Below are 43432 nucleotides of genomic sequence, written 5' to 3'. Positions count from 1 at the left end.
CGGCAAACACCCCGTCGGAACCGCCGGAGTGCTCGTTGCCGGCGCCGATGACAAACGGGCCGACGCTCTTTCTCAGCAGATCGAGAAGCTGGAGCGTGCCGTCATCCGCCACATGCGGGCCTATGCGCTTCTCGACGAGGATGACAGCGGTTCTCTGGAAGCCGAGTACAAGCAGACGTTGGCGGCGCTGAGGCAAGAGAAGGCCGACGCGTCAGCCGAGCTGGCTGAGCTCAGGAGCAAGGGGGCCACTGCTTCCACGCAGGCGAAAGCCCGTGGTGCCGCGCCTGCGGTCGCGCTGGGGCTCATCGATGAGTGGGACTCACTCCCTGTCGAGCGCCTGAACTCGCTACTCCGTAAGGTAGTTCGTGAGCTGCGGGTGTCTGAGTGCGGGGATGTGATCGTGGTTCCTGTGTGGGCACCCCTGGAGGAGAACAAGGCCTCTGACCTGGGCTGATTGAAGCGCAGCCCCATTTTGTCCTTTAGAAATGCTGCTAACAGGCCACGCGGGCACCAAGTACGGCATCCCGTTCCCGGTCTTCGCCCGTGCCGCCTTCGGCCTGCGCGGCGCCAACCTGCCGGCCCTCGTGCGGGCCGCCGTCGCCTGCGCCTGGTTCGGCATCCAGACCTGGATCGGCGGCGAGGGGATCTACCTCCTCGCCGGCAAGCTCTTCGGCGAATCCTGGCGCACGGCGGGCGAGTTCGGCGGCTACCCGTGGACGCAGTGGCTCTCCTTCCTGGTGTTCTGGCTGATCGAGATGGCCGTCATCGCCCGCGGCATGGAGACCCTGCGCCGCTTCGAGAACTGGGCCGCGCCGTTCGTCATCGTCGGCGCGCTCGCCCTGCTGGCCTGGATCACCGTCAAGGCGGGCGGCTTCGGCCCGCTGCTCGACCAGCCCTCCCGGCTCGGCTGGGACGGTGACTTCTGGAAGGTCTTCTTCCCTGCCCTGATGGGCATGATCGGGTTCTGGTCCACGCTCGCGCTCAACATCCCCGACTTCACCCGCTTCGGCGGCAGCCAGCGCGCCCAGATCCGCGGCCAGGCTCTCGGCCTGCCGACCACCATGACGCTGTTCGCGCTGCTCTCGGTGCTGGTCACCTCCGGCTCCCAGGCCGTCTACGGCGAGCCCGTCTGGGACCCGATCGCGCTCGCCGCCAAGATGGAGAACCCGGCCGGCATCCTGTTCGCCCTGCTGACCGTCCTCGTCGCCACCCTGTCCGTCAACATCGCCGCCAACGTCGTCTCGCCCGCCTACGACCTCGCCAACCTGCTGCCCCGGACCGTCGACTTCCGCAAGGGGGCGCTGGTCACGGGCGTCGTCGGGATCGCCATCCTCCCCTGGAAGCTGATCTCCGACCCGCACGTCTACATCTTCACCTGGCTCGGCGTGGTCGGCGGCCTGCTCGGGACCGTCGCCGGCATCCTCATCGCCGACTACTGGCTGCTGCGCGGCACCCGCCTCCACCTCGCCGGCCTCTACCGCCCGGGCGGGCCGTACTGGTACGCGGGCGGCTGGAACTGGCGTGCCGTCACGGCGCTGCTGGCCGGCGGTCTGCTGGCCGTCGGCGGCTCCCACGGCGGGCCGTTCCCGGACCGCGGCCTGGTGCCGGTGCTCAGGCCGCTCGCCGACTACGGGTGGGCGGTGGGGTTCGCGTCGGCCCTGGCGCTGTACGCGGGGCTCACCGCTGTGCGGCGGCCCGGACGGCATTGACCGGCTGACCCGGTGCTGACCGGTGCTGACTTGGCGCTGACCGGCTGACCGCGCTGCCTGGTGCCGCGTGTGCCGACCGTGCTGCCTGCGGTGACGGCTCGGTGCCCGTCCGCCCGGTGCCTGTCCGTCCCGGTGCCTGTCCGTCCCGGTGCCTGTCCGTCCCGATGCCTGTCCGTCCCGGTGCCCGTTGGCCCTGGTGCCGGGACCGCGGTGGACGGCGGCGCGTTCACCCTGCCAGGCGGTCGACGGCCGCGAGGACCTTCGCCGGGCCGTCCTCCCGGGCCAGCGCGGCGGCCACGGCCTGCGCGCGGGTGCGGTGGTGCGGGGTGTCGAGGGTCTGCCGGATCGCGGCGGTGAGACGGGCCGGGGTGAGGGCGGAGAACGGGACCGGGCCCGCGCTGGTGCCGAGGCGGGCGAGGCGGGCGGACCAGAAGGGGGCGTCGAGCTGGGCCGGGACGGGGACCGCCGGGGTGCCGGCGCGGAGGGTGGCGGCCGTGGTCCCGGCCCCGGCGTGGTGGACCACCGCGGCGCAGCGGGGGAAGAGCCACTCGTGCGGCGCGTCGTCGATCGTGAGGACGGTTTCGCCGTCCGGCGCGGCGAGACCGCTCCAGCCGGACTGCAGGACGCCGCGGACGCGCGCGCCGCGCAACGCCGCGAGGACGGTGGTGGTGAGCCGCTCCGGATCGGGCACGACCAGGCTGCCGAAGCCCACGAACACCGGCGGCGGTCCGGCGGCGAGGAAGTCGAGGAGCCGACGCGGGGGCTGCCAGCCGGGATCCGGGTGCGGCCACCAGTAGCCGGCGACGTCGAGTCCGGGGCGCCAGTCCGCCGGGCGCGGGACGACCACGGGGGAGAAGCCGTGCAGGACGGGGTGCCCGCGGCGGGCCCGGGCGATGCTGCGTGCCGGCAGGCCCAGCCGGCGCCGGAGCCGGCGGGCGGCGGGGGCGAACAGGCGGTCGGTGGCGGCCTGGACGGCGTGGCCGGCGACCAGGTTCCCGGTGCGGCCGAGTGACCGCGTGCCGGTGACGGCGGGGGCGAACTCCCGGGTGGGCGCCAGCGGTTGGAGGTGGAGGGCGAGAACGGGGATGCCGGCGGCCTCGGCGGCGACCTGGCCGAGTGCGGCGGTGGTGCTGGTGGTGAGGAGGAGGTCGGCGCCCTGCTCGGTGGCCGCGGCGATGCCGTCGCCGAGCGCGGGCATGAAAGCGCGTCCGAGGCGCAGGAGTTGGAGGATGCCGAGCGGTCCGGCGCCGGCCCGCAGGAGGCGTTGGCCGCCGGTGGAGGCGAGTTCGGCGCGCGGGTCGACGGGGAGGGCGCGGAACTCGAGACCGGCCGCACGGACGGTGTCGGCGAAGGTGATGTGGGTGGCGACGGTCACCTGATGGCCGGCCGCGCGCAGGCGGGCGCCGAGTCCGGTGAAGGGGGCCACGTCGCCCCGGGAGCCGGCGGTGGCGATCAGGATGCGCATGGCCGCAGTATCGCGGCGCAGGCCGTCCCGGGGGCGGGCGCCACGCCCGGTGCAGCGGAACCGCAGGGGCGTGCGGCCGCGTCCTCCGGTGCAGAGCGGCCCGGTCGGTCGGGACCGCCGCTGCGGAGGGTGGGAGGACGTATGGGCATCGTCGCGTGGATCGTGCTGGGCCTGGTGGCCGGGGCGCTGGCCAAGCTGCTGCTGCCGGGGAAGGACCCGGGCGGCCTGGTGGTGACCACCCTGATCGGCATCGCCGGGTCCTTCGTCGGCGGCTGGATCGCCTCGCACTTCCTGCACCGGCAGGTGACCGCGCACTTCTTCGACCTGGCCACCTGGGCGTCGGCGGTCGGCGGCGCGCTGGTGCTGCTGATCCTCTACCGGATCTTCTTCGGCAACTCCCGCAGGTGAGCCGCACGCCCCGTAGCCGGTCCGGACGCCGCGTCGTTCATTCGTCGGCCGAGTAGCCGGCGCGTGCGCCGTGTGGCCGGCCCGGCCGGGCGGCGTCAGACCTCGGCGACCCAAGCGGGGAGGTCCTCGCGGGCGGCCGGCCAGGCGGCGGGCACGTCCGCGAGCCCGGTCCGGGCGGCGACCACGCCGGCGGCGATGGCGCAGGTGGTGTCCATGTCGCCCCAGCCTTCCAGGGTGTGCCAGAGCGCCTCGGGCAGCGAGTCCAGGTGTCCGGCGGCGGACCAGAGGGCGAACGGGACGGTGTCCGCGGCGGAGATCGCCAGGCCCGAGCCGAGCACGGTCGCGGCGTGCCGCACGCTGGTGTGCCCCGGGAGGCGGGCGGCGATCCGGAGCCCGGAGCGGACGTCGCCGTCGGGCAGCCGGCCGGCCACCTCGGTCAGCAACTCGCCCCGGGTGGGCGGGCGTCGGCCGCGACTGCGGGCGGCGAGCGCCGCCGCCAGGGCGACCGCGACCGCGCCGGCCACCGCCTCCGGGTGGAAGTGCGTGGTGCGCGCCTGGAGTTCGGCCTGCCGGGCTACGACGCCCAGGCCCTCCCCGGCGAACCAGGCGCCGAGCGGTGCGACGCGCATCGCGGCGCCGTTCCCGTGCGAACCCTGGCCGCCGAACTGCCCTGCGGTGACGGCCCGCCAGTCGGCGCCGCCGTCGATCTCGCGGAGCACGCGGTGCATGGACGGACCGTACTTGCGGCCGTAGTGGGCCGTGTACTCGGCCGCGAACTCCCGGGCCAGCGCGTCCTGCACCACCTCGCCCTCACGGACCAGGTGGCGCACCAGGACGAGACCCATCGCGGTGTCGTCCGTCCAGTGCCAGGGCGCCGGCCGGGGCTGCCGGGCCGCCAGGGCCGCGGGCGCCTCGTCGGGCGGGACGGAGAACCAGCGGTCGCCGAAGGCGTCGCCGAGGGCGAGCCCGTGCAGGCTGTCCAGGGCAGGGCCGGTGGCGCGCATGTCATCCTCCATGTGAGATCAACTGTGCGCGCCAGTCTGCCGGGCGGCGGTGCCCGCGGGCCAACGGATTATCCGGGGCGGGGGCTTGCGGCGGCCCCCGCCGTCCGGACCGGGGAGGTTACGCGGCGCGGAGCCCGCCGAGGATCAGCTTCCAGAGGGCCTCGAACCGCTCCTGGGCGTGCGGGTCGGCCCACTCGCCGGCGTACGCGGGATCGTGGAAGTGGGCGGTCGCCTCGAAGACGGCGCGGGCGGTCGAACCGGTGTGGGTGAGCTTGAACTCCTTGGTCTCGACGCCGTCCTGGATGATCTGGCCGATCTGGCCGACCAGGGTGTCCAGGTGCTTCTCGACCGTGCTGCTGGTCTCGGAGACCAGCGTCATGTACGTCGCGAACAACTGCGGGTCGTCGAGCGCCTTCTTCCGCTTGGCGGCGAACAGCGTCTCCAGCCAGCGGTGCAGTCGCTCCTCCGCGGGGCCGGGCTCGGTGGCGATGAACTGCAGGGCGTAGTGGGCCTGGTCGAGCCAGCGTTGGGTGACGGCCTCGCGCAGCGCCGCCTTGCTCGGGAAGAAGCGGTAGACGCTGCTGTGGCTGACGCCGAGGGTGCGGGCGACGTCCACGACGGTCGCCTTGGCCGGGCCGAACCGCCTGAGGACGTCCTCCGTCGCGCTCAGGATCTGCTCGGGGGTGAGTGCGCTTTCCGTGGTCACGGCGGGGTACGTCCTTACGGTGGTGCGCCCGCCGCCGGGGCGGTGGACGGTGCTGCGGGTGGGGAGTCGTGGGGCTGGGGCTCGTGCGGCTGGGTGGTGCGGGTCCTGCTGCGGGGTCGGACGGCCCGCCCCGGCGCCGCGAACGGGCGGCCGGGGCGGGTGTCGCGGTCAGTGCTCGCTGTCGAGATGGGCCATCTGAGCGGCAGCGTACCGGTCCCCGGCGGCGGACCCGGCGGGCACCGCGGCCTCGATCGCGGCGAGGTCGGCGGCGGAGAGCGTGACGTCCAGGGCGCCGAGGGCCTCGGTGAGCCGGTCCCGGCGGCGGGCGCCGACCAGCGGGACGATGTCCTCGCCGCGCGAGGCGACCCAGGCGATCGCGACCTGGGCGACGCCGGCCCCCCGCTCGGCGGCGACGGTGCGCAGCGCCTCGACGAGTTCGAGGTTGTGGGTGAGGTTCTCGCCCTGGAAGCGCGGGCTGTGGCCGCGGAAGTCATTGCCGGCCAGGGCGCGCTCGTTGTTCCAGTGGCCGCTGAGCAGGCCGCGCGACAGCACTCCGTAGGCGGTGATCCCGATGCCCAACTCGCGTGCGGTGGGCAGGATCTCGGCCTCGACGGAACGCGAGATGAGCGAGTACTCGATCTGCAGGTCGCTGATCGGGTGGACGGCGGCGGCCCGGCGCAGGGTGTCGGCGCCGACCTCGGAGAGGCCGATGTGCCGGACGTACCCGGCCTTGACCAGGTCGGCGATCGCGCCGACGGTCTCCTCGACCGGCACGTTCGGGTCGAGGCGGGCCGGGCGGTAGATGTCGATGTAGTCGGTGCGCAGGCGGCGCAGCGTGTAGGCGAGGGCGGTCTTGGTGGCGGCCGGACTGGCGTTGTAGCCGAGCCACTGGCCGTCGGGGCTGCGCTGGGCGCCGAACTTCACGCTGATCTGCACGCTCTCGCGGTCGCGCCCGCGCAGGGCGTCGTGGATCAGCAGTTCGTTGTGGCCCATGCCGTAGAAGTCGCCGGTGTCGAGCAGGGTGAGGCCGGCGTCGAGCGCGGCGTGGATGGTGGCGATGCTCTCCGCCTCGTCGGCCGGGCCGTAGAGGTCTGACATGCCCATGCAGCCAAGGCCGAGGATGGAGGTGGTGGGGCCGGTGGAGCCGAGGGCTCGCCGGGCGATCCGGGGGGTGGTGGACATGGGGCGCTCCTGGCGGGGAGGGGGCGAGGGGGCGGGAGGGGAAGGGTGGCCGAGTTCAACTATGGCGCGACGACTGACAGAATTCAAAATCTGTCAGTCGTCATCTGATATCTGATATCTGTCTTTTGTCATCTGTCGGCGGCCCGGCCTCCGCCGTCGGCGTCGCCCTCCTCCTCCGCCCCGCCGCACGGCCCGCTCCGGTCGCAGTACGGCTGACCAGCGCTGCGCCCGCAGCCGCACAACATCGCCCGCGGCGTCTCCCGGACCGCGCCCTCCGCGTCCGTCACCCGCAGGTCCCCGCGCAGCAGCAGCCGCCCGTCCGGCAACCGCCGGACCGAGGTCGGCCGGTCCGGTACCTCTGTCCCGCCGCCCGCCAGCCGGTATCGGAGCGCGCCCGTCGGACAGCGCCGGACCACCTCGGCGAGCACCCCCGGCTCCGCCGCGTCCGGCATGATCCACGGCCGTCGCGTCGTGTCGAACACCGACGGCAGCCCGTGCACGCACTCGGCCGCGTGCCGGCAGACCTGCGGATCGAAGGTCACCGCGATCCCTGCGGCCTCGTACGTCCTCGCGGCCGGGCGGCGGGGCCCGGCACCCTCCCTGCCGCCCATCAGTCGCGCACCCGGCTGCGGTTCTCGTACGCGAGCTCCAGGTGCTCGGGGTGGCGCAGCATCCACGCCTTGATGAAGGGGCACGTCGCCAGCACCGGCAGCGCGCGCCGGCGGGCGTCGTCCAAGGCGGCCCGGGCCAGCGCGCTGCCGATCCCCTGTCCCTCGTAGGCCGGCTCCACCTCGGTGTGCGGGTAGACGACCAGGTGGTCGCTGCGCAGGTACTCGGCGAAGCCGGCGAGGGTGTCGTCCACCCGGGCCTCGAAGCGGCTGTTGGCTTCGGCGTCGCGTACCGTGACGGTCATCGGAGGCTCCTCGCTGCCGGACGCGGAGCCGGGGACGGCCCCGGTCCATCATCGAGCGCCGCCCGCCGCCCCGCCCGTCGACGCACTCGGCACACCGGGGCGCCCGGCCGGGGTCGGCGGTCGGTGTCCGGGTAGCCGTCGTGCTCGGGTATCCGACGTAGGTGAGCCCACCGCCCGGCGCCGGCGGTCTCGGGTAGAGGTCCAGGACGTGCCGGACCCGGGCCGGCTCGAAGTCGGCGAACCGCGGGTCCGTCTCGACCGCGTGCAAACGGTCACCAGGGCGCAGTACTTGGGCCGGCCGACGGGGCAGCCACCCCGGTCCCGGCACCGACCTCCAGTGCCGACCGCGCCCGGTCCGGACGGCCAACCAGCGGGACCGCCAAGGCGTTCACCTCGCTGGCCCGCTCGGTGCCTGCGCAGCGCCTCGGCCAGGAACAGCCGGGCCTGACGGGGAGGAGCTGGGGAGGAGGCGGAGGCGCTCACCGGACCGGGAGGCCGATGCGGCAGAGGCACCGCCCACACCATCACCGTCCGTCCACCCTCCACCCTCCACCCTCCACCCTCCACCCTCCACCTCCCTCCCTCTCTTCCTCCCTCCGCCCAACGTCATCGCCCGCCGCGTCACCGCACACGAACCACCTTCCACGCCACCCCGCCGCACGACCCGTCACCTGGTACCGAGCGTTGAGACGCTGTCACCCATCCGGCGTGGAAATGCCGTGCCTTGGCCGTTTGCGCTGCCGAACCCGGGCGACGGGTCCATGGTGGAGTTGGGCGCGATCCGGCGACCGCGCTCGCGCGCCGACCCAGGCCCGCGCGCCGTACGCCCGCCACCGATCGAAGGCGGGCGCCCGAGGCGGGCCCGGCCTCCGGCACGCTGGGAGCAGGGCCACCTCGCAGGAAACCGAACGGTTCTTCTAGGCTCACATCTCGGCTTCCCTGCAGCGGTGCAGTCACTGCGCCTGCCGCTTCGAAGCCGCCGTCCACGGGGCTCCGGGCCGACCGGGGCCACCGGATCGAGCGAGGAGGACGCAATGCCAAGCACGCCGCCCAGCCGTTCCACCGCACTTGGGCCAGACGGGCCGTCCCGGCGGGCCCCACGTGCCGCCGGATCCGCCCGACCCGGCTGGGCCGGGCAGCCGGGCTGGTCCGGCCGGCCGGTGCGGCCGCTGAATACCGGCGGCGGCCGCGGAGGCGAGCGTTGAGTCCCCAAGCCGTCCGGCCCCCGGCCGGACCGACCGTGACCACCGAACCCGTGCGCACCCCGGCCGACGGCCCGGCCCCCACGTCCGGCCCGGCGTCCGCGCCTTCCCCGGCCGTCACCGCGAGTGTCGTCACCGCCTCCGCCGTCACTGCGAGTGCCGTCAACGCCCCAACCGTCACCGCGAGTGCCGTCAATACCCCCGCGCTCACCGGGGGTGGCGGCACGATGGTGGCCGGGGTGGCGGTCCCGGTCGCCGCCACAACGTCCCCCAAGGCGCCCGTCACAGTCCCCGCCGCAGTGCCCGCCGCACTACCCGCCGCAGCCTCTGCCGCAGTCCCGACCGCGGGCCCGTCCGTCACCGACGGCGACGGCCAACCCGGCCCCACCGCAGCCCTCCCCGGACTGCCCCAGGCCCTCAGCTCCCGGGCCCGCGCCCTCGCCGGCGCCGTCCGGCGCCGCTGCGCCGACCTCGCCCGGATCGAGTCGCCCAGTGGAGACGCACCCCGACTCAACGCCCTCGCCGAGGAGTTGGCCGCCGGGTTCCGCGCCACCGGCGCCACCGTCCACCGCGAGCCCGGCCCGGCCGGCGACCACCTGGTGCTGCAGTGGGACGGCCAGGACGAGAGCCTGCCGCACCTTCTCCTGGTCGGCCACCACGACACCGTCTGGCCGGCCGGCATCCTCAACGACTGGCCGGTCACCGAACAGGACGGCACCCTCAGCGGCCCGGGCGTCGTCGACATGAAGGGCGGACTCGCCGCCCTGGAAGGCGCGTTCGCCCTGCTCGCCGACCTCGGCCAGTGCCCGCACCGAACGGTGCGGCTGGTCGTGGTCTCGGACGAGGAGGTCGGCAGCCCCGACGGCCGCCGCCTGGTCGAACGCCAACTGCGCGGAGCGGCAGCAGTCCTGGGCCTCGAACCGCCCCACCCGGACGGCCGGCTCAAGACCGCCCGCCGCGGCAGCACCCGGGTGCGGCTCACCGTCACCGGGCGCGAGGCACACGCCGGGAACGACGCGGCCCAGGGCGTCTCCGCGGTGGACGAGCTCGTCGACCAGCTGGTCGCGGTACGGGGAATCGCGGGCCAGCCCGGCACCGAACTCAACGCCGGCCGGATCAGCGGCGGCACCCGGGCCAACGTGATCGCCGGGCGCGCCGAGGCCGAGCTGGGCCTGCGCTTCGCCACCGCCGAGGCACAGCGCCGCACGCTCGACCACCTGGCCCGGCTCACCGCGCTGCGCCCGGGGGCCAGAGTCCGGACGGAGGTGCTCTCCAGCCGCCCCGCCTGGCCCGAGCGCTCCGCCAACCCCCTGCTGCGGCACGTCCGTTCCCTGGCCGCGGTGCTGGGACAGCAGCTGGACGGCGCCCCGGCCGGTGGGGCCGGGGACACCAACCTGCCGGGGTCGCGCGGTCTGCCGACGCTGGACGGTTTCGGCGCGGTCGGTGCCGGGGCGCACGCCCGGCACGAGCACATCCGGATCGACCAGCTGGCCCCCCGGATCGCCTTGCTGGCCGCGCTCCTCGCCGTACCGCTGCCACGCCTGCGGGATCGTTCGGAGGGCTGACGCGCTCCGGGCCCTCCCCGGCGCATCCCCGGGTTCCCCGCTTACGGGCCCGCCGTCCGGCACCATCCGGACGGCGGGCCCGCGGTCGTCCGCGCGGTCCCGGGATGAGTCGCCTCCCGAGGCCCGTCGTCCAGTCAGGGCAGGGCTCGGCCGGGACCGCTACGGCTGTCGGTCGTCCGCGGCCGGGTGGTCGAGCAGCGGGAAGAGGCGGGTGACGGCGGCGACCGGACGGGTGCCGGGGCCGGGCCCGCGCCGCCGGTAGGGGGCGAGCAGGGCGCGGACGGCGGCGCCCAGGTCGGCCAGTTCCTCGGGGGTGAGGTGGAGGACGTCGCTGGACGCCTCGTCGCGCTGCCACTCGGCGGGGGCCTGGCGACGCAGGGCGAGCCACTGGCGGTAGCTGGTGTCCTCGAGGTCCTCCGCGAGGTCGCCGGCCAGGCCGTTCGCCAGCCGCCGCGAGGGTGCGGGCGGCGTGACGGCGGGGGAGGCCGTGAGCGCGGCGGGGGCAGCCACGGGGCCGGTGGTGCCGGCACCCGCCGGCAGCGTCCCCTCCCAGCGCAGCCGCCACGGCCGCGAGCGGCCGTCGACGGTGGGCGCCTCCTCGATCAGGCCGTAGCGGGCGAGCTGGCGCAGGTGGAACGAGCAGGTGCCGGAACTCTGGTGCAGGTGCTGGGCGGCCTGGTTGGACGTGATCTTGCCCCACTCGGCGATCAGGTCGAGCAGCGCGAGCCGGACCGGGTGGAGCGGCAGCGGCCGGTTCGGCGGAGTCTCCAGCGGCCTCGGCCGCGGGCCCTCCGCAGGGCTCGCGGGGCCGGCGGCGGCCCCCCAGGGCTCCGCGGCCCCCTCTGGCCCCTCGGCCCCCTCGGGCCGCGCGGGACCATCGGGCTCCGTGGCCCCCGCCGCGTGTAGGGGGAGCGCGGGTCCGGTCGGCGGCGTCTTGTCGGTGGTCACTTTGCAAAGATGCCTGTTTGCAAAGTTCCTGGCAAGCCGCTGCACGGTCTTTGTCCCGGTTCAGGATGATTCGTCGGCAGTTCCTTGCCCGCCTGCTGTTTGCAAAGTGGCACTTTGCAAAGTATGGATAGGTGAACCCGCATCGAACCGAAGCGGACCGAAGGCCACGAGAGCGGAGTTCGACCATGGCTGAGCAGCAGCCGACGCACACCCGGCCCCGTACCTCCCGGAGTCCGGTCCGAGGGTCGGTGATGCTGCAGGGCGCACCGGTGGACGGCTATCCGGAGGTGCCCCCGCAGGCGCTGCGCGGAGAGGTGCGACGGATCACCGTGGTCGGTGAGGAGGTGCTGCACCGCTGGTGCCGGGCGGTGTCCGAGGAGGAGTTCGGCACGCCGGGCCTGGCGAGGCTGGTGGACGACATGTTCGCCGCGATGTGGGTCGCCGAGGGTGCCGGCCTCGCCGCCAACCAGATCGGCGTGGACCTCCAGGTGTTCGTCTGGGACTGCCTGGACGAGGACGGGGTGCGGCACGTCGGCCACATCCTCAACCCGGAGCTGGACGACCTGCCCGCGGACGCCCGCCGGCTGGCCGAGGCGGAGGAGGGCTGCCTGTCCGTCCCCGGTCCCCACATGGAGCTGGCGCGCCCCGACCGCGCCGTGGTCCGCGGCCGCGACCTGGACGGCCGCCCGCTGGTGGTCGAGGGCCGGGGCTACTTCGCCCGCTGCCTCCAGCACGAGACCGACCACCTCCACGGCGGCCTCTACCTCGACCGGCTCTCGACCCGGGCCCGCCGCACCGCGCTGCGCCGGATGGAGGACCGCAAGGAGCAGGTGTTCGCGCAGCGCGCCGCCCGCGCCGAGCGGCTGGCCGGCCTGCGCCCGTCGGTATGACCGGCCCGGCAACCCACGGCACTCCGGCTTGTGGCCTCGCCGACCCGGTCCGCCCGGCCTGCCGGCCCTTGAAGGCCGCCTCGCCGTGACCTCCGGCAGCCGGCCTCACGGCCGGCATGCCCGGCCGTCGGCCGTCGGCGGCGTTGCGTGCGGTGCGGCCATGGCGCCGGTCGACACCGCGCAGATCGCGAGGACCACGGCCACGGCGGCCACCCCGCAGAACGTCGCCCGCAGGCCGGTCGCGGAGGCGGCGAGGCCCACGGCCGCGGGTCCGACCAGGAAGCCGGCGTAGCCCACCGACGTCACCACCGCCAGCGAGGAGGAGCGCACCTCGGGCCGGGCGAGCGCCCCGGCCAGGGACAGGATCGTCGGAGCGCACACCGACGTCCCCAGTCCGGCGACGACCAGTCCGGCCAGCATCTCCCGCCCGTCGCGTGCCGCCGCGGCGCCCAGCGTGCCCGCGGCGCCCACCAGCGCTCCGAGGACCAGGAGCCGGCGGTGCGCCAGCCGCGACGCCAGCCCGTGCCCGGCCAACCGCCCCGCCGTCGCGGACGCCGCGAAGACCACCGGACCGGCGGCGCTCGCGCCCGCCCCGAGATGGAACTCGGAGCGCAGCATCACCGCGCTCCAGCTCTGCCAGGCGTTCTCCACCAGGAACGCCAGCGCGCAGAGCAGCCCGAGCACGAGCAGCGGACGGCTCGCCACCCGGCGCGGCGCCTCTTGCCCGCCCCGGCCCGGGGACCGCGCCACCCGCCCGCCCCGGCCCGCCGCGCGTCCGGCCCGGTCTGCCCTCCGCCTGTCCCGGCTCAGCACCCGCCCGCCAGGCTCCCCGCCGTCGCCGGACAGCCCGATCACGGTGGCCGCGCCGGCCAGCAGTGCGGCCGCCACAGCCAGGAGGCTGCCCGCCCCCACCCCGCGGCCCAGCCCGAACCCGGTCGCGAGCGCTCCCAGCACCACCGCGGCCGAGAAGCACGCATGGGCCGCGTTCAGCAAGCGCCCCGACCGGCTCTCCTCGGCGCTCGCCATCGCGTTGACGGCCACGTCCACCGCCCCGGACGCCGCGCCCAGTACGGCGAGCGCCGCCATCAGCTGGGGCCCTCCCGTGGCCAGGCCCGTCAGTACCGCCGCCACCGCCATGGACAGCAGGCAGGCCGCCACGGCCCACGTGCCGTAACGGTCCACCGCCGCGCCGGCCGGACGCATCGTGCAGAGCGCCCCGAGGCCGATCATCAGGACCGCGACGCCCAGCTCGCCGTCGCCCACCCCGGCCCGCGCCTGGACCTCCGGCACCAGCGCACCCCAGGTGCCCCAGAACACCCCGAACACGCCGAACCCGACCAGCACCCGAGCCCGGCCGCCGCCGCCCCGGCCCTGGCCCCGACCCCGGGCCCGCGCCACGACCCGGCCCGGCGTCCCTCCCCGGGTGTGCGCCCGCGCTCGCCCCATCGCGACCAGCCTCCCACCGACTCGCCCGGCGTCGCGATGGTTCCCGGCAGGACCGCCCCCACCCGGCCGACCCCCGGCGCCGGGACCGCGCACGGGGGCACGGCCCGCCCGTGCCCGTGCACCGGTCGCCCGCGTGGGGGACCCCTGCAGGCGCCCCCGCGGCGGTGTCCCGGCACGGATGCCCGCCGCAGCGTGGCGGGCGTGGGGTCGGGCAGGCGGGCCGCCGGTGACCGGCTGGCGATCGATTCCGGCCACAACCGGGGCCTGCGTCCCTTGTCAGGCCGCCGTCCCGGTGCGCACAATGGAACCGACCGAACGGTCAGTCGGTAGCGTGGGTGACGGCAGAGCCGGTCCGCGCCGCACGACGCTGGCCGTCACGCGCACGCCGCAGGATGCGAGAGGGGACCGTGGTGACAACAGAGGTGGCCGACCCGGTCCCCGCGCAGGCGCTGGAGGAGCGGTTCGAGGCGGTGGTCGCCGCCGAGCAGCGGATCGAACCCCGGGACTGGATGCCCGACGCCTACCGGGCCACCCTGATCCGCCAGATCGCCCAGCATGCGCACTCCGAGATCATCGGCATGCAGCCCGAGGGCAACTGGCTCACCCGGGCCCCGTCGCTGCGCCGCAAGGCGATCCTGCTGGCCAAGGCCCAGGACGAGGCCGGCCACGGCCTCTACCTCTACGCCGCCGCCGAGACCCTCGGCGTGGACCGGGCCGAGCTGACCGAGAAGCTGATCTCCGGCCGGCAGAAGTACTCCTCGATCTTCAACTACCCGACGCTCACCTTCGCCGACGTCGGCGTGATCGGCTGGCTGGTCGACGGCGCCGCGATCTGCAACCAGGTGCCGCTCTGCCGTTGCAGCTACGGCCCGTACGCCCGCGCCATGGTCCGGATCTGCAAGGAGGAGTCGTTCCACCAGCGCCAGGGCTACGAGCTGCTGATGACGCTGATGCGCGGCACCGATGCGCAGCGCAGGATGGTCCAGGACGCGGTGGACCGCTGGTGGTGGCCGTCGCTGATGATGTTCGGCCCCTCGGACGGGGACTCGCCGAACACCGCCCGCTCGATGGCCTGGCGGATCAAGCGGCACACCAACGACGAGCTGCGCCGGCGGTTCGTCGACATGACCGTCCCGCAGGCCGAGCACCTCGGCGTCACCCTCCCGGATCCTGAGCTGCGCTGGAACGAGGAGCGCGGCGGCTGGGACTTCGGTGAGCCGGACTGGTCCGAGCTGACCCGGGTCATCCACGGCCAGGGCCCGTGCAACGCCCAGCGGATCGACCGCCGCCGCGCCGCCCACGAGGACGGCGCCTGGGTCCGCGAGGCGGCCACCGCCTACGCGGAGAAGCGCCGCACCGAGGCCGGGCGCCTCTCGGAGGCCTCGCACGAGGCGGAGACGCCGAACGAGGCGGAGGCGTCGCACGACGCGGAAGCCCCGCTCCGGGCGGAAGCCGAAGCCCAGCACCACGCGGAAGCAGTGCACCACGCGGAAGAGGAGAACGGAAAGTGACCGAGTCCAAGGCCGGCTGGCCGCTGTACGAGGTGTTCGTGCGCCCCCGGCGCGGGCTGAACCACGTCCACGTCGGCTCGCTGCACGCGGCCGACGACCGGATGGCGCTGCTCGCCGCCCGCGACCTCTACACCCGGCGCAACGAGGGCGTCAGCCTCTGGGTGGTCCGCTCCGACGCGATCACCGCCTCCACCCCGGACGAGCGGGACCCGTTCTTCGAGCCGAGCGGTGACAAGGTCTACCGCCACCCGACCTTCTACGACATCCCCGAGGATGTCCCGCACATCTGACGGGGAGCAGCAGAGCCATGACCGACGACACCGTGACCCACGGCGGCCCCCACGGCCACGACACCGATGACGACCACGTCTACCTGACCCTCTCCGAGGCGTCCCCCGAGCCCGAGGGCGAGGGCCGCTGGGCCTACGGGACCGGCTTCGCCGACCCGCTGCTCGGCGTGGACACCGCCGTCCCGGCCGGCCTGGACGGTGCCGACCTCGCCGCCTACTGCCTGATGCTCGGCGACGACGCGCTCGTCCTCGCCCAGCGGCTGATCGAGTGGTGCACCCGGGCGCCGGAGCTGGAGGAGGAGGTGGCGCTCGCCAACCTCGGCCTCGACCTGCTCGGCCAGGCCCGCCAGCTGCTCACCCGGGCCGGCCAGGCGGACGGCTCCGGCCGTACCGAGGACGACCTGGCGTACTGGCGCGAGGAGCACGACTTCCGCAACGTCCGCCTGGTCGAGGCGCCGAACGGGGACTTCGCGTACTCGATCGCCCGGCTGCTGCTCTTCGCCACCGCGCGCGGCGTGCTGTACGAGCAGCTGGCCGGGCACCGCGACCCGGTGCTCGCCGCGGTCGCCGCCCGGGGCGTCAAGGAGCTCGCGTACCACCGCGAGTACGCCACCGCCTGGACGCTGCGGCTCGGCGACGGCACGCCGTACTCGGCGGAGCGGATGCAGGCCGGGCTGGACGCGGTCTGGCCGCTGCTGGAGGAGCTGTTCACCGCGCACCCCGTCGAGCTGCGGGTCGGCGTGGACCCGGCGACGCTGCGCGAGCCGGTGCTGCGAGAGCTGGCCGCCGTCCTGGCCGAGGCCGGGCTGACCGTGCCGCAGACGCCGGGGCTGGCCACGGTCGGCGGCCGGGGCGGGCGCGACGGCGTGCACACCGAGGCGCTCGGCCTGCTGCTGGCGGAGCTGCAGGTGCTGGCCCGCGCACACCCGGGGGCGACGTGGTGACCGCCGTGGTGGCCGGGACGTCCGGGGAGATGACCGGAACGGCGGAGGAACGGGCGGTGGAACCCGTGGCCGGCCGGAGCGGGACCGCGCGCGAGCGGGCCTGGGAGATCGCGGCGGCCGTTCCGGACCCCGAGCTGCCCATGCTCACCCTGGCCGACCTCGGCGTCCTCGCCGAGGTCACGGTGGCGGACGAGGCGGACGGAGCAGACGGAGCGGACGAGGCCGGCGAGGCGGCCGGGGGGAGCACCGGGACGGTGACCGCCTGGCTGACCCCGACCTACTCGGGCTGCCCGGCCGTCGCCGAGATGGCGGCCGACGTCGACCGGCGGCTGCGCGCGGCCGGCTTCCCGGACGTCCGGGTCCGGCTGCGGCTCGACCCGCCGTGGTCCACCGACCTGATCACCGAGGCGGGCCGCCGCAAGCTCGCCGAGGCCGGCATCGCCCCGCCCGGGTCGGCGGCCGCATCGGCGCCCGGGGCCCTGGCCGGACGCCGGACGTCCCCGGGTCTGCTGACCCTCGGTCCGACCCGCCGTGTCGTGGCCTGCCCGCTCTGCGGCGGCACCGACACCGAGGAGCTGTCCCGCTTCGGCTCCACCGCGTGCAAGGCGCTCTGGCGCTGCCGCGACTGCCGTGAGCCCTTCGAACGCGTCAAGGAGATCTGAATGGCCGCCGGCACCACCGACCTGGCTGGGACCACGAGCACGGCTGCCTCCGGCGGCACCGCTTCGCCCGGCGGCACCGCCGAGCCCGTCGGCTCCACCGCGCCCGGCGGCGCCGTCCGTCCGGCCCGCCGGCCGAGCTTCCACCGGCTGCGGATCGGCGCGGTGGAGCGGCTCTGCGAGGACGCCGTCGCGGTGACCTTCGAGGTGCCGGACGGGCTCGCCGAGCAGTTCGCCTTCCGTCCGGGCCAGACGCTGACGCTGCGCCGGGTGGTGGACGGTGCCGACGAGCGCCGCTCGTACTCGATCTGCGCCCCCGTCGGCGGACCGCTGCGGATCGCCGTGCGCGAGGTGCCCGGCGGGCTGTTCTCCCGCTGGCTGGTGCGCGAGGCCGCGGTCGGCGAGGAGGTCGAGGTGCTCACCCCGACCGGCCTCTTCACCCCCGAACTGGGCGTGCCCGCCGACCACGTGCTGCTGGCGGCCGGCTCCGGCATCACCCCGATGCTCTCGATCGCCGCCTCGGTGCTGGCCGCCGACCGCGCCTCCACCGTCACCCTGCTCTACGGCAACCGTCGCAGCGACACCGTCATGTTCGCCGACGAGCTGGCCGACCTGAAGGACCGCTACCTCGGCCGCTTCCAGCTGGTCCACGTGCTCTCCCGGGAGACCAGGGACGCCGAGCTGCTCAGCGGCCGGCTGGACCCGGAGCGGGTCGGGGCGCTGCTGACGGCGCTGGTGGACGTGGAAGGGGTCGGCCACTGGTGGCTCTGCGGCCCGTTCGGGATGGTCGCCGGGGCGAAGGAGCTGCTGGTCGGGCTGGGCGTGCCGGGCGAGCGGGTGCACCAGGAGCTGTTCCACGCCGAGGACGAGCCGGTCACCGAACGCGCGGACGACTCCGGGGCGGGAACGGCCGGCGACGGCCCGCACAGCGAGGTCACGGTCGTCCTGGACGGGCGCGGCAGCACGCTCTCGCTTCCGCGCGACCGCTCCGTCCTGGACGGTGCGCAGCGCTCCCGCCCGGACCTCCCGTTCGCCTGCAAGGGCGGGGTGTGCGGCACCTGCCGCGCGCTGGTGACCGAGGGCGAGGTGGAGATGCGCCGCAACTTCGCGCTGGAGGAGAAGGAGCTGGCGGCCGGCTACGTGCTGACCTGCCAGGCCCGCCCGGTCACCGATCAGGTCACGGTCGACTTCGACCGCTGAGCCGGGGCCGCGGGCGCCGCGCTCCGGTTCCGGCCGCGTGCGTCGGCCGGTACCGGCCTGCCCGGGGTGTCAGGACCTTCCGACGGCGGCCTCCACCGGTGCCGGTGCGCCGAGCAGGGCGACGAGTTCGTTGACGGCGGCCCGGCCCGCCCGGTTGGCGCCGACCGTGCTGGCCGACGGGCCGTAGCCGACCAGGTGGATGCGGGGGTCGGCGGTGGCGCGGGTGCCGGTGAGGGCGATGCCGCCGCCGGGGGAGCGCAGGCCGAGCGGTGCCAGGTGGCCGGCCTCGGGCCGGAAGCCGGTGGCCCAGACGATGGCGTCCACCGGCAGCTCCTCGTCACCCCAGGCGACGCCGTGCTCGGTGAGGCGGTCGAACATCGGGCGGCGGTGCAGCGCGCCCAGCTCCTCGGCCCGGCGGTAGGCGACGGACGGGCCGAGCCCGGTCACGCTCACCACGCTGCGCACCGGCAGGCCCTGCCGGACCCGCTCCTCGACCTTCGCGACCACCGCGCGGCCGTACTCCGGGGTGAACGGGCCCTCGTGGAAGACCGGCGGGGTGCGGGTGACCCAGACCGTCTCGCCGACGGCCGCGACCTCGGACAGCACCTGGATCGCCGAGGCGCCGCCGCCGACCACCAGGACGCGCTTGCCGGCGAACTCCTCCGGCCCCCGGTACTCGGCGTAGTGCAGCTGCCGGCCCGCGAAGCGGCCGGGGTAGCGCGGCAGGAAGGGGCGCGTCCAGGTACCGGTCGCGTTGATCAGCGCCCGGGCGGACCAGGTGCCGGCGTCGGTATCGACCAGCAGCCGGGCGTCCGGCCGGTCGGATTCGGAGCGGACCGACCGGACGCGAACGGGGCGTACGACCGGGAGCGCGTGTTTCGCCTCGTACGCCGCAAAGTACCCCGGGACGACCTCGCGGGCCGGGGCCTGGGGGTCGGGCTCGGGCAGTTCGAAGTCGGGCAGGTCGTGGAAGCCGTGCACGGTGGCCATCCGCAGCGAGGGCGAGCGGTGCGCCCAGGCACCGCCGGGGGCGTCGCCGGCGTCGAGCACGACGAAACCGGCGCCGCCTGCGTCCTCGCTGCCGGTGCCGCTGCCGCTGCTGCCGCTCTCGGTGCCAGGGCCACTCTCGGTGCCAGGGCCGGAGTAGGTGCCGTTACCGGAGTCACCGCCGGCATCGGCCCGGTAGGGGGCGAAGCCGCGACGGCGTAGGTGGTAGGCGGCGGACAGGCCCGCCTGCCCGGCGCCCACCACCAGGACGTCGACCCGTCGCACGTCGCCCCGCGGCGAGCCGGCCTGCGGGGCTTCGCCGCCGTGGACCCCGCCGCCATTGGTTGCACCGTAAACAGTCACGCCGGTGAAACATCGGGTGGGGGAGGAGTGTTCCCGGGGGCACCCGGGCGCCCCCGGGTCAGGCTCAGGCCGCCGGGGAGATCACCACGGCGGTGCCGTAGGCGCAGACCTCGGTGCCGACGTCCGCGGCCTCCGTGACGTCGAACCGGAACATGAGTACCGCGTTGCCGCCACGCGCCCTGGTCTGCTCGACCAGCCGCTCCATCGCCTCGTTGCGGCTCTCCACCAGCGTCTTCGTCAGACCGCGCAGCTCGCCGCCGACCAGCGACTTGAGCGAGGCGCCGATCTGACTGCCGATGTGCCGGCTGCGGACGGTGAGTCCGAAGACCTCGCCGATCACGTGGTCGACCCGGAACCCCGGGATGTCATTGGTGGTCACGACCAGCACCTGGGCGTCCGGGCGCTGCCCGCCGCCGAATTCGTCGATGTCTGCCATGGACCCATCCTGCGGGCTGCGCGCGGCCCGGGGGGAGAGGCGTGGCCGGGAAGCGGCGGTGAAGGCGAGGTGAAGCTGCACCGCACCGGTGATCGGGCGGCCGAAAAGCCGTACCGTAGCCCCATGGGCGAGCGAAGCGATCATCCACAGGGGCCGGGCGCGGCGGAGGACTCCGGCGCGCAGGAGATCGAGGCGACGGTGGTGCTGGGCCTGCGGATCACCAACTGGCCGGCGTTGCGTGCGGCCGCGATCGCGGCCGTGGAAGAGCTGGACTTCGAGGGCATCGACCCGGCCGGCCAGCGCCGCGAACTGCTGCGCGAGGTGGCCGAGGACGCCAACGCGGCGCTCGGCGCGCTGCTCCACCCGGACCGGCTGGTGGCCGCGATCCCGGGCGTCGAGGCGATCGGCGGCACGCTGGAGATCAGCGTCACCGAGGACTTCGCGCCGGATTTCGCCGAGCTGTTCCCGCTGGACGGCGACGAGGAGGACGGTGGCGGCGGGACCGGCGACTGGACGCTCACCCCGCGCACCGCCTGCCTGCTCCACGCCCAGCTGCTCGGCCTGGCCGACGCCGGCTACGACGACCTCGAGGAGCACGAGGACGAGCCGGTCGCCGACGGGGAGGAGGGGGACTGGACGGTCTTCGGCCGCCTGCCGCACCGCACCTGGCGCCTGCACCGGGGCTGGCGCCGGGCGATGGCCCGCGCCTTCGACGACCTCGCCGACGACCTCGCGCTCGGCGAGTGGCCGCTGCCGCGCTGCCTGGCCGAGGACATCGCGCTGCGGATGGCCCTGGTGGACGCCCGGGCGCTGCTCGGCGCGCAGCCCGAGTCGGTCGCCGACATGATGGGCGATCTTCCGGCCGACCTCTACGACTACGACTGGGACGGCTGCCACGACGAGCTGTTCGGCGTCTTCGGGCCGGACGACGGCGATCCCGAGCTGAGCGCCGAGCAGCGCACGGAGCTGCTGCTCACGGCGACCCACCCGGAGGGCTGGTTCCTGACCTACGAGGACGCCGAGGAGCGGGACCCGCAGCGCGGCTACCGGCGCTGACGGGGCGGGACGCGAGTCGCACGGGGCGGGCGCCGGCAGGGCTGGACGCCCGCCGGGCACCCGTCCGCGCGTCCGCCGGGCACCCGTCGGGGCGTCCGCCGGACGTCCGCTCGCGTACGGCGTGCCGACGCGGGAGGCGTGGCGGGCGGTTAGGCTGCGGGCATGTCCGATATGCCCGAGATTGCTGCGCTCGACGACGGCGCGTCCGGTGGCGGCGCGGCCGGACGTGAACCCGGGACGCCCGAGGACGCGGTGCTGGCCCGGCTCGCGCTGGGCCTCGACGGCGTCCAGGCCGCGCAACGCGGGCGGACGTCGCAGGCCCGGGAGAGCTTCGAGCGGCTCTGGGAGGCGCTCGGCGAACGCGGCGACGTGTTCCACCGCTGCGTGCTCGCCCACTACCTGGCCGATCTGCAGGACGACCCGCGCGCCGAGCTGGAGTGGGACCGGCGCGCACTGGCCGCAGCCGACTCGCTGACCGCCGAACGGGCCCAGACCTACGAGTCGGCCCTCCAGGTCCGCGCCTTCTACCCGTCGCTGCACCTCAACCTCGCCTCCGACCACCTCAAGCTCGGCGAGCCGGACCGGGCGCGCGACCAGCTGGAGCGCGCGGTGAGGAGCCTGGACGCGCTGCCCGAGGACGCGTACAGCGCCGGCATCCGGTCGGCCGTCGACGAGCTGCAGCAGCGGCTGCGCTGACGGCACGCGTCCGCCCCGCGTCGGCCTCGCGTCGGCCCTGCGTCGGTCCCGTGTCCGCCCCGCGTCGGTCCACGGCGCGCCGTGGACCGGGCCGTTGTTCACCGTTTTTGTTCAATGGCCGAGCGCCGAACCCGAACAATCCCCGTGCGCTACACCTGGAGCGCTGCACCGACCGGTGATGGGGAGAGTTGGGGAGAGTCCGGCAGATGACGACGCTGTGCATCGGGAACAACCGCACCGAGGAGATGGTCGGGGACCTCACCGGGATGACGCCGCTGGAGCGGCAGTTCGCCGGCTGCGGGGCCCAGCGGATGCTCTGGTTCGCCGAGGACGGCGACGTCCTCGTGCTGCCCTGGAGCCCCGATCCGGCCTACCTCGGGTACGTCACCGGGCTGACCGGCACCCGGGCGGACAGCCTCACCGTGGTCGTGCCGCCGCCGGGCGCCGAGGGCGACGCCATCCTCACCCCGGACCGGCTGGCCGATCCGGGCTTCCGCACGGAGCTGCGCCGGGCGCTCGCCGGGCGTCCGGTGGAGCGGGTGCTGGCGATCTCGCCCAACGCCGCCGTGGTCGACCTGGCCGCCGCGCTCGACGCCGAACACGCCGTGCCGGGGCACGCGTTCGCCGCGCAGGGCGGCAACGCGCTGGTCAACAGCAAGGCGGTGTTCCGGGCCTTGGCCGCCGGTGCCGGGGTGCCGGTGGCGCCGGGCACGGTCGCCTCGACGCCGGAGCAGGTCGAGGCGGCGGTGAACGGCCTGCTGGAGCAGGGCCACAGCGTGATGGTGAAGGTCGAGTTCCAGGCCGGCGGCTTCGGCAACGAGATCCTCAGCCGCGACGAGCAGGTCACCCCCGCCGGGGCGCAGCGCGTGGTCCCGCTGGCGGACCGGGCCGCGGTCGCGGCCTACGTCGCCGGCCGGTGGGACTGGCTCACCGGTGGACGCGGCCAACGCGTCGTGGTGGAGCGGTACTTCGCCGACTCGGTGCCGCTGTACGCGGAGTTCACGATCGACGAGGGCCGCTCGGTGCTCTCCGGCTGCGGGGAGATGGTGATGGATCCGGTGGTGGTCGGCGAGATCACCCCGCCGGTCACCCCGGACGACGGGGTGCGCGCGGAACTCGTCGACCAGGGCGCCCGGTTGTGCGAATCGCTGCGGATGCTCGGCTACCGCGGGACGCTCAGCGCGGACGCCTTCCTCACCCCGAAGGGCGAGTTGTACTTCAGCGAGACCAACGGGCGGCTGACCGGTTCGACCCACCTGCACGACGCGTTGTTCGCCCGGCTGGTCGGCGCCGGACACCGCGGAGCCCGGGTGATCATGGAACTCGCCGGCCTGCACGTGCCGTCCTTCCCGGAGGCCGTCGCGGCGGTCGAGCGGGCCGGGCTCGCCTTCGACCCCGCGACCCGCACCGGCGTGGTGTTCAGCGCCGACTTCGGGCCGGCCGACGGGTCGGTGATGTACTGCGTGGTCGCCGAGGACACGGCGGCTGCGCGGGTGGCGGAAGGCCGGTTGCTCGCACTCTTCGCCCGGTGACGGGCGGCGGGACGCCGGGCAGACGCGGGGAGCGGACCGCTGTGCCGGGCGGCATGCGGGCGGCGGTGATCCGGCGCTACGGCGGGCCGGAGGAGTTCCGGACCGAGACCCTGTCCGAGCCGGCACCCGGGCCCGGCCAGGTGCTCGTCGACGTCACCCTCGCCGGCCTCAACTACGCGGACCTGCACTGCCGGGAGGGTGAGTACCGGCGTCACCCGCTGCCCGCGGTGCTCGGCGCCGACGTGGTCGGCCGGCGGCGCGATGACGGGCGACGGGTCGCCGCGCTGCTCCGTTCCGGCGGTGGCTACGCCCAAGTGGCCCGCGCGGACGAGGCGTTCACGGTCGAGGTGCCGGACGGCGTCGGCGACGACCAGGCGCTGGCGCTGCTCGAACAGGGGGCGACGGCGTACGGTGCGCTGACGCTGCTCGGGCGGCTGCGCCCGGGCGAGCGGGTGGTGGTGACGGCGGCGGCGGGCGGGGTCGGCCACCTGGCGGTGCAACTGGCCCGGGAACTGGGCGCGGGCCGGGTGGTGGGCCTCGCCTCGACGGCGGCCAAGCGGGAGTTCGTCCGCTCGCTCGGTGCGGACGCCACCCTGGATCCGGCCGACCCGCAACTCGTCGCCCGACTGGGCGAGTCGGGAGGCGTGGACCTCTTCGTGGACTCCGTCGGCGGAGGCGTGCTGCGGTCCGGACTGGCGGCGCTGGCGCCGTTCGGCCGGCTGCTCTGCGTCGGGGCCCGTGGCGGCCCGGAGGAGTCCTTCTCGGTGGCCGAGCTGGCGGAGGGCTCGGTCGGCGTGCTCGGCTTCTGGCTGCAGCACGTACTGGAGGACCGGGCGTTGTTCGCGGGCGTAGCCGAACACCTGTTCCGGCTGGCCGGGGAAGGGCGGCTGGTGGCGCACATCGACCGGGTCGTTCCACTCGACGGGGTCGCCGACGCGCACCGCGCGATGGGCGCGCGCGCGACCATGGGCAAGGTGCTGGTGGACGTGCGCCGGGAACGGGGACGGGAAACGACTGACAGATGACAGCTGACAGATGATGAAATCTGTCAGCTGTCATCTGTTATCCGTCGGCTGTCATTCGGTTGCCGTCGTCCCTCAGTAGCCCGCGACCTCGTCCAGGCCGTGGCCGCGGAGCGGGACCAGGAAGCTGCGCTCGAAGACCACCACCACCTCGCCGGTGGACTTGGTCCCCGTGGTCCGGCAGCTGACGATACCCTGCCCGGCGCGGCTCTTGGAGAGCCGCTTGGCGAGCGTCTCGGTCTCCGCGTAGAGGGTGTCCCCGGTGAACACCGGGTGGGTCATCCGGATGTTCTCCCAGCCGAGGTTGGCGATGGTCCGCCCGCTGGTGGAGCGGGCGGTCATCCCGCCGACGATGCTGAGCGTCACCAGACTGGAGACGATCGGCCGCCCCCAGGGCGTGTGCTCGCTGTACGCGGCGTCGATGTGCAGCGGCGCGTCGTTCATGCTGAGCATGCTCATCAGCACGTTGTCCAGCTCGGTGACGGTCCGCCCGGGGCGGTGCTCGATCACGTCGCCGACGGTGAACTCCTCGTAGTAACGGCCGACCACCTCGCGGTAGCGCCGTTCGCCGATCCGCCGGAAGCCGGCCGGCTCGGGTTCGTCCATGATGTGCAGCTCCCAGGTGTCAGAGGTCGGCGGTGAGTTCCTTGACGTGGCCGGCGAACTCGGTGATCAGGTGTTCGTCCATGTCGGCGCGCAGCATCAGCCGCAGGCCGGCCTCGCCCTTGGGGACAATCGGGAAGAACACCGCCGAGCTGTAGAAGCCGCGTTCGAAGAGCTGGGCGGAGAGCTTGACCGCGCGGTCGGCGTCGCCCACGTCGACCCGGCGCACCGGCAGGCCGTTGCCCGCGAAGGTGGTCGGCAGCAGCTCGTCGAAGAGCTCGATGTTGTGGTTCAACTTCGTCTGGAGCCGGCCGAGTTCGGGGGAGCGATGGAGGGCGGCGCTGCCCAGTGAGGCGCCCACCAGGGGCAGCGCGACGTTCTGCGACCAGCCGACCGGCCCCGCGTGCCGGTGCAGGAACTCGAACTGCTCGCGGTTGCCGAGCATCGCGATGCCGCCGCCGGTGCCGAACCCCTTGCCGAGACTGGAGACGATGACGGTGAGCGGGTTCATCTCCAGCCGGGAGCGGACGAAGCCCTCGCCCCGCTCGCCCATGATGGACAGCGAGTGGGAGTCGTCGATGCAGAGGAACAGCCCGTAGCGGTCCTGGAGTTCGAGCAGGCCGTCGAGGGCCGCCGCACCACCCATGGAGTACGCGCCGTCGGCGACGTAGGCGACTCTCGGGTACTTACGGCAGACGTCCTCGAGGAAGTCCAGGTCGTTGTGCGGGCAGTTGAGCACCAGCGACTCGTCCGCGCAGATCGGCTTCACGTACGCCATGCAGAAGTGGCAGAACCGGTCGAACACCATCACCCGGGGCCCGCCACCGGTGCCGTCGGAGACGCCGTCGAGGTGGCCGGAGGCGACCAGCGGCAGGATGCCCATGGTGAGTGCGGTGCAGGACGCGCCCGGCAGGATGTGCGCGCCGAAGAGTTCGCCCAGTTCCTCCTCCAGCCGGACCAGCAGGTTGTGCCGGATCCGGGTGGTCGAGGTGACCAGCCAGGTGCTGCGCGACTCGGTGAGCGCGTCCACGGCGCCGGCGGCGATCTGCGGGTGGTTGTTCAGTCCGAGGTAGGCGCAGGAGACCATGTTGGCGAACTCGTGGCCGGTCTCGCGGACGATCAGCCGGTTGTTGGACTCGGAGTCCACCTTGATGCCGATCAGGCCGTTGGCGCCGGCCGCCTGCCAGACCGGGTCGGCGGTGGCGAGCATGGTCTCGGCGTTGCGGTACCGGCGCGGGCCCTGGACGGGGCCGGGTGGGGTGGATGCTGCTGCGTCGCTCATCGTCACTGCTCCTTGCTGTCGGTCGGTGCGGGCGGGGCGAACTGCTCGATCAGACGTTGGGAGGCCTCGAAGAACGGCATGCCGACCATCACCCCGTCCACGACGGTCACCGAGCGGCCGTTCTCCACACCCGCCGCGACCACCCGCCGGGCCCGCTCCAGGAGTTGTTCGTCCGGGCTGAACGCCTCGTTGATGTGGAGGAGTTGGCGCGGGTGCACGGCGATCTTGCCGCTGAAGCCGAAGTCCCGGGCGAGCGCGGCCTCGTGGCGCAGCCCGGCCACGTCGTCGACCTCGAAGAACGGTGCGTCCATCACCTCCACCCCGGCGGCGCGGGCGCTGTTGACCACCCGGCCGCGGGCGTGCGCGAGCGCCTCCCAGGAGAGCCGGGCGCCGACCGCGAAGGCGTAGTCGGCGGAGCCGAAGACCAGTCCGCGCAGCCGGTGTCCGGCCGCCGCGATGGCGGGGGCGTGCTCGATGCCGAGCGGTGTCTCGACGACGGCGAGGAACTCCGTCTGCGGGCAGTCCGCCGCGAGCGCGCCGGCCGCGATCTCGATGTCCCGCGGTGACTCCGCCATCGGGACCAGCACGACATCCGGTTTGACGCGGTACCGGGTGATGGCGATCAGGTCGCGCAGACCGTCCGTCCCCGAAAGGGAGTTGATCCGGACCGCGCTCCGGGCGAGTTTGCTGGACGGCAGGGCGAAGAACTCCTCGGCGAGCCGGCGGGCCTCCTCCTTTCGTGCGGGCGGGACGGAGTCCTCCAGGTCGACCATGGCGATATCGGCCCCGGACTGATGGCTCTTGGCGTACCGCTCCACCGCCATCGCGGGTGTGGACAGCAGGGAACGGCAGTACCGCGTGAACTTCATGGAGCTCTCCGAAGTCAGCGAAGTCTGCGGCTCCCGGTTCTATCCCAACGGCATTGTTCGGTGCCGTGCGGCTGGACATTGAACATCAACTCGGAACAACCGGCCGGTGAGCGCCATTGTTTGACACCACCTGTCCTGAGCATGATGAATCTCGAAGGGTGGACATCGAGGCCGCCACGTCGACGGAGAAGGGGGCTGCTGTGCCGCGTCGGGAGAGTCCACTGGACCAGGGGGACGGGCCGCTGCTCCGGTTCGCGGGCGACCTCCGCGCCCTCCGGGAACGGGCCGGCACCCCGCCGTACCGCCAACTGGCCGTCCGGGCACACTGTTCGGCCGCCAGCCTCTCGGTGGCCGCGGGCGGACGCCGGCTGCCCAGCCTCGCCGTCACCCTCGCGTACGTGCAGGCGTGCGGCGGGGACGTCCGCGAGTGGCAGCACCGCTGGCAGCTGCTCGCCGCCGAACTGGCCGCCGACACCGCGGCCCAGCGGCGCGCCCACGACGTCGGCCGGGCCCCGTACCCGGGTGCGGCGGCGTACGAGGCGGCGGACGCGGACCGGTTCTTCGGGCGCGAGGCGCTGCTGGAGCGGCTGGTCGGACTGCTGGGGGAGCGGCGGCTGGTGGTGGTCACCGGGCCCTCCGGATCCGGCAAGTCCTCGCTGGTCAGGGCGGGCCTGCTGGCCAGGCTGGGCGGCCTGGGCGGTACGGACGGCGTGGGTGGCGCGGGCGGCCCGGCCGGCGGCAGCGGGACCGGCGGTGCGATGCGCGGCGCGAGCACGGGGTTCGGCGGCCGCCCGCGCAAGGGGGCGCCGATGGCGCTGCTCACCCCCGGGGAACGGCCGATGGAGGCGTACGCGCTGGCGTTCGCCCGGCTCGGGCAGCGATCCGGGGAGGCGTTCGGCGTGCGCGGCGGCCAGGTGGCCGGCGGCCGGGACGGGGCAGGTCCCGCAGTGGCGGCGGGGCCTTCCGGCTCGGACCCGGTACTGGTGGTCGACCAGGGTGAGGAGCTGCGGACGCGGTGCCGGGACGCCGCCGAACGCACCCGCTTCCTGGACGCCCTGGTGGCGGCGGCGGAGGGTGCGGTCGGGGAGGGCGCCGAGGGCGGCGGCGGGGGCGCGGGAGGTGTCGCGGCTTTCCGGGGAGCTCGCAGCCGGGTGGTCCTGGTGGTGCGGTCCGACCAGTACGACGCACTCCGGGCGGAGCACCCCGCCCTGGCCGCGGCCTGCGACGGTGCCGTGCTGACCGTCGGCGCACCCGCGCCGGACGAGCTGCGCCGGGCGATCACCGAGCCGGCGCTGCGCTCCGGGTGCACCGTCGAGGGCGCGCTGCTCGCGGTGCTGATCTCCGCGGCCGCCCGGCAGCCCGGCGCCCTGCCGCTGGTGTCGGCGGCCCTGCTGGAGACGTGGCGGCGTCGCAGTGGCAACGCGCTCACCCTGGCCGGGTTCCAGGCCACCGGCGGGTTCGAGGGCGCGCTGGCCCGGACCGCCGAGGCGTTGTTCACCGGGCTGGGGCCGTCCGACCGGGAACGGGCCCGGGCGGTGTTCCTTAGGCTCGGCGGCGAGCCGGCGGCGGAACCCGGGGGCGAGGGGGCGTGCAAGCCGGTCCGGCGCGGCGAGTTCGACGATCCCGGGGTGCCGTCGGTGCTCGAACGGCTGGTCCGGGCGCGGCTGGTGGTGCTGGACCGGGAGACCGTCCAGCTGTCCCACCACGGGCTGCCGCAGGCCTGGCCCCGGTTGCGGGACTGGCTGGCCGAAGGCCGGGAGGCGCTCGGTGAGCAGCGACGGCTCACCGAGGCGGCGCGCAGCTGGGCCGCGGCCGACCGTGACCCCGAACTGCTCTACCGGGGTGCCAGGTTGGAACAGGTCCGGCGAGGTGTGGCGGCCGGCGAGCTGAGCACGGGCGGGGTCGAGCGGGCGTTCCTGGCGGCGGGCCTCCGCGCGGCCGCGGCGGACCGCCGCCGGGCCCGGCGGCAGAGCCTGGCGGTGGCCGGACTGGCGGCCGCCGGCGGCGCGCTGATCACGCTGGCGGGCGGGAACCGGATCCGGCGCGTCCTGCGGAGTTGACCGGCCGGACCGACCGGACGGACCGACCGGACGGGTTGATCGACAGGTTGATCGACGGAGACGAACGGCCGCTTCCTTCCGCAGGGTTGACTCGTCGGGTTGATCGGACGGGCGGGCTCGCCGAGTTCCCCGGCAGCGTTGATCGGCGGAATTGGCCGGTGGAATTGATCGGTGGAATTGATCGGCCCCGGTGAATGGGAGTTGAACAACGGCGCGCGGGATTTAGGGGCCGTCCGGGTGGTGCCGGAAATGTCGATCACCTGCTTGCGCGGGCGTCGCGGTGCCCGGTAGCTTGGCGCTCGATCCCGGCTCACGCACTGTGAATTCGCCTACCCGGTCCGGGATTTCCCACCCGTCACGAGCGGCCGGTACCGGCCCGGTGGTTGCTTCGGACTCCGCGGTTACCGGTTCGAGGGCAATCCGCCTCCGGAGGGGCCCGTCCGCCATTCGCTTCCCGCGGCTTTCCGTACGGTGCTCCGCGCTGTGCCACGCCCTGCCGCGCCGTGCTTCGTGGTGCTTCATGGTGCCTCTGCCGGTCTCCGTGGAGCCTGCGCTTCCCACCTTCTCCACTCGTTCTCGTCCGTCCTGAATCCGCGTCAAGGAGAGTCATGTCCGAGTCGGTCCGTCCGGCCAGGCCGGCCAGTCCGGTGCACAGTTGGGACGAGTTCACCACTCTGCGGGAGGTGGTGGTCGGCACCGCCGTGGGCGCCCGGCTGCCCGAACAGTGCGACCCGTCGTCCTGGCTGTCCTGCTTCCCGAAGACCGGTGCGGCCGACCTCGCCGCGATCCCCGTCGGCGCCTACTCGCAGCAGGTCGTCGAGGAGACCGAGGAGGACCTGGACGCGCTGACCGCCTCCCTGCGCGAGCTCGGTGTCACCGTGCACCGGCCGGACCTCATCGACCACGGTGTCGAGTTCGCCGCGCCGAGGTGGCGCGCGGACGGCGGCTTCCACTCCTACTGCCCGCGCGACCTCACCCTCGTGGTCGGCGAGACCGTGATCGAGGTGGCGAGCCCGATGCGGCACCGCTACTTCGAGGTGTTCGGCCTGCGCAACCTGTTTCAGGAGTACCTGCGGGGCGGGGCCCGGTGGTTGGCGGCGCCACGGCCGAGACTCGAGGACGAGCTCTTCGAGTTCGACGGGGACGGACTGCCGCTGCTGGGCGAGTCCGAGCCGGTCTTCGACGCCGCCAACGTCCTGAGGCTCGGCCGCGACGTCTTCTACCAGGTCTCCCGCAGCGGCAACGAACTCGGCCTGACGTGGCTGGAGTCCACCCTCGGGCTGCTCGGAGACCTGCGGCTGCACCCCCTGCGCAACATCTACGGCTACACCCACATCGACAGCACCATCGCCCTGCTGCGGCCCGGACTGGTGCTGCTCAACCCGGAGCGGATCAGCCCCGAGACGGTGCCGGAACCGCTACGGGGCTGGGACGTCCTCTGGTGCCCGCCCGCCGAGCCGTCGGCGGACTCGCCCGCGCACGCGCTCAGCGAGAGCTGGATCAGCATGAACCTGCTGATGATCAGCCCCGACACGGCGATCGTGGAATCCGGCCAGCGGAGCCTGATCAAGCAGTTGGAGCACGCGGGCATCACCGTCCTGCCGCACCGGCTTCGCCACTCGCGGGTGCTCGGCGGCGGTTTCCACTGCGTGACCCTCGACATCCGGCGGGACGGCGGGCCGGAGGACTACCTCTCCTGACCGCGCCCGGTTGTGCTCCTGGCTTCCATGGCGCCGTGGTGGGCCCTGGCGTGATCGCGACGGGGCGGGGGCTGGCATGCTTGACGGGTGACTTCTCCGTTCGACGCCCCCGACCCTGCCCCTGCTCCCGAGGACCGCGACGCCCGGCCGCAGTACGTGCTGCCCCTGCTCGTCCGGCTGGAGCGGGCCACTCCGCCGGGGCGGACGGACGCGCTGGAGACCTCGGCGCGGGCGGTGCTCACGCTGCTGGCCGACCCCCGGGTGACCGGGGCGGACGGCGAGTGGGCGGAGCGGGTCGCGGCCTGGGAGGACGCCCGGATCCGCAAGGTGGTCCGGCGGGCACGCGGCGGCGAGTGGCGCCGGGCCGGTGAACTGCCCGGGATCACGGTCGGCGGGCAGGAAGCGGAGGTGCGGGTCTTTCCGCCGATCCCGCTCGACGGTTGGCCCAAGGAGCTCGCCAAGCTCCAGGTGTCGGGCACCGATCTGGAGGAGGCGGGGCCGGTCGGCGCGCCCGAGCCGGGCGTGCCGGTGCTGTGGCTCAACCCGGAGCTGGAGATGAGCGCCGGGAAGACCATGGCGCAGACCGGCCACGCGGCCCAGCTCGCCTGGTGGCGGCTGGACGACGCGCAGCGCAAGGAGTGGGCGGAGTCCGGCTTCGCGCTGGCCGTCCGCACGGCCACCCCGGAGGCCTGGGCCGGGCTGGTGGCGAGCGGTCTGCCGCTGGTCCAGGACGCGGGCTTCACCGAGATCGCCCCCGGCAGCTGCACCGTGGTGGCGGACCACCCGGCCCTGCGCGGAACGGCCGCGGAGCGGTAGCCGGCGAACACGAACGGCCTGACGGCGAACGGCGAACGGCTGACGACTGAGGGCCGGCGGCGAACAGATGACAGCTGACAGATGATGAAATCTGTCAGCTGTCATCTGTTATCTGTCACCCGGCCCGCCGCGCCCCCTCAGGCCGTGTAGCGGCGGATCGAGCGCAGGCCGCCGTACGCGGCCGCGGCGGCCCAGAGGGCCATGATCAGCAGGCCGGTCCAGTAGCCGTAGTGGACGGTCGGGTCGGGCTGGGTGCGCATCGCGTACAGGCCGGCCCGGTCGGGGAGGAATTGGCCCAGCTCGCGTACACCGGGGATCGCGGCGAGGAAGGTCGTGCCGAGGAAGACCATCGGGGTGACCAGACCGAGCGCGGCGGTGAAGTTGCGCAGCATGGCGGTCAGGCCGAGGCAGAACACCACCAGCAGCGGGTGGTAGAGCACGCCGGCCACGAAGCTGCGGCCCATGCCGGGGACGGAGAGGTCGAGGCCGACGGTGCCGGCGACGGCGAGGAACGAGCCGGCCGTGGAGATCAGCCCGACGAGGAGCCCGAGCGCGGTGCCGAGGGTGAGCTTCGCGCCGTAGAGCCGTCCGCGCTGCGGGACGGCGGTGAGCGAGACACCGATCATGCGGGTGTTGAACTCCTGGCCGATCAGCAGGATCCCGATGCAGGCCACGGCGACGTGGCCGAACAGCAGGCCGTAGTAGATCCCGCCGGCCTGGTCCTCACCGGGCGTGTGGTCCACCTCCCCGTAGGCGGCGTTGACCGCCAGGGTGATGCCGGCCGTGAGGGCGACGGCGACGAGCGGGGCGATCCACTGGGAGCGGAGGGTGGTGAACTTGACCAGTTCGGACCGGAGGACGGTGAGGGCGGCGGTGGTACGGCCGCGGCCGGTGGTGGCGGCCGTGGCGGCCATGGCGGTGGTGGCGGTCGTCATCGGGAGCTTGCCTTTCCCGGGGTCGGAGGGTGCGGGAGGTCGCAGGAGGGGTCAGGCCGCGTAGCGGCGGATCGAGCGCAGGCCGCCGTACGCGGCCGCGGCGGCCCAGAGGGCCATGATCAGCAGGCCGGTCCAGTGCCCGTACGCGACGTTCGGGTCGTCGGCGTAGTGCAGCGCGTACTGGCCGGCCCGGTCCGGGAGGAACTGGACCACCTGCCGCACGCCCGGGACGCTGCCGAGCAGCGGGGAGAGCAGGAAGACGGTGGGCACCAGCAGGCCCATCGCGGCGGTGAGGTTGCGCAGGACGGCGGTCAGGCCGAAGCAGAACACCACCAGCAGCACCGGGTAGAGCACCCCGGCGGTGGCGCTCCGGACCAGGGCGGGCCCGCCCCAGCGGCCCGGCACGGAGACGGCGTAGCCCGCGAACGAGCCGGCCGTCCCCGCCAGGCCCGCGCCGAGCGCGACCAGCGCGCCGAGGGCGAGCTTCGCGCCGTAGAGCCGTCCGCGCTGCGGGACGGCGGTGAGCGAGACGCCGATCATGCGGGTGTTGAACTCCTGGCCGATCAGCAGGATCCCGAAGCAGGCCAGGGCGGCCTGGCCGAAGTTGAGCCCGTAGTGGATCCCGACGCCGGGGTCGTCGGTGAGGTTGTGGTCCTTGCCGCCGAGGGCCGCGGCGAAGGCGGTGCCGAGCCCGGCGGTGAGCAGGACGGAGAGCAGCGGGGTGACCCAGAGCGAGCGGAGGGTGGTGAACTTGATCCGCTCGGCGCGCAGGACGCCCGCCGCCCCGGCGGCCGGGACGCTCATGCCGCCACCGCCCGGTACTCGACGCTGTCGGCGGTCATCCGCATGAAGGCCTCCTCCAGGGAGTCCTGCTGGACGGCGATCTCGTACAGCACCACGCCGTTCGCCGCGGCCAGGGCGGCGATCTGCTCGGGGTCGGCGCCGCTGACCTCCCAGGCGCCGCCGTCCACCTGCTCGGCGGCCAGGCCGGAGCCGCGCAGCAGGGCGTCGAGCTTGGCCGGGTCGACCGCGCGCACCCGGACCCGGGTGCGGCCGTGACGGTCGATGAAGTCGGAGGTGGCGGCGTCCGCCAGCAGCCGCCCGCGGCCGATGACCACCAGGTGGTCGGCGGTCAGCGCCATCTCCGTCATCAGGTGCGAGGAGACCAGTACCGAGCGCCCCTCGACGGCGAGGCCGCGCAGCAGCGTGCGGATCCACCGGATGCCCTCCGGGTCGAGGCCGTTCACCGGTTCGTCCAGCATCAGCACCGGCGGGTCGCCGAGCAGTGCGGCGGCCACGCCGAGGCGCTGGCGCATGCCGAGCGAGAAGCCGCGGATCCGGCGGCCGGCCGCGTCGGCCAGGCCGACCTGGCCGAGCACCTCGTCCACCCGGCGCTCGGACAGTCCGTTGCTGGCGGCGAGCCAGCGGAGCTGGCCCCGGGCGGTGCGGCCGCCGTGCAGGGCGTGGGCGTCGAGCAGCGCGCCGACCTGCCGCAGCGGGTCGGCCAGTTCGGCGTACGGGCGGCCGGCGACGAGGGCGCGGCCGGCGGTCGGCCGGTCCAGGCCGAGGACCAGCCGCATGGTGGTGCTCTTCCCCGCGCCGTTCGGCCCGAGGAAGCCCGTCACCACCCCGGGCCGGACCTCGAAGCTCAGGTCGTCGACCACGCGCGTCCCGTCGTACTCCTTGGTGAGGCCCTGAACCTGGATCATGGCTGCCCTCCCGCTCTCTGCTCGTCCGTGCTCCGCCGGCGCTCTGCCCGGCCGGCCGCGGCGCCCGCCCCGTTCCCGGTCGGTCCCGCCGTCGATGACACCCATTCGACCCGACCGGCGCCCCGGGCGGATCCCGCCCGGGAGGGGATCCGGCTCCCTCTCGGGAGGGAGGGCACCGTACTCCGCTGACCTGGCAGGATGGCCGGATGCCCCGGATATTCGCGCCCCTGCTGAGCGCCGCCACGTACGCGCGGTGGCTGCACCTGACCATCGGACTGGTCTTCGCCGGCGTCGTGTTGATGGTGTATCCGGGAACGGAGGGGAGCGGCCTCGGCGAGGTCCTGCTGCGCGCGGTCCCGGTGGACACGGTGCTGCTGGTGCTGGCCGCGCTGCTCCCGGCGATGCGGCGCGCGGAGGGCGTGCAGGCGCGGTTGCTGCTGATGCCCGAGCGGGAGCAGGACATCGCCGCCGAACCCTCCCGCACCTGGACCGACCTGCGGCGGACGGCGGCCTGGCTGGTCGGGCGGGTCGCCCTCGGCACGGGTGTCGGAATCCTCTCGGTGCTGCTCCCGGCCGCCGCCGTCGACCTGCTGCTCCGGCCGGACCCGGAGCTGTTCGGCCTCCGGCTCCCCGCCGCGGACGGCGCGTCCTGGTACCCGCTGCTGGCGCCGGTGCTGCTGTTCGCGCTCGGCTGGCTGGTCGTCTGGGCCGGACGGCTCCAACTCGCCATGGCGGTGAGCCTCCTGGGGCCGTCCCCGGCCGAGCGGCTGGCGGCGGCCGAACTGCGCGCCGAACGGCTGCTGGAGCGCAACCTGTTGGCGCGTGAGCTGCACGACTCCATCGGCCACGCCCTGACGGTGACGGTCATTCAGGCCGGAGCGGCGCGCGAGGTCGGCGACCCGGCGTTCGCCGCCAAGGCGCTCGAAGTCATCGAGGAGACCGGCCGGCAGGCGATGGAGGACCTCGAACGCACCCTCGCCCTGCTCCGCGACACCGGCGAAGGAACGGGCGACGGCACCACGCGCACCGGCACGCGGACCCGCACGGCCGACGACGCGGGCGACCCCCGTGAGCGGCCCGGCGTCGACCAACTGCCCGCGCTCTTCGACACCGCACGCGCGGCCGGCAGCCAGGTGGAGGCGAGGCTCGACCTCCCGTCCGGGCAACTGCCCGGCGTGCTCTCCCGCGAGGGCTACCGCATCGTCCAGGAGGGCATCACCAACGCCCTCAAGTACGCGCCAGGCGAACCGGTCAGCGTCCGGATCGCCCTGCGCGACGGCTGGTTGGAGATCCGCTGCGCCAACGCGCTGGCCGCCGCCGGGGCGCCCGTCCGCAGCTCACCGCGCCGTGGCGGCAAGGGACTTCGCGGGATCCGCGAGCGGGCCGTGCTGCTCGGCGGCGAGGCCTCGGCCGGCCCCGAGTCGGGCGCATGGGTGCTGGCCGTCCGGGTGCCCCTACGCTTGGGCGCGTGATGATCGACATTCTGCTGGCCGACGACGAGGAACTGGTCCGGGCCGGACTGCGCGCCGTCCTGGAGGCGCAGGGCGACCTGCGGGTGGTCGGCGAGGCGTCCGACGGCGCCGAGGCCGTCGCCCTGGCCCGCGAACTGCGCCCGCACGTGGTGCTGATGGACGTCCGGATGCCGCGGACGGACGGCCTGGCGGCCACCCGGGAACTGGTCCGGGACGGTGCGGCGCCCGGCGGGTACGCGCCGAAGATCCTGGTCGTCACCACGTTCGAGATCGACGACTACGTCTACCAGGCGCTGCGCGCGGGCGCCGACGGCTTCCTGCTGAAGCGCACCCGGCCGACCGAGATCGCGCACGCCGTCCGGCTGGTCGCGGCCGGCGAGTCGCTGCTCTTCCCCACCGCGATCCGCCGCCTCGCCGCCGGCCACGGCAACCGGGAGGCGCGCGAGTCCATGGCCCGCGCCGCGCTGACCGAGCGCGAGGCCGAGGTGCTGCGCCTGGTCGCCCGCGGCCTCAACAACGGTGAGATCGCCGACCGGCTCTTCCTCGGCGTGCAGACGGTGAAGACGCACGTCAGCAGCGTGCTGGCGAAGCTCGGCGCCCGGGACCGCACCCAGGCGGTGATCGCCGCGTACGAGTCCGGGTTCGTGTCACCCGCGGACTGACCGGCCGCCGAGCCGACGCCGGCCCGGCGCACACCGGGCAGGACGGGCCCGCGCCGCCGGGCCGGGCGTGCGGCTCAGGCCGGGTACGCGTGCGTCTGGGCGGCCTTGACCGTCGCCCAGACCGTCGTACCGGGGGCGAGGTCGAGTTCGGCCGCCGCGGCGGGCGTCAGGTCGGCGGCCATCGACAGCGCGCCGGCCAGGTCGGCGCGGACCTGGTCGCCGTGCAGGTCCAGTCCCGCGACCTCCAGCTCCCAGACGTTGCGCGCGCTGGACATCGGCTTCTCCCGGTACAGCGTCACGGCGGACGGCGGGAACGCCACGAAGGCCGGGCCGGACAGCTCCTCCGTGGTGGCCAGCACGGTGCCGTCCGCCAGCGTGACCTGGTGGCCCTCCGCGCTGCCCTGGTACAGGTTGAGCCCGACCAGGCGGGCGATGTAGTCGGTACGCGGCCGCCGGGCGATCTCGGCCGGGCTGCCGGACTGCACCTCGCGGCCGGCCTCGATCACCACCAGCCGGTCGGCCAGCACCATCGCGTCCAGCGGGTCGTGCGTCACCAGCACCGCCACCGCCTCGAACTCGGCGAGGTGGCGGCGCAGTTGCGAGCGGACGTCGAGCCGGGTGCGGGCGTCCAGGGCGGCCAGCGGCTCGTCGAGCAGCAGCAGCCGGGGCCGGGCCGCGAGCGCCCGGGCGAGCGCCACCCGCTGCGCCTGGCCGCCGGAGAGCCGGCCCGGGCGGACGCCGACGTGCTCGGCCAGTCCCATCCGTTCGAGCCAGCCGGCCGCCTCGGCCCGGGCCTCGCGCTTGGGCCGGCCCTGGCACCGCGGGCCGAAGGCGACGTTCTCGAGCGCGCTGAGGTGCGGGAAGAGCAGGTAGTCCTGGAACACCACGCCGACCGGGCGCTCCTCGGCGGGCGTGTGCAGGAGCTGCGCCGGGTCCTCCAGGACGCGGCCGTCCAGCCTCAGGTGGCCGTCGGTGAGAGGGAGCAGCCCGGCGAGCGCGCGCAGGGCGGTGGACTTGCCGGCGCCGTTCGGGCCGAGCAGCGCGACCACCTCGCCGGGGCCGGCGGTGAGCGCGAGGTCGAGGCTGAAGGCGGCGCGGTCCACCCGGAGCCGGGCGTCGAGGGCGGGGGCGGCGGCAGTCACGGTGTGGGCGTCCAGGGGGGAACGGAGGTCGGGGCGGGGGCGGGGCGCAACAAGGAGCGGAACACAGGGCGGAACACAGGGCGGAACGCGGCGCGGAACACCGAGCGGTACCGGCGGCGGAAGGACCGGCGGCGGAGGGAACGGCGGCGTCGTACGTCGGCGGGTCCGACGCCCCACACCGAAGACACCGTCGGCGCGGTCACGGCGTGGACAGCCAGCGGTCGCGCAGGCCGACCAGGACGGCGACCGAGACCAGCAGCAGCACCAGCGACAGCGCGATCGCCGCCTCCGGGTCGGACTCCATGGCCAGGTAGACCGCGAGCGGCATGGTCTGCGTCCGGCCCGGGAAGTTGCCCGCGAAGGTGATCGTCGCGCCGAACTCGCCCAGTGCCCGCGCCCAGGCCAGCACGGCGCCGGCGGCGATGCCGGGCGCGATCAGCGGCAGGGTGACCCGGCGGAAGGCGGTCAGCCGGGAGGCGCCGAGGGTGGCGGCCGCCTCCTCGTACCGCGGGTCGGCGGCGCGCAGCGCACCCTCGACGCTGATCACCAGGAACGGCATCGCCACGAAGGCCTCGGCGATGATCACGCCGGTGGTGGTGAACGGCAGGGTGATGCCGAAGGCGGAGTCCAGCCAGGAGCCGACGATGCCGCGCCGGCCGAGCACCAGCAGCAGCGCCACCCCGCCGACCACCGGCGGCAGCACCAACGGCAGGGTGACCAGCGCCCGGACCAGGCGCCGTCCGGGCAGGTCGGTGCGCGCCAGCAGCCAGGCCAGCGGCACCCCGAGCACCAGCGACACCCCCGTGGCCGCCGTGGCACAGACCAGCGAGAGGCGCAGCGCCTGCCACACCTCCGGGCTGGTGAGCTGGTCGGACATGCCGCCCCAGGGTGCCCGGACCAGCAGTCCGACCAGCGGCAGGATCAGGAAGGCCACCCCGAGCAGTGCCGGGAGCAGCAGCGTGACCGGGACGCGCCGCGTGCGCCGCCGCCGTCGGCGCGGCAGGTCCGCCGCCGGGGCTGCCACCCCGTCGGCGGACCTGGTGGTGCGAGGGCTCACGGCGCCTGGAACCCCGCCGCGGTCAGCACCTGCCGGGCCTCGGGCGACTGGATGTAGGCGACGAAGGCGGCGGCGCCGTCCTTGTTCGGCGCCTTGGCCAGCGCCGCGATCGGGTAGTCGTTCACGGCCTTGGCGGCCTCGGGGAAGTCCACGCCGTCGATCTTCGCAGCATCGGCCTGCACATCGGTCTTGTAGACCAGCGACGCGTCGACCTCGCCGAGTTCGACCTTGGTCAGCGCGCCCTTGACGTCCTGCTCCAGGGTGACCGGGGTGAGCTCGACGCCGGCCGCCTTGAGCGCGGTCAGGGCGGCGGCGCCGCACGGCACCTCCTTCGCGCACAGGGCGACCTTCACGCCGGGGGCGGCGAGGTCCTTGAGCGCGGCGACGTGCTTGGGGTTGCCCTCGGGAACGGCGATGGTGAGCGTGTTCCTGACGAAGGTCTTCGGCTCGCCGACGGCGCCGCCGGCGTCGGTGACCGTCTTCATGGTGGCCGGGCTGGCGGCGGCGAAGACGTCGGCGGGGGCGCCGGAGTTGATGCTGGTGGCGAGGCTGGAGCTGCCGCCGAAGTTGAACTTGACCTTGGCGCCCGGGTTGGCGGCCTCGAACTTCTTGCCCAGGTCGGTGAAGCTCTCCTTGAGCGAGGCGGCGGCGAAGACGGTGATCTCGCCGGACGCCTTGGGGGCGCTGCTGCCGCCGGTTGCGGCGCCGGTTGCGGCGGCGGACGCGCCGGCGGAGGTGCCGTCCGAGGCCTTGGTGCCGCCGTCGCTGCCGCAGGCGGTGACCCCGAGGCTGAGAGCGAGGGCCGCCGCGGCGGCGACGGCGAGTCTGCGGGTGCGGACGGTGCGGGTGGAGCTCATCGGTGTTTCCCCTCCTGGACGCGCCGGAAGGGGCGCGGGGATGCTGCCGCAACTGCGGCCGGTACGTCGATCATAGTGCCGCAAATACAAGCGGAAAATCGTCTGTCTCATTGCACAGGCAAGGAGCATCACGGGTGACTGCCCCGCTGTCGGAAGGCTCAAACCGCCTGGTGTGCAGCCGAGGCGCCGGCCGGCCGTCCGGGCCCCGGCGGCCTTGCGCGGTAGGCGGGCGGTCCGTGCCGCGGCGCCGGCGGGCCCGGGGAAAACCCTTCGCGCCCAGGCGCCCGGGCCGCCAGAGTGGTCACCGTCCGTACGCATGACCGGCCGGTCGGCCGTTCCGGGGGAGGAGCACACCCATGTCCACACTGCGCGTCACCGCCGAGCGGCTGACCATCCTGGCGCACCCGAACGCGGATGCGCTCGAACTCGCCCAGGTCGGCCTCTACCGGGCGGTGGTCGCCAAGGGTGCCTACCGGACCGGCGACTACGCCGTCTACATCCCCGAGCAGGCCGTGCTGCCCGCCGCGCTGATCGAGGAACTGGGCCTGACCGGGCGGCTGGCCGGGAGCAAGGCCGACCGGGTGAAGGCGGTGCGGCTGCGCGGCGAGCTGTCGCAGGGGATCGTCTGCCGGCCCGGCGCGCTGGCCGGTGCCGACCTGGCGTCCGCGGCCGGGAACGGCGAGGACTTCGCCGAGCTGCTGGGCGTCACCAAGTGGCGGCCGCCGGTCCCGACCACGATGAACGGCGACGTGGTCAGCGCGCCCGACCTGCTGCCCTGGGTAGACATCGAGAACCTCAAACGCTTCCCCGGCATCTTCGAGCCCGGCGAGCCTGTGGTGCTGACCGAGAAGGTGCACGGCAGCTGCTGCCTGGTCACCTACCACGCCGCCACCGGCGAGGTGGAGGTCTCGTCCAAGGGCATCGGCTCCCAGGGGCTGGCGCTGGCCGAGGACGGACGCAACCTCTACTGGCGGGCGGTGCGGGCGCACGGCATACCCGAGGTGGCCGCCCGGCTGGCGGAGCGCCTCGGCGCCGAGCGGGTCGGCATCTTCGGCGAGGTCTTCGGCGCGGGCGTGCAGGACCTCACCTACGGCGGGTCCGGCCGCACCGAGCTGCCCGGCTACGTGGCGTTCGACGTCTCGGCCGTGCTGGACGGGCAGCTGCACTGGCTGCCCGCCGCCGAACTGCTGGACGGCGAGCTGCCGGTGGTGCCCGAGCTGTGGCGCGGACCGTTCGACCCGGACACCGCGCTGGCGCTCGCCCAGGGGCGGGAGACCGTCTCCGGGCGGGAGCTGCACCTGCGCGAGGGCGTGGTGATCCGCCCGGTGACCGAGCGCTACAGCCCGGTGGTCGGCGGCCGGGCGATCGCCAAGGTGGTCAGCGACGCCTACCTGACGCGCAAGGGCGGTACCGAGTACGAGTAGACCGCCGACGGCAGAGCCGCCGGCACGGGCAGGGGGGTGGTCGCGGCGGGATCCGCGGCCGCCCCTTCCGTGCACCTCTGCGCCCTCGTGCGCGCTTCAGGGCCGACGCCGTCGCCGGCCGACTGCGGTGCGCGGCGGCAGCCAGGGGCGCCGGGGAACAGGGGCGGAAGCGGAAGCGGAAGCAGAGGGGTGCCGCCCCGCGGGGCGGCACCCTCGGTGCGCTGCGGACGCCGGCCGGCCCGGGCGTCAGCCGCGGGACTGGAAGACGACCCGGGTCCAGCGGGAGCCCGGGCAGTTGCCCCAGACCGCCCACGGTTCGGGCCGGGCGCCGATCCACAGGCCGGTGCTGGACGTGCCGTTGGCGCAGTAGGTGATGGTGCGCAGCTCGCCGGAGTAGATCCGGCAGCTGCCCTCCCAGCGCCAGCCGTAGTTCGCGGTGATGGTGCAGTGGTAGGAGGCGGTGACGGCTGCGGCCGGGGCGATGCCCGGGCCGGCGGAGATGCTCTGGCCGACGGAGATGCTCTGGCCGGCGGAGGTGCTCCGGTGGGCGGAGGCGCGCTGGTCGGCGGGTGCGGCGGCAGCGGCCGGCAGGGCCGTGGTGCCGAGCACGCCGAGGGCGGCCGCGGCCGCCGTCCCGAGCCTGACGATGTTCCTGGCGATGCGACCTGACACGGTTCCTCTCCTCACTTGCGGTGTGCCTGCCCCGGCCCGGATGGCGACCGGAGCGGCAATTCCCTTGCCCCGTAAGGCCGGTGACGCATTGCACACGAATGACTGCGCACGGTGGGATGACGAACTATGATGTGATGTGCGTCACAGGGCGGTTGCCGGCCGGATCGTCAACCGCGCCTTCGGGGTGCCGATTTCCGAGGGGAGCGGCATGGAATCCACCGGTCGGAGCGGAAGCGGGCGGGAGTCGGGCGCCGCCGTCGGTCACAGCGGGGCAGGTCCGGGCGGGGGAGCCGGCGAGTGTGCGGCCGATGGTGCGGCTGCTGGGCGCGCCGACGCCGACTGCGCCGAATTCCACCGGGTGTTCACCGAAATCCTGCCCCGGCTCCGCCGGGCGGCCGTTGCGCTCGGCGGAAGTTCGTTCGCGGCCGACGACGTCGTGCACGACGCCTATCTGCGGATCGCCCGTCGGCCCGAGCGGTTCCTCGGCCACCCGCAGCCCTACGCCTACGCGTTCACCACGATGGCGAACATCATGCGCGACCAGTGGCGCCGGGAGCGCCGCCGGATGGCCGTGGTGGAGCCGGTCGAGGCGGAGCGTGCCCGGGCGGAACCGTCCGGCGAAGGGCTGGGGGAACTGCAGGCGCGCTGGGAGGTGCTCCGGCTGCTGTGCGGGCTGACCGCCAAGCAGGCCCGCGTGGTCGCACTGGTCGACCTCGACGGGTACACGGTCGATGAGGCGGCCGCCCTGCTGGGCCTGCACCGGTCCACCCTGGCGGTCACCCGCCGCCGGGCGCTGGTCCGGCTCCGCGTCCTCGTCGAACACGAACGCGAACACGAGAACGAGCGCGAGAACGGGCACGAGAACGAGCGCGAGAACGGGCGCGCACGCGAGCGCCGGGGCGAACGCGCGTCCGAATGCAGGGGTGACCGCGATCGCGAGCCCGGGGGCCGCGACCGTGAGCGCCGCGCGCGCGGCCGGGGCCGCCCCGCCGGCTCCCGGGCCCGACCCGACGCACCGAACTGACGGCAAGTCAGCTGATGCGCCGCCCCGACCCTTACGCTGCGCATCGTGATCACGTACCAGGAGCACCGGCTCCGCACCCTGGTCGAGGGCGGCCGCTGGCCCGAGCTGCTGGCCGCCTACCGGCGGGCCCGGGCCGCCGCCGTGGCGCAGGTCGGCGAGGAGCGGGCGGCGGCCGAGACGGCGCCGCTCGGCCACCTGATCGCGTACTCCGCGCCGCCCGAGCTGGCCGTGCGGCTGTTCGGCCCGGACGGCGGTCCCGGCACCGCCGCCGGGGTGGCCGACCACGACGCCGGGCCGCTCTGGGAGGTGCTGGCCACCCGGCACTCCTGGCTGCGGCTGGCACCGCTGCTCGGCCCGGCACCGGTGCGCCGACTGGTCGCGCACACCAGGGTGCTGGTCGGCGAGGACCTCTCGTACGGCGCGGAGCCGGACCCGGAGGGCGTCCCGCTGGTGCTGGAGCCCTGGGAGTCGGCCGGCTGGGGCGAGAACTCCCGGGTGCGCGACTACCTGCCGCGCGGCGGTTCGCGCAGTGCGGTGCTGTCACTGCCCGCCACCCGCGAGGGCCTCGGCCCCGTGCTGCTGCCCGCGCCGGCCGGCCGGCTCCGCGGCCAGCGGGCCACCCGGGCGCTGGCCGCACTGGCGGAGTGGGCGGAGGTGGTGTGCGTCCGGGGCCCGGCGCCGGAGGCGGCCGCCCGGCTGACCGCGGCGCGGCGGGTCACCGGCGGCTACCTGCCGTTCGCGATCGCCTGTCCGGCGCTGTTGCAGGCGGGGGCTGCGGACCGGACGCGGGGTTCGGCGGACGGCCGGCTGGCGCTCTGGCGGGCGCTCGGCGCCATGGCCGGGGGCGACGGGCCGGACCGGGCGGGGGTGAACGCGCTGGTCGCCCGGATGCGCTGCTTCACCTGGTGCGACCCGGCGGACGGCCTGCGCCACCTGCACCTCGCGATGGAGGACCCGGCGACCGGCCTGAGCTGGGCGGTCAGCGGCTCGGACGAGCCCTGACGCCGCGCCGGC

Annotated in this window: 42 protein-coding genes; 22 read left to right on the top strand and 20 right to left on the bottom strand. The window is 74.6% G+C overall.

Annotated elements, in window-relative coordinates:
- A partial coding sequence (locus tag ABZ885_RS07105) for a hypothetical protein (RefSeq protein ID WP_360184286.1) occupies positions 1-454 on the top strand: 454 nt, incomplete at its 5' end.
- A gap of 31 nt (positions 455-485) precedes the next feature.
- Positions 486-1709, top strand: coding sequence for an NCS1 family nucleobase:cation symporter-1 (locus ABZ885_RS07100; protein WP_360184284.1), 1224 nt, complete (start codon positions 486-488; stop codon positions 1707-1709).
- A 226-nt stretch (positions 1710-1935) separates the two neighbouring features.
- Here the strand turns inward: ABZ885_RS07100 and ABZ885_RS07095 are convergent, their stop codons facing one another.
- Positions 1936-3174: a glycosyltransferase gene (locus ABZ885_RS07095; RefSeq protein WP_360184281.1), complete on the bottom strand. Its 1239-nt coding sequence runs from the start codon at positions 3172-3174 to the stop codon at positions 1936-1938.
- 141 nt (positions 3175-3315) lie between these two features.
- On the opposite strand from ABZ885_RS07095, the gene ABZ885_RS07090 reads away from it, so the two are divergent.
- Entirely contained in the window at positions 3316-3582 is a 267-nt protein-coding gene (locus tag ABZ885_RS07090; protein WP_360184279.1) for a GlsB/YeaQ/YmgE family stress response membrane protein, read from the top strand.
- Positions 3583-3677: 95 nt separating this feature from the next.
- Here the strand turns inward: ABZ885_RS07090 and ABZ885_RS07085 are convergent, their stop codons facing one another.
- From ABZ885_RS07085 to ABZ885_RS07065, 5 genes are all read right to left on the bottom strand, one after another.
- Entirely contained in the window at positions 3678-4586 is a 909-nt protein-coding gene (locus ABZ885_RS07085) for an ADP-ribosylglycohydrolase family protein (RefSeq protein ID WP_360184276.1), read from the bottom strand.
- A 118-nt stretch (positions 4587-4704) separates the two neighbouring features.
- Positions 4705-5292: a TetR family transcriptional regulator gene (locus ABZ885_RS07080; RefSeq protein ID WP_360184273.1), complete on the bottom strand. Its 588-nt coding sequence runs from the start codon at positions 5290-5292 to the stop codon at positions 4705-4707.
- A 168-nt stretch (positions 5293-5460) separates the two neighbouring features.
- A complete protein-coding gene (locus tag ABZ885_RS07075) occupies positions 5461-6474 on the bottom strand; it encodes an aldo/keto reductase (RefSeq protein WP_360184270.1) in 1014 nt (337 codons plus the stop codon).
- A 128-nt stretch (positions 6475-6602) separates the two neighbouring features.
- Positions 6603-7085: a (4Fe-4S)-binding protein gene (locus ABZ885_RS07070; protein ID WP_360184267.1), complete on the bottom strand. Its 483-nt coding sequence runs from the start codon at positions 7083-7085 to the stop codon at positions 6603-6605.
- The gene (locus ABZ885_RS07065) at positions 7085-7387 is read right to left on the bottom strand and encodes a GNAT family N-acetyltransferase (RefSeq protein WP_360184265.1); all 303 of its coding nucleotides are present in this window, start codon (positions 7385-7387) and stop codon (positions 7085-7087) included. Before ABZ885_RS07065 ends, ABZ885_RS07070 begins: the two co-directional genes overlap by 1 nt.
- A 1240-nt stretch (positions 7388-8627) precedes the next feature.
- On the opposite strand from ABZ885_RS07065, the gene ABZ885_RS07060 reads away from it, so the two are divergent.
- On the top strand, positions 8628-10154 hold the full coding sequence (locus ABZ885_RS07060) for a M20 family metallopeptidase (protein ID WP_360184262.1): 1527 nt from the start codon (positions 8628-8630) through the stop codon (positions 10152-10154).
- A gap of 159 nt (positions 10155-10313) precedes the next feature.
- On the opposite strand, the gene ABZ885_RS07055 is transcribed toward ABZ885_RS07060, so the two are convergent.
- A complete protein-coding gene (locus ABZ885_RS07055; RefSeq protein WP_360184259.1) occupies positions 10314-11102 on the bottom strand; it encodes a winged helix-turn-helix domain-containing protein in 789 nt (262 codons plus the stop codon).
- Positions 11103-11353: 251 nt separating this feature from the next.
- Here ABZ885_RS07055 and def point away from each other — a divergent pair, with 251 nt between their 5' ends.
- Positions 11354-11992, top strand: coding sequence for a peptide deformylase (gene def, locus ABZ885_RS07050; protein ID WP_360184295.1), 639 nt, complete (start codon positions 11354-11356; stop codon positions 11990-11992).
- Positions 11993-12097: 105 nt separating this feature from the next.
- On the opposite strand, the gene ABZ885_RS07045 is transcribed toward def, so the two are convergent.
- A complete protein-coding gene (locus ABZ885_RS07045) occupies positions 12098-13438 on the bottom strand; it encodes an MFS transporter (RefSeq protein ID WP_360184257.1) in 1341 nt (446 codons plus the stop codon).
- A gap of 392 nt (positions 13439-13830) precedes the next feature.
- Here ABZ885_RS07045 and paaA point away from each other — a divergent pair, with 392 nt between their 5' ends.
- The 5 genes from paaA (at position 13831) to paaE (ending at position 18042) form a co-directional block, all read left to right on the top strand.
- Entirely contained in the window at positions 13831-14949 is a 1119-nt protein-coding gene (gene paaA / locus ABZ885_RS07040; protein WP_360184254.1) for a 1,2-phenylacetyl-CoA epoxidase subunit PaaA, read from the top strand.
- Entirely contained in the window at positions 14946-15239 is a 294-nt protein-coding gene (gene paaB / locus ABZ885_RS07035) for a 1,2-phenylacetyl-CoA epoxidase subunit PaaB (RefSeq protein WP_030056311.1), read from the top strand. Before paaA ends, paaB begins: the two co-directional genes overlap by 4 nt.
- Positions 15240-15256: 17 nt before the next feature.
- Complete coding sequence (gene paaC / locus ABZ885_RS07030; protein ID WP_360184250.1) at positions 15257-16183, top strand: 1,2-phenylacetyl-CoA epoxidase subunit PaaC; 927 nt, start codon at positions 15257-15259, stop codon at positions 16181-16183.
- Positions 16184-16323: 140 nt separating this feature from the next.
- Positions 16324-16845 carry a 1,2-phenylacetyl-CoA epoxidase subunit PaaD gene (paaD, locus tag ABZ885_RS07025; RefSeq protein WP_360184293.1) on the top strand — a complete coding sequence of 174 codons (522 nt, stop codon included), beginning with the start codon at positions 16324-16326 and terminating at the stop codon, positions 16843-16845.
- Complete coding sequence (gene paaE, locus ABZ885_RS07020) at positions 16846-18042, top strand: 1,2-phenylacetyl-CoA epoxidase subunit PaaE (protein ID WP_360184247.1); 1197 nt, start codon at positions 16846-16848, stop codon at positions 18040-18042.
- A 69-nt stretch (positions 18043-18111) separates the two neighbouring features.
- Here the strand turns inward: paaE and ABZ885_RS07015 are convergent, their stop codons facing one another.
- Together ABZ885_RS07015 and ABZ885_RS07010 are read right to left on the bottom strand one after the other, a co-directional pair.
- The gene (locus ABZ885_RS07015; protein WP_360184245.1) at positions 18112-19392 is read right to left on the bottom strand and encodes an NAD(P)-binding domain-containing protein; all 1281 of its coding nucleotides are present in this window, start codon (positions 19390-19392) and stop codon (positions 18112-18114) included.
- Between the two features lie 64 nt (positions 19393-19456).
- Positions 19457-19828, bottom strand: coding sequence for a YbjQ family protein (locus tag ABZ885_RS07010; protein WP_360184242.1), 372 nt, complete (start codon positions 19826-19828; stop codon positions 19457-19459).
- Between the two features lie 123 nt (positions 19829-19951).
- On the opposite strand from ABZ885_RS07010, the gene ABZ885_RS07005 reads away from it, so the two are divergent.
- The 4 genes from ABZ885_RS07005 (at position 19952) to ABZ885_RS06990 (ending at position 24137) form a co-directional block, all read left to right on the top strand.
- A complete protein-coding gene (locus ABZ885_RS07005) occupies positions 19952-20884 on the top strand; it encodes a hypothetical protein (protein WP_360184239.1) in 933 nt (310 codons plus the stop codon).
- A 162-nt stretch (positions 20885-21046) separates the two neighbouring features.
- Positions 21047-21580, top strand: coding sequence for a hypothetical protein (locus ABZ885_RS07000; RefSeq protein ID WP_360184237.1), 534 nt, complete (start codon positions 21047-21049; stop codon positions 21578-21580).
- Positions 21581-21786: 206 nt separating this feature from the next.
- Positions 21787-23112, top strand: a complete 1326-nt coding sequence (locus ABZ885_RS06995) for a peptide ligase PGM1-related protein (protein ID WP_360184234.1) — start codon at positions 21787-21789, stop codon at positions 23110-23112.
- Positions 23113-23153: 41 nt separating this feature from the next.
- Positions 23154-24137 (top strand): zinc-binding dehydrogenase, encoded by a 984-nt coding sequence (locus ABZ885_RS06990; protein ID WP_360184231.1) that lies wholly within the window; start codon positions 23154-23156, stop codon positions 24135-24137.
- Positions 24138-24209: 72 nt separating this feature from the next.
- On the opposite strand, the gene ABZ885_RS06985 is transcribed toward ABZ885_RS06990, so the two are convergent.
- The 3 genes from ABZ885_RS06985 to ABZ885_RS06975 are packed head-to-tail and all read right to left on the bottom strand — an operon-like array spanning position 24210 to position 26888.
- Entirely contained in the window at positions 24210-24740 is a 531-nt protein-coding gene (locus ABZ885_RS06985) for a MaoC family dehydratase (protein ID WP_360184228.1), read from the bottom strand.
- 19 nt (positions 24741-24759) lie between these two features.
- A complete protein-coding gene (locus ABZ885_RS06980) occupies positions 24760-26019 on the bottom strand; it encodes an aminotransferase class I/II-fold pyridoxal phosphate-dependent enzyme (RefSeq protein WP_360184225.1) in 1260 nt (419 codons plus the stop codon).
- 2 nt (positions 26020-26021) lie between these two features.
- On the bottom strand, positions 26022-26888 hold the full coding sequence (locus tag ABZ885_RS06975; protein WP_360184223.1) for a CoA ester lyase: 867 nt from the start codon (positions 26886-26888) through the stop codon (positions 26022-26024).
- Between the two features lie 200 nt (positions 26889-27088).
- Here ABZ885_RS06975 and ABZ885_RS06970 point away from each other — a divergent pair, with 200 nt between their 5' ends.
- The 3 genes from ABZ885_RS06970 (at position 27089) to ABZ885_RS06960 (ending at position 31464) form a co-directional block, all read left to right on the top strand.
- Entirely contained in the window at positions 27089-28948 is a 1860-nt protein-coding gene (locus ABZ885_RS06970) for an ATP-binding protein (protein ID WP_360184220.1), read from the top strand.
- Between the two features lie 608 nt (positions 28949-29556).
- Positions 29557-30648 carry an inosamine-phosphate amidinotransferase 1 gene (locus ABZ885_RS06965; RefSeq protein ID WP_360184217.1) on the top strand — a complete coding sequence of 364 codons (1092 nt, stop codon included), beginning with the start codon at positions 29557-29559 and terminating at the stop codon, positions 30646-30648.
- Positions 30649-30735: 87 nt separating this feature from the next.
- Entirely contained in the window at positions 30736-31464 is a 729-nt protein-coding gene (locus ABZ885_RS06960; protein ID WP_360184214.1) for an aminoacyl-tRNA hydrolase, read from the top strand.
- Between the two features lie 137 nt (positions 31465-31601).
- Here the strand turns inward: ABZ885_RS06960 and ABZ885_RS06955 are convergent, their stop codons facing one another.
- Genes ABZ885_RS06955 through ABZ885_RS06945 form a run of 3 tightly spaced genes read right to left on the bottom strand, consistent with a single transcriptional unit; the run spans position 31602 to position 34108 of the window.
- Entirely contained in the window at positions 31602-32399 is a 798-nt protein-coding gene (locus ABZ885_RS06955; protein WP_360184208.1) for a hypothetical protein, read from the bottom strand.
- Between the two features lie 51 nt (positions 32400-32450).
- Positions 32451-33203 (bottom strand): hypothetical protein, encoded by a 753-nt coding sequence (locus tag ABZ885_RS06950; RefSeq protein WP_360184205.1) that lies wholly within the window; start codon positions 33201-33203, stop codon positions 32451-32453.
- Positions 33200-34108: an ABC transporter ATP-binding protein gene (locus tag ABZ885_RS06945; protein WP_360184203.1), complete on the bottom strand. Its 909-nt coding sequence runs from the start codon at positions 34106-34108 to the stop codon at positions 33200-33202. The genes ABZ885_RS06950 and ABZ885_RS06945 overlap by 4 nt, the downstream gene beginning before the upstream one ends.
- 206 nt (positions 34109-34314) lie before the next feature.
- Here ABZ885_RS06945 and ABZ885_RS06940 point away from each other — a divergent pair, with 206 nt between their 5' ends.
- A complete protein-coding gene (locus tag ABZ885_RS06940; RefSeq protein ID WP_360184200.1) occupies positions 34315-35580 on the top strand; it encodes a histidine kinase in 1266 nt (421 codons plus the stop codon).
- Positions 35577-36242 (top strand): response regulator transcription factor, encoded by a 666-nt coding sequence (locus tag ABZ885_RS06935; protein WP_360184198.1) that lies wholly within the window; start codon positions 35577-35579, stop codon positions 36240-36242. The genes ABZ885_RS06940 and ABZ885_RS06935 overlap by 4 nt, the downstream gene beginning before the upstream one ends.
- 74 nt (positions 36243-36316) lie before the next feature.
- Here the strand turns inward: ABZ885_RS06935 and ABZ885_RS06930 are convergent, their stop codons facing one another.
- From ABZ885_RS06930 to modA, 3 genes are all read right to left on the bottom strand, one after another.
- Positions 36317-37384, bottom strand: a complete 1068-nt coding sequence (locus ABZ885_RS06930; protein ID WP_360184195.1) for an ABC transporter ATP-binding protein — start codon at positions 37382-37384, stop codon at positions 36317-36319.
- Positions 37385-37583: 199 nt separating this feature from the next.
- A complete protein-coding gene (locus ABZ885_RS06925; protein WP_360184289.1) occupies positions 37584-38408 on the bottom strand; it encodes an ABC transporter permease in 825 nt (274 codons plus the stop codon).
- A 29-nt stretch (positions 38409-38437) separates the two neighbouring features.
- The gene (modA, locus tag ABZ885_RS06920) at positions 38438-39298 is read right to left on the bottom strand and encodes a molybdate ABC transporter substrate-binding protein (protein ID WP_360184192.1); all 861 of its coding nucleotides are present in this window, start codon (positions 39296-39298) and stop codon (positions 38438-38440) included.
- Positions 39299-39654: 356 nt separating this feature from the next.
- Between modA and ABZ885_RS06915 the strand changes: the two genes are divergently transcribed.
- Positions 39655-40722: an RNA ligase (ATP) gene (locus ABZ885_RS06915; RefSeq protein WP_360184189.1), complete on the top strand. Its 1068-nt coding sequence runs from the start codon at positions 39655-39657 to the stop codon at positions 40720-40722.
- Positions 40723-40968: 246 nt separating this feature from the next.
- Here the strand turns inward: ABZ885_RS06915 and ABZ885_RS06910 are convergent, their stop codons facing one another.
- Positions 40969-41394: a hypothetical protein gene (locus tag ABZ885_RS06910; RefSeq protein ID WP_360184187.1), complete on the bottom strand. Its 426-nt coding sequence runs from the start codon at positions 41392-41394 to the stop codon at positions 40969-40971.
- Positions 41395-41752: 358 nt separating this feature from the next.
- Between ABZ885_RS06910 and ABZ885_RS06905 the strand changes: the two genes are divergently transcribed.
- Positions 41753-42418, top strand: coding sequence for an RNA polymerase sigma factor (locus tag ABZ885_RS06905; RefSeq protein ID WP_360184183.1), 666 nt, complete (start codon positions 41753-41755; stop codon positions 42416-42418).
- 45 nt (positions 42419-42463) lie between these two features.
- On the top strand, positions 42464-43420 hold the full coding sequence (locus tag ABZ885_RS06900) for a hypothetical protein (protein ID WP_360184181.1): 957 nt from the start codon (positions 42464-42466) through the stop codon (positions 43418-43420).
- Positions 43421-43432 lie beyond the last annotated feature (12 nt).

It is taken from the genome of Kitasatospora sp. NPDC047058 (assembly GCF_040643935.1).
Taxonomy (GTDB): domain Bacteria; phylum Actinomycetota; class Actinomycetes; order Streptomycetales; family Streptomycetaceae; genus Kitasatospora.
The sequence above is the reverse complement of the archived record's forward strand: the minus strand, read 5'-3'. Positions and strand labels throughout refer to the sequence as shown.

Bases quoted from the DNA above. Each gene is read 5' to 3' on its own strand.
- ABZ885_RS07100 (WP_360184284.1), top strand. From the start codon at position 486: ATGCTGCTAACAGGCCACGCGGGCACCAAGTACGGCATCCCGTTCCCG.
- ABZ885_RS07095 (WP_360184281.1), bottom strand. From the start codon at position 3,174: ATGCGCATCCTGATCGCCACCGCCGGCTCCCGGGGCGACGTGGCCCCC.
- ABZ885_RS07090 (WP_360184279.1), top strand. From the start codon at position 3,316: ATGGGCATCGTCGCGTGGATCGTGCTGGGCCTGGTGGCCGGGGCGCTG.
- ABZ885_RS07085 (WP_360184276.1), bottom strand. From the start codon at position 4,586: ATGCGCGCCACCGGCCCTGCCCTGGACAGCCTGCACGGGCTCGCCCTC.
- ABZ885_RS07075 (WP_360184270.1), bottom strand. From the start codon at position 6,474: ATGTCCACCACCCCCCGGATCGCCCGGCGAGCCCTCGGCTCCACCGGC.
- ABZ885_RS07070 (WP_360184267.1), bottom strand. From the start codon at position 7,085: ATGGGCGGCAGGGAGGGTGCCGGGCCCCGCCGCCCGGCCGCGAGGACG.
- ABZ885_RS07065 (WP_360184265.1), bottom strand. From the start codon at position 7,387: ATGACCGTCACGGTACGCGACGCCGAAGCCAACAGCCGCTTCGAGGCC.
- def (WP_360184295.1), top strand. From the start codon at position 11,354: ATGCTGCAGGGCGCACCGGTGGACGGCTATCCGGAGGTGCCCCCGCAG.
- ABZ885_RS07045 (WP_360184257.1), bottom strand. From the start codon at position 13,438: ATGGGGCGAGCGCGGGCGCACACCCGGGGAGGGACGCCGGGCCGGGTC.
- paaA (WP_360184254.1), top strand. From the start codon at position 13,831: ATGCGAGAGGGGACCGTGGTGACAACAGAGGTGGCCGACCCGGTCCCC.
- paaC (WP_360184250.1), top strand. From the start codon at position 15,257: ATGACCGACGACACCGTGACCCACGGCGGCCCCCACGGCCACGACACC.
- paaD (WP_360184293.1), top strand. From the start codon at position 16,324: ATGCTCACCCTGGCCGACCTCGGCGTCCTCGCCGAGGTCACGGTGGCG.
- paaE (WP_360184247.1), top strand. From the start codon at position 16,846: ATGGCCGCCGGCACCACCGACCTGGCTGGGACCACGAGCACGGCTGCC.
- ABZ885_RS07010 (WP_360184242.1), bottom strand. From the start codon at position 19,828: ATGGCAGACATCGACGAATTCGGCGGCGGGCAGCGCCCGGACGCCCAG.
- ABZ885_RS07005 (WP_360184239.1), top strand. From the start codon at position 19,952: ATGGGCGAGCGAAGCGATCATCCACAGGGGCCGGGCGCGGCGGAGGAC.
- ABZ885_RS07000 (WP_360184237.1), top strand. From the start codon at position 21,047: ATGTCCGATATGCCCGAGATTGCTGCGCTCGACGACGGCGCGTCCGGT.
- ABZ885_RS06995 (WP_360184234.1), top strand. From the start codon at position 21,787: ATGACGACGCTGTGCATCGGGAACAACCGCACCGAGGAGATGGTCGGG.
- ABZ885_RS06985 (WP_360184228.1), bottom strand. From the start codon at position 24,740: ATGGACGAACCCGAGCCGGCCGGCTTCCGGCGGATCGGCGAACGGCGC.
- ABZ885_RS06980 (WP_360184225.1), bottom strand. From the start codon at position 26,019: ATGAGCGACGCAGCAGCATCCACCCCACCCGGCCCCGTCCAGGGCCCG.
- ABZ885_RS06975 (WP_360184223.1), bottom strand. From the start codon at position 26,888: ATGAAGTTCACGCGGTACTGCCGTTCCCTGCTGTCCACACCCGCGATG.
- ABZ885_RS06965 (WP_360184217.1), top strand. From the start codon at position 29,557: ATGTCCGAGTCGGTCCGTCCGGCCAGGCCGGCCAGTCCGGTGCACAGT.
- ABZ885_RS06955 (WP_360184208.1), bottom strand. From the start codon at position 32,399: ATGACGACCGCCACCACCGCCATGGCCGCCACGGCCGCCACCACCGGC.
- ABZ885_RS06950 (WP_360184205.1), bottom strand. From the start codon at position 33,203: ATGAGCGTCCCGGCCGCCGGGGCGGCGGGCGTCCTGCGCGCCGAGCGG.
- ABZ885_RS06945 (WP_360184203.1), bottom strand. From the start codon at position 34,108: ATGATCCAGGTTCAGGGCCTCACCAAGGAGTACGACGGGACGCGCGTG.
- ABZ885_RS06940 (WP_360184200.1), top strand. From the start codon at position 34,315: ATGCCCCGGATATTCGCGCCCCTGCTGAGCGCCGCCACGTACGCGCGG.
- modA (WP_360184192.1), bottom strand. From the start codon at position 39,298: ATGAGCTCCACCCGCACCGTCCGCACCCGCAGACTCGCCGTCGCCGCC.
- ABZ885_RS06915 (WP_360184189.1), top strand. From the start codon at position 39,655: ATGTCCACACTGCGCGTCACCGCCGAGCGGCTGACCATCCTGGCGCAC.